This window comes from Serratia sp. J2, from assembly GCF_046269175.1.
GTDB classification, from domain to species: domain Bacteria; phylum Pseudomonadota; class Gammaproteobacteria; order Enterobacterales; family Enterobacteriaceae; genus Chania; species Chania fonticola_C.
In genome coordinates this window covers 1-57,671 of record NZ_JBKABN010000018.1, presented here as the reverse complement: position 1 = coordinate 57,671, position 57,671 = coordinate 1, and the positions used below count along the sequence as shown (strand labels likewise).

48 protein-coding genes and 2 tRNA genes (1 of these 50 running past the window's edge) are annotated in these 57,671 nt (G+C 54.4%); 30 read left to right on the top strand and 20 right to left on the bottom strand.

Annotated features, from left to right (window positions below):
- The 4 genes from caiC to caiT all read right to left on the bottom strand — a co-directional run.
- A protein-coding gene (caiC, locus tag ACKWMY_RS18405) for a crotonobetaine/carnitine-CoA ligase (protein WP_074031933.1) crosses the window boundary here: on the bottom strand, nucleotides 1-731 show its start. 823 nt of this gene lie to the left of the window's left edge; 731 of the gene's 1,554 nt are visible here — the first part of the coding sequence; it begins with the start codon at nucleotides 729-731; its stop codon lies beyond the left edge, outside the window.
- Nucleotides 732-803: 72 nt separating this feature from the next.
- A complete protein-coding gene (gene caiB, locus ACKWMY_RS18400) occupies nucleotides 804-2,024 on the bottom strand; it encodes an L-carnitine CoA-transferase (protein ID WP_074031934.1) in 1,221 nt (406 codons plus the stop codon).
- A gap of 63 nt (nucleotides 2,025-2,087) precedes the next feature.
- Nucleotides 2,088-3,230 (bottom strand): crotonobetainyl-CoA dehydrogenase, encoded by a 1,143-nt coding sequence (gene caiA, locus ACKWMY_RS18395; RefSeq protein WP_024528114.1) that lies wholly within the window; start codon nucleotides 3,228-3,230, stop codon nucleotides 2,088-2,090.
- A 39-nt stretch (nucleotides 3,231-3,269) separates the two neighbouring features.
- Entirely contained in the window at nucleotides 3,270-4,784 is a 1,515-nt protein-coding gene (caiT, locus tag ACKWMY_RS18390) for an L-carnitine/gamma-butyrobetaine antiporter (protein WP_024528115.1), read from the bottom strand.
- Between the two features lie 427 nt (nucleotides 4,785-5,211).
- Between caiT and fixA the strand changes: the two genes are divergently transcribed.
- The 5 genes from fixA to ACKWMY_RS18365 are packed head-to-tail and all read left to right on the top strand — an operon-like array spanning nucleotide 5,212 to nucleotide 9,952.
- Nucleotides 5,212-5,985 carry a putative electron transfer flavoprotein FixA gene (gene fixA / locus ACKWMY_RS18385; protein ID WP_024528116.1) on the top strand — a complete coding sequence of 258 codons (774 nt, stop codon included), beginning with the start codon at nucleotides 5,212-5,214 and terminating at the stop codon, nucleotides 5,983-5,985.
- 13 nt (nucleotides 5,986-5,998) lie between these two features.
- Entirely contained in the window at nucleotides 5,999-6,940 is a 942-nt protein-coding gene (locus tag ACKWMY_RS18380) for an FAD-binding protein (RefSeq protein WP_409486783.1), read from the top strand.
- A 59-nt stretch (nucleotides 6,941-6,999) separates the two neighbouring features.
- Nucleotides 7,000-8,286, top strand: coding sequence for an FAD-dependent oxidoreductase FixC (gene fixC / locus ACKWMY_RS18375; protein WP_409486782.1), 1,287 nt, complete (start codon nucleotides 7,000-7,002; stop codon nucleotides 8,284-8,286).
- Nucleotides 8,283-8,570 carry a ferredoxin-like protein FixX gene (fixX, locus tag ACKWMY_RS18370; RefSeq protein ID WP_024528119.1) on the top strand — a complete coding sequence of 96 codons (288 nt, stop codon included), beginning with the start codon at nucleotides 8,283-8,285 and terminating at the stop codon, nucleotides 8,568-8,570. The genes fixC and fixX overlap by 4 nt, the downstream gene beginning before the upstream one ends.
- A 50-nt stretch (nucleotides 8,571-8,620) precedes the next feature.
- A complete protein-coding gene (locus ACKWMY_RS18365; RefSeq protein WP_337049421.1) occupies nucleotides 8,621-9,952 on the top strand; it encodes an MFS transporter in 1,332 nt (443 codons plus the stop codon).
- A gap of 179 nt (nucleotides 9,953-10,131) precedes the next feature.
- Here the strand turns inward: ACKWMY_RS18365 and ACKWMY_RS18360 are convergent.
- From ACKWMY_RS18360 to ACKWMY_RS18325, 8 genes are all read right to left on the bottom strand, one after another.
- Nucleotides 10,132-10,207: transfer RNA gene (locus tag ACKWMY_RS18360), tRNA-Asn, on the bottom strand.
- A gap of 112 nt (nucleotides 10,208-10,319) precedes the next feature.
- Nucleotides 10,320-13,409: a beta-galactosidase gene (locus ACKWMY_RS18355; RefSeq protein WP_409486781.1), complete on the bottom strand. Its 3,090-nt coding sequence runs from the start codon at nucleotides 13,407-13,409 to the stop codon at nucleotides 10,320-10,322.
- A 210-nt stretch (nucleotides 13,410-13,619) separates the two neighbouring features.
- Nucleotides 13,620-14,678, bottom strand: a complete 1,059-nt coding sequence (fbpC, locus tag ACKWMY_RS18350; RefSeq protein ID WP_409486780.1) for a ferric ABC transporter ATP-binding protein — start codon at nucleotides 14,676-14,678, stop codon at nucleotides 13,620-13,622.
- A gap of 25 nt (nucleotides 14,679-14,703) precedes the next feature.
- Nucleotides 14,704-16,782 carry an ABC transporter permease gene (locus ACKWMY_RS18345; protein ID WP_024528122.1) on the bottom strand — a complete coding sequence of 693 codons (2,079 nt, stop codon included), beginning with the start codon at nucleotides 16,780-16,782 and terminating at the stop codon, nucleotides 14,704-14,706.
- Between the two features lie 67 nt (nucleotides 16,783-16,849).
- Nucleotides 16,850-17,881 (bottom strand): ABC transporter substrate-binding protein, encoded by a 1,032-nt coding sequence (locus ACKWMY_RS18340; RefSeq protein WP_024528123.1) that lies wholly within the window; start codon nucleotides 17,879-17,881, stop codon nucleotides 16,850-16,852.
- Nucleotides 17,882-18,159: 278 nt separating this feature from the next.
- Entirely contained in the window at nucleotides 18,160-19,452 is a 1,293-nt protein-coding gene (uhpC, locus tag ACKWMY_RS18335) for an MFS transporter family glucose-6-phosphate receptor UhpC (RefSeq protein WP_024528124.1), read from the bottom strand.
- Nucleotides 19,453-19,540: 88 nt separating this feature from the next.
- Nucleotides 19,541-21,073 (bottom strand): MASE1 domain-containing protein, encoded by a 1,533-nt coding sequence (locus tag ACKWMY_RS18330; RefSeq protein ID WP_186579460.1) that lies wholly within the window; start codon nucleotides 21,071-21,073, stop codon nucleotides 19,541-19,543.
- Nucleotides 21,074-21,085: 12 nt separating this feature from the next.
- Nucleotides 21,086-21,715, bottom strand: coding sequence for a response regulator transcription factor (locus ACKWMY_RS18325; RefSeq protein WP_021805795.1), 630 nt, complete (start codon nucleotides 21,713-21,715; stop codon nucleotides 21,086-21,088).
- 485 nt (nucleotides 21,716-22,200) lie between these two features.
- On the opposite strand from ACKWMY_RS18325, the gene ACKWMY_RS18320 reads away from it, so the two are divergent.
- The 4 genes from ACKWMY_RS18320 to ACKWMY_RS18305 all read left to right on the top strand — a co-directional run bounded on the left by ACKWMY_RS18320 (nucleotide 22,201) and on the right by ACKWMY_RS18305 (nucleotide 26,693).
- Nucleotides 22,201-23,136 (top strand): autoinducer 2 ABC transporter substrate-binding protein, encoded by a 936-nt coding sequence (locus tag ACKWMY_RS18320; protein WP_226906712.1) that lies wholly within the window; start codon nucleotides 22,201-22,203, stop codon nucleotides 23,134-23,136.
- Between the two features lie 74 nt (nucleotides 23,137-23,210).
- A complete protein-coding gene (locus ACKWMY_RS18315) occupies nucleotides 23,211-24,692 on the top strand; it encodes a sugar ABC transporter ATP-binding protein (protein WP_409486779.1) in 1,482 nt (493 codons plus the stop codon).
- 76 nt (nucleotides 24,693-24,768) lie between these two features.
- Nucleotides 24,769-25,707, top strand: a complete 939-nt coding sequence (locus tag ACKWMY_RS18310; RefSeq protein ID WP_029711009.1) for an ABC transporter permease — start codon at nucleotides 24,769-24,771, stop codon at nucleotides 25,705-25,707.
- A 2-nt stretch (nucleotides 25,708-25,709) separates the two neighbouring features.
- The gene (locus ACKWMY_RS18305) at nucleotides 25,710-26,693 is read left to right on the top strand and encodes an ABC transporter permease (RefSeq protein ID WP_309046795.1); all 984 of its coding nucleotides are present in this window, start codon (nucleotides 25,710-25,712) and stop codon (nucleotides 26,691-26,693) included.
- A gap of 75 nt (nucleotides 26,694-26,768) precedes the next feature.
- Here the strand turns inward: ACKWMY_RS18305 and dpiA are convergent, their stop codons facing one another.
- Nucleotides 26,769-27,455 carry a two-component response regulator DpiA gene (gene dpiA, locus ACKWMY_RS18300; RefSeq protein ID WP_024528132.1) on the bottom strand — a complete coding sequence of 229 codons (687 nt, stop codon included), beginning with the start codon at nucleotides 27,453-27,455 and terminating at the stop codon, nucleotides 26,769-26,771.
- A 323-nt stretch (nucleotides 27,456-27,778) separates the two neighbouring features.
- On the opposite strand from dpiA, the gene citC reads away from it, so the two are divergent.
- The 9 genes from citC to ACKWMY_RS18255 all read left to right on the top strand — a co-directional run bounded on the left by citC (nucleotide 27,779) and on the right by ACKWMY_RS18255 (nucleotide 36,641).
- The gene (citC, locus tag ACKWMY_RS18295) at nucleotides 27,779-28,852 is read left to right on the top strand and encodes a [citrate (pro-3S)-lyase] ligase (RefSeq protein WP_308870723.1); all 1,074 of its coding nucleotides are present in this window, start codon (nucleotides 27,779-27,781) and stop codon (nucleotides 28,850-28,852) included.
- Nucleotides 28,849-29,157 (top strand): citrate lyase acyl carrier protein, encoded by a 309-nt coding sequence (gene citD, locus ACKWMY_RS18290; RefSeq protein WP_409486778.1) that lies wholly within the window; start codon nucleotides 28,849-28,851, stop codon nucleotides 29,155-29,157. Before citC ends, citD begins: the two co-directional genes overlap by 4 nt.
- Nucleotides 29,158-29,164: 7 nt before the next feature.
- Nucleotides 29,165-30,058 carry a citrate (pro-3S)-lyase subunit beta gene (citE, locus tag ACKWMY_RS18285; RefSeq protein WP_409486806.1) on the top strand — a complete coding sequence of 298 codons (894 nt, stop codon included), beginning with the start codon at nucleotides 29,165-29,167 and terminating at the stop codon, nucleotides 30,056-30,058.
- Nucleotides 30,058-31,563 carry a citrate lyase subunit alpha gene (citF, locus tag ACKWMY_RS18280; RefSeq protein ID WP_409486805.1) on the top strand — a complete coding sequence of 502 codons (1,506 nt, stop codon included), beginning with the start codon at nucleotides 30,058-30,060 and terminating at the stop codon, nucleotides 31,561-31,563. Before citE ends, citF begins: the two co-directional genes overlap by 1 nt.
- 4 nt (nucleotides 31,564-31,567) lie before the next feature.
- On the top strand, nucleotides 31,568-32,116 hold the full coding sequence (gene citX / locus ACKWMY_RS18275; RefSeq protein WP_024528136.1) for a citrate lyase holo-[acyl-carrier protein] synthase: 549 nt from the start codon (nucleotides 31,568-31,570) through the stop codon (nucleotides 32,114-32,116).
- Nucleotides 32,097-32,990: a triphosphoribosyl-dephospho-CoA synthase CitG gene (citG, locus tag ACKWMY_RS18270; protein WP_074031945.1), complete on the top strand. Its 894-nt coding sequence runs from the start codon at nucleotides 32,097-32,099 to the stop codon at nucleotides 32,988-32,990. Before citX ends, citG begins: the two co-directional genes overlap by 20 nt.
- A gap of 31 nt (nucleotides 32,991-33,021) precedes the next feature.
- The gene (locus ACKWMY_RS18265) at nucleotides 33,022-34,485 is read left to right on the top strand and encodes an anion permease (protein WP_024528138.1); all 1,464 of its coding nucleotides are present in this window, start codon (nucleotides 33,022-33,024) and stop codon (nucleotides 34,483-34,485) included.
- Between the two features lie 144 nt (nucleotides 34,486-34,629).
- Nucleotides 34,630-35,862 (top strand): bifunctional glucose-1-phosphatase/inositol phosphatase, encoded by a 1,233-nt coding sequence (gene agp / locus ACKWMY_RS18260; protein ID WP_074031946.1) that lies wholly within the window; start codon nucleotides 34,630-34,632, stop codon nucleotides 35,860-35,862.
- An 83-nt stretch (nucleotides 35,863-35,945) separates the two neighbouring features.
- Complete coding sequence (locus ACKWMY_RS18255; RefSeq protein ID WP_409486777.1) at nucleotides 35,946-36,641, top strand: 4'-phosphopantetheinyl transferase; 696 nt, start codon at nucleotides 35,946-35,948, stop codon at nucleotides 36,639-36,641.
- A 10-nt stretch (nucleotides 36,642-36,651) separates the two neighbouring features.
- Here the strand turns inward: ACKWMY_RS18255 and rarD are convergent, their stop codons facing one another.
- Nucleotides 36,652-37,533: an EamA family transporter RarD gene (rarD, locus tag ACKWMY_RS18250; protein WP_409486776.1), complete on the bottom strand. Its 882-nt coding sequence runs from the start codon at nucleotides 37,531-37,533 to the stop codon at nucleotides 36,652-36,654.
- Nucleotides 37,534-37,671: 138 nt separating this feature from the next.
- Between rarD and alkB the strand changes: the two genes are divergently transcribed.
- Complete coding sequence (alkB, locus tag ACKWMY_RS18245; protein ID WP_024528142.1) at nucleotides 37,672-38,319, top strand: DNA oxidative demethylase AlkB; 648 nt, start codon at nucleotides 37,672-37,674, stop codon at nucleotides 38,317-38,319.
- Here alkB and ACKWMY_RS18240 read toward each other — a convergent pair.
- Complete coding sequence (locus ACKWMY_RS18240) at nucleotides 38,281-39,237, bottom strand: LysR family transcriptional regulator (protein ID WP_024528143.1); 957 nt, start codon at nucleotides 39,235-39,237, stop codon at nucleotides 38,281-38,283. The two genes, alkB and ACKWMY_RS18240, sit on opposite strands and share 39 nt — an antisense overlap.
- An 84-nt stretch (nucleotides 39,238-39,321) precedes the next feature.
- Here ACKWMY_RS18240 and ACKWMY_RS18235 point away from each other — a divergent pair, with 84 nt between their 5' ends.
- Nucleotides 39,322-39,951 carry an alanyl-tRNA editing protein gene (locus ACKWMY_RS18235; RefSeq protein WP_409486775.1) on the top strand — a complete coding sequence of 210 codons (630 nt, stop codon included), beginning with the start codon at nucleotides 39,322-39,324 and terminating at the stop codon, nucleotides 39,949-39,951.
- Nucleotides 39,952-39,988: 37 nt separating this feature from the next.
- Here the strand turns inward: ACKWMY_RS18235 and idnD are convergent, their stop codons facing one another.
- The 3 genes from idnD to ACKWMY_RS18220 all read right to left on the bottom strand — a co-directional run bounded on the left by idnD (nucleotide 39,989) and on the right by ACKWMY_RS18220 (nucleotide 43,267).
- The gene (gene idnD / locus ACKWMY_RS18230) at nucleotides 39,989-41,035 is read right to left on the bottom strand and encodes an L-idonate 5-dehydrogenase (RefSeq protein WP_074032274.1); all 1,047 of its coding nucleotides are present in this window, start codon (nucleotides 41,033-41,035) and stop codon (nucleotides 39,989-39,991) included.
- A gap of 14 nt (nucleotides 41,036-41,049) precedes the next feature.
- Nucleotides 41,050-42,390: an MFS transporter gene (locus ACKWMY_RS18225; protein ID WP_409486774.1), complete on the bottom strand. Its 1,341-nt coding sequence runs from the start codon at nucleotides 42,388-42,390 to the stop codon at nucleotides 41,050-41,052.
- Between the two features lie 106 nt (nucleotides 42,391-42,496).
- The gene (locus tag ACKWMY_RS18220) at nucleotides 42,497-43,267 is read right to left on the bottom strand and encodes an SDR family oxidoreductase (RefSeq protein WP_409486773.1); all 771 of its coding nucleotides are present in this window, start codon (nucleotides 43,265-43,267) and stop codon (nucleotides 42,497-42,499) included.
- Between the two features lie 382 nt (nucleotides 43,268-43,649).
- Here ACKWMY_RS18220 and ACKWMY_RS18215 point away from each other — a divergent pair, with 382 nt between their 5' ends.
- Nucleotides 43,650-44,903, top strand: coding sequence for an enolase C-terminal domain-like protein (locus tag ACKWMY_RS18215; RefSeq protein ID WP_024528148.1), 1,254 nt, complete (start codon nucleotides 43,650-43,652; stop codon nucleotides 44,901-44,903).
- Nucleotides 44,904-44,984: 81 nt separating this feature from the next.
- Here ACKWMY_RS18215 and ACKWMY_RS18210 read toward each other — a convergent pair whose 3' ends face one another.
- Nucleotides 44,985-45,701, bottom strand: coding sequence for a FadR/GntR family transcriptional regulator (locus ACKWMY_RS18210; protein WP_024528149.1), 717 nt, complete (start codon nucleotides 45,699-45,701; stop codon nucleotides 44,985-44,987).
- A gap of 303 nt (nucleotides 45,702-46,004) precedes the next feature.
- Between ACKWMY_RS18210 and ACKWMY_RS18205 the strand changes: the two genes are divergently transcribed.
- From ACKWMY_RS18205 to ACKWMY_RS18175, 7 genes are all read left to right on the top strand, one after another.
- Nucleotides 46,005-47,300 (top strand): MFS transporter, encoded by a 1,296-nt coding sequence (locus ACKWMY_RS18205; RefSeq protein ID WP_409486772.1) that lies wholly within the window; start codon nucleotides 46,005-46,007, stop codon nucleotides 47,298-47,300.
- A 166-nt stretch (nucleotides 47,301-47,466) separates the two neighbouring features.
- Nucleotides 47,467-49,092 carry a TIGR04028 family ABC transporter substrate-binding protein gene (locus ACKWMY_RS18200; protein ID WP_409486771.1) on the top strand — a complete coding sequence of 542 codons (1,626 nt, stop codon included), beginning with the start codon at nucleotides 47,467-47,469 and terminating at the stop codon, nucleotides 49,090-49,092.
- A gap of 22 nt (nucleotides 49,093-49,114) precedes the next feature.
- Nucleotides 49,115-50,059 carry an ABC transporter permease gene (locus ACKWMY_RS18195; RefSeq protein WP_409486770.1) on the top strand — a complete coding sequence of 315 codons (945 nt, stop codon included), beginning with the start codon at nucleotides 49,115-49,117 and terminating at the stop codon, nucleotides 50,057-50,059.
- Nucleotides 50,056-50,946 (top strand): ABC transporter permease, encoded by an 891-nt coding sequence (locus ACKWMY_RS18190; RefSeq protein ID WP_409486769.1) that lies wholly within the window; start codon nucleotides 50,056-50,058, stop codon nucleotides 50,944-50,946. Before ACKWMY_RS18195 ends, ACKWMY_RS18190 begins: the two co-directional genes overlap by 4 nt.
- The gene (locus tag ACKWMY_RS18185) at nucleotides 50,943-52,586 is read left to right on the top strand and encodes a dipeptide ABC transporter ATP-binding protein (RefSeq protein ID WP_409486768.1); all 1,644 of its coding nucleotides are present in this window, start codon (nucleotides 50,943-50,945) and stop codon (nucleotides 52,584-52,586) included. The genes ACKWMY_RS18190 and ACKWMY_RS18185 overlap by 4 nt, the downstream gene beginning before the upstream one ends.
- A complete protein-coding gene (locus ACKWMY_RS18180; RefSeq protein WP_024528155.1) occupies nucleotides 52,583-53,629 on the top strand; it encodes a putative FMN-dependent luciferase-like monooxygenase in 1,047 nt (348 codons plus the stop codon). The genes ACKWMY_RS18185 and ACKWMY_RS18180 overlap by 4 nt, the downstream gene beginning before the upstream one ends.
- Nucleotides 53,626-54,726 (top strand): alkylhydroperoxidase domain protein, encoded by a 1,101-nt coding sequence (locus ACKWMY_RS18175; protein ID WP_409486767.1) that lies wholly within the window; start codon nucleotides 53,626-53,628, stop codon nucleotides 54,724-54,726. Before ACKWMY_RS18180 ends, ACKWMY_RS18175 begins: the two co-directional genes overlap by 4 nt.
- Before the next feature lie 61 nt (nucleotides 54,727-54,787).
- On the opposite strand, the gene ACKWMY_RS18170 is transcribed toward ACKWMY_RS18175, so the two are convergent.
- Nucleotides 54,788-54,863: transfer RNA gene (locus ACKWMY_RS18170), tRNA-Asn, on the bottom strand.
- Between the two features lie 1,030 nt (nucleotides 54,864-55,893).
- Between ACKWMY_RS18170 and ACKWMY_RS18165 the strand changes: the two genes are divergently transcribed.
- Both ACKWMY_RS18165 and ACKWMY_RS18160 read left to right on the top strand, forming a co-directional pair.
- The gene (locus ACKWMY_RS18165) at nucleotides 55,894-56,334 is read left to right on the top strand and encodes a hypothetical protein (protein ID WP_024528157.1); all 441 of its coding nucleotides are present in this window, start codon (nucleotides 55,894-55,896) and stop codon (nucleotides 56,332-56,334) included.
- Nucleotides 56,331-57,671, top strand: a 1,341-nt coding sequence (locus ACKWMY_RS18160; RefSeq protein ID WP_409486766.1) for a hypothetical protein, incomplete at its 3' end; no start/stop codon positions are given. The genes ACKWMY_RS18165 and ACKWMY_RS18160, both read left to right, overlap by 4 nt.

Below are 57,671 nucleotides of genomic sequence, written 5' to 3'. Positions count from 1 at the left end.
AAAGTGGCCCCTGCGGAGAATGCCGCCATGGCAGCCGTACACTGGCAATCAATATGAAACGCAGGCATGACAGTGAGATAAACATCATCGGCACGCAGCGCGCACTGCCAGGCAGTGTAATAGCCTGCAAAGCGCAAATTGTAGTGAGTGATGACGACCCCTTTAGGGCGTGACGTGGTGCCGGAGGTGAACAAAATTTCTGCTGTGTCATTAACGCTCAGCTCAACATGACACATTAGCTCAGGCGCGTGCTGTTGCTGGAGCGCTGAAAAATCAAGCGTAACCGCATCCGTGGCAATTGCCAGGTTTGAAATGAGAAGAATGCGCTCAAGCGAGGTGTTGTTTTCGCCAAGTATCTGCCGATATAGCGGATAAAAGTGATGGGTAGTGACCACCATGCGGGCCTGGCAGTTATCAACCAGCCACCGGCTTTCCTCGATTAAAAAGCGAGCGTTGATAGGGACTACAATAGCCCCAATTTTCGCCAGCCCAAACCAGCAAAAAATGAACTCCGGGCAGTTGTCGAGATGCAGGGCGACTCTGTCACCTTTTTCCACACCAAGCCCATGGAAGAGGTTAGCCGTGCGGTTAATTTCCTCATTCAGGGTCTGGTAACCGAATTGCCGTACCTCACCTGTAGCGGATTCAAAAATCAGTGCGGTTTTGTTGCCATTAACATCCGCCATGTTGTCCCACATCTGGCGTAAGTTTTGTCCACCTATAAGATCCATTGAACGCTTATCCCGCTCTTAGACGCAGATGGCTCAAACGTGGGTAACAATCAGTTTGAGCCGGTCATGCGCTTACTCTGTTGTTTTAGCCAGTCCTTTAGCGACCAGCCCCCTGATATCAGCTTCGCTGTAACCGATACTTTGCAAAATTGCGTCAGTATCCATTCCGTGAGAAGGCATGCTGCGCCAAATTTTCCCCGGATGGTTGCGGAATTTAGGCATCACATTCGGCCCTTTGCAGGTATCGCCTTCCAGGGTTTTCCACTGGGTGATTGATTCACGGGCAATGTACTGCGGGTTTTTTTCCAGCTCAGGAATGGTTAGAACTTTGGCACTGGCGATGTTCAGTTCTGCAAGTCGTGCCAGCGCTTGCTCAATGGTGAGTGTTGCCAGCCATGTGTCCAGTTTTTCTTCAACGAGCATGCCATGAGGGCATTCCACGCGATGAATAAGCTGTGTCCCTTTCGGAATTTCTGGCGTACCGATCAGATGCGCAAGACCAATATCGGCGAAGATTTCCTGAATCTGGGTGATGCCGACAATCTCCATCACGATATAACCGTCGCTACAGGTGTAAAGTCCACAGCCCGCGTAATAAGGGTCTTTGCCTTTGGTCATGCGCGGGCAAACTTCACCGCCGTTAAAGTAATCCATCATGAAGTACTGGCCCATGCGTAGCATGACTTCGTACATCGCAATATCGATACTCTCGCCCTTGCCAGTCTGGCGCGATTTATACAGCGCAGCCAGCGCCGATGTGGTTGCCGTCATGCCGGAGAAATAGTCTGCGGTATAGGGGAAAGCGGGCATTGGCTGGTCTTTATCACCGTTCTGAATCAAGTAGCCGCTGAACGCCTGAGCAATGGTGTTGTAAGCGGGCAGGTTGGTGTACTGTGGATCACCGTATTGCCCAAAGCCTGATAAATGGGCAATGACCAGACGAGGATTGTGCTGCCACAGCACCTCATCAGTAATGCCACGGCGGGCAAACGCCGGACCTTTACTGGCCTCAATAAAGATGTCGGTCGTTTCCATTAGCTTCAGGAATGCTTCGCGGCCTTCATCTTTAAAAATGTTGAGGGAGAGAGCGCGTAAATTACGGCGCGAAAGCTGCGGATAATGCGGTTGAACGCGGATGGTGTCGGCCCAGGCGACGTTTTCAATCCAGATAACTTCCGCGCCCCATTCGGCAAACATCTGTCCGGCAAATGGCCCGGCAATTTCGATCCCGGAAAAAACAACTCGCAGCCCGGATAAGGGACCAAATTCGGGCATTGGTAAATGAGTGGTCATGGTTTACACCTCGTCATAAAACTGAACAGAGGCCATCGAGCCTCTGCGTCAGTCAGCAATGGTTTAGCGATATTGTTTCAGCACTGAACGCCCCAGAGTCAGGATCTGCATTTCATCAGAACCGCCAGATACCCTGTCTACTCGCAAGTCGCGCCAGAAGCGGGTAATACGGTGATTACCGGCAATACCCACTCCGCCCAGCACTTGCATAGCGGCATCGACGACTTCAAATGCTGCATTGGCGCAGAAGTATTTACACATCGCGGCGTCGCCCGAGGTGATGAGCCCGTTGTCACTCTTCCAGGCGGTTTCCAGCAGCATGTTTTTCATTGAGTTCAGTTTTATTGCCATGTGGGCAAATTTTTCCTGAATCAGTTGGAAGCGCCCGATAGTTTCGCCAAACTGCACACGCTGATTGGCGTAACGTGCCGCATCTTCAAAAGCGCACATTGCGGTGCCGTAGTTCGTGAGCGCAACGAGGAAACGCTCATGGTCGAACTCCTCTTTCACGCGGTTAAAACCGTTGCCTTCACGGCCAAACATATCTTTCTCATCCAGTTCGACATTATCGAACGTCAGCTCACAGCAGCTATCCATGCGTAGGCCTAGCTTTTCCAGCTTGTTGATTTTGATCCCCGGCAAGCTCATATCGACGCACCACTCGGTGAATACTGCTTTTTCAGGCGAGGCGGAATCACGAGCCATCACCACTACATACGGAGTGTACGCGCTGCTGGTGATGAAGCATTTGCTACCCGTCAGGTAAACCTTGTTATTTTTACGGGTATAGGTACTTTGCAGGCTACCGACATCGGAACCGGCACCTGGCTCGGTGATAGCAGAGTTCCACATCTGTTTGCCGGTACCCTGAAATGCCATTATTTTGTCTATTTGCTCCTGAGTGCCTTCACGCAGGAAGGTATTGAACCCACCTGGCAATTGATAAAGAACATAGGTTGGAGCACCCAGCCGCCCAAGCTCCATCCAGACGGCGGCAAGAGTGACAAACCCGGCTTCCAGTCCGCCATGTTCTTCAGGAATAAGCAGGCTATCGATTCCCATATCCGCCAGCGCCTTCACAAAGCGCTCCGGGTAGACGCTGTCCTTATCACACAGGGCGAAGTAGGTTTCCCAGTTTTCGCTGGCCATTAATTCGCGGATACCAGCAACAAACAGTTCCTGTTCATCATTCAGTCTAAAATCCATCTATTTAACCTCTTAATTTATTGATTTATTTGTTAACTATTAGTCTTTCCAGTGTATTTTTGCGTCTTTGATAAACGAAAGCGTGACCATGATGTTGACGAAGAAAAGCGGGCATCCACCGGCGATAATTGCCGTCTGTATCGGTTTGAGTCCGCCGAGTGCCAGTAGCACGATACCAATGACCCCCACTAGAACAGACCAACCGATACGCACCAGCAGCGGTGGTTCATCGCCATCTTTCATTGAGCGACAGGTCGACATTGCCAGGGTGTAAGAGCAGGCATTAATGAGCGTCACAGTGGCGATGAAGCAAAGAATGAAGAAACCCCAGATGGTGGCAGTTTTGAGTGGTAGAGCGGCCCATGTTTCGATGATGGCGCGTGGCACACCGTACAGCTTGATAAGCTCAGGAATATTGACAACGTTTTGATCCATCAACTGCAAGGTGTTACTGCCAAGAATGGTCCACAGCAACCAAGTCGCAGCGGTCAGCCCGGCAACCATACCGAGACACAGTTCACGCACGGTACGGCCCTTCGAAATTCGGGCGAGGAAGATGCTCATCTGAATGGCATAAATCACCCACCAGGCCCAGTAGAAAACGGTCCAACCTTGAGGGAAACCACTTTTAGCTATCGGATCGGTATAAAACAGCATCCTCGGAAGATACATCAGCAACGTACCCACGGAGTCCGTGAAGTAGTTCATGATGAAACTGGCACCGCCGACAATAAACACCCACCCGAGAATCAAGAAACTCAGATAGCTGCGCACGTCACTGGCGATTTTTACCCCTTTTTGCAGACCGCAAGCCACGCAAATAGCATTCAGAATTATCCAGCAGGTGATGATGATGGCGTCGAGTTGCAGCGTATGTGGAATGCCGAACAGAAACTGAATACACTCCGTCACCAGTGGTGTCGCAAGGCCCAGACTGGTACCCATCGCAAAGATTAACGCCACCAGATAGAAGTTATCGATGATGGTACCGATAATTCCGTTGGCGCGTTTTTCACCCATCAACGGGATAAGCGTACTGCTCGGGCGAATCACATCCATTTTGCGAACAAAGAAAAAGTAAGCGAATGCCACGGAAAGGAAGCTGTACGTTGCCCACGGCAACGGTCCCCAGTGCAGCAGGCTGTACGCCAGGCCTAACTCTTTTGCCTGTATGGAATAGGGTTCGAGGCCGAACGGTGGACTGGAGACATAGTAGTAAATTTCAATCGACCCCCAGAACAGTACTGCAGCGGAGGTACACGAAGCGAACATCATAAAAATCCAGCTAGACGTGCTGAATTCCGGTGGATCGTCACCGAGACGTTTTTTGGCGTAGCGGCCAAAAACCAACCAGAACCAGCCGCCGAACATGACTACCATGTACCATTCAAAGGCCCAGCCCCAGACGTTAGTGACATAACTGAAGATGGCATTAATAACAGTATTAGCTGCATTCAGGTCGCGGACGGTTAGCCAGCAGAGAATGCCGACGATAATCAGCGGCGGGAAGAATACTTTTGGCTCTATTCCCACCTTTTTCTTTTCATTTTTCATAGTCAATCCCGCTTTTATATGGCGTGAATAAGGATGTTTGAAATAATAAGTTTCTCGTTTGTTTAAATTGTGTTAATTTTATTTCAGTTGAAATGAATTTCTCCTGATAGAGTAAGCTCTCGTACAATGCTAAATACTAGTAAACGCCTGTATCGTTAACTCTGTCAAATTTGTTTTTGTAGTAAGCATACCACCATAAATTATCTTTATTTCATTTAAAACAATGGGATGTGTTTTGTTGTGAGGATTTTTCACTCTGTGAGGTTCAATGTTTGTGAGGCAAGTGGCAATATTGAATATTTCCATGCTTATGGCTTGGTATGTTCAATATTGGTGATTGGGGTTTTACTTTTTCACTTTTGGATATGATATTTATTCACCCATTGCTGCAATGACTAATGCTTTCATTAATATATCAGGAGATGTGATGAGGATTATTACATGTTACAAAAGTGTGCCCGATGAGCAGGATATTACGGTTAATTATGTTGATGGTTCATTAGATTTATCCCGTGCCGAAAGCAAAATCAGCCAGTACGATCTCAATGCTATCGAAGCCGCGGTTCAACTCAAAGTACAGGTTGCGGATGCGCACATTGTCGCGCTTAGCGTGGGCGGTAACATCCTGAATAATGCTAAAGGGCGAAAGGATGTGCTTTCACGCGGGCCGGATGAACTGGTGGTCGTGATTGATGAACAACTGGAACACGCCTTACCACATCACACGGCAACGGTACTAGGCATTGCAGTTAACAAGCTAGGGTTTGACCTGATTCTATGTGGTGACGGCTCAGCCGATCTCTACGCTCAACAAGTGGGCCTGTTGCTTGGTGAAGCTTTGCGCATTCCGGCGCTAAATGGTATCAAAAAAATTCTTTCGATAAGTGCTGATATGATTGTGGTTGAACGCGAACTCGAAGATGAAACCGAAACCCTTTCCGTCCCGCTGCCAGCGGTGATTTGTGTCACCACCGATATCAATACTCCACAAATTCCTTCCATGAAAGCCATCCTCGGTGCCGCGAAAAAGCCCGTTCAAGTATGGATGGCGGCAGATGTGGGTATCGGGGATGTCACCGCTTTGTCTGAACAGCAAATCGTTGCTCCAAAACAGAAAGAACGTTTGCGAGTCATCATCGAAGGTGATGGCGATGAACAGGTTGCGGCATTTGCCGGGTATTTACGCAAGATTATCCAGTAAAAAGGGGCAGGTTATGAGCAAGTTTTCAAACGTTTGGGTTTTTAGCGATACCTTGTCCCGACTGCCGGAACTGATGGGCGGTGCACAGACCTTGGGTGAGAATATTCAGGTGTTTGCCCTTAACGAAGAACACAGTACGGCGGCATTTCAACTGGGTGCAAACCAGGTCTGGCAGCTGCAAGGCAAACCGGACGACAGTATTATCGAAGATTATGCAGATACTCTGGTTGAGACGCTTAAAGGCCAGAGCCAAAGTGGACTGGTCCTGTTGCCTAATAGCCGTCGTGGCAAATTGCTGGCGGCAAGACTAGGGGCTCGTCTAAGTGCTGCTGTAGTGAATGATGCCAGTGGCGCGGTGGTTTCTGATGGCGTGCTGGTGGCAAAACATATGGTTTACGGCGGATTGGCCTTCAGCAATGAAACCCTTTATTCACCCTTGTGCATACTGACCTTGAGTGGCGGAACTTTCGAGGCGGCGAAGCCTGATGTCGCAAGGAGCGGCACGGCACAACCGGTGCAGTGGCTGGCCCCCGAAAATACCATTGTTTGCACTGGCAAACAGGTACGGGAAAGCCATTCCGTGGATCTTGATAAAGCTCGGCTGGTTGTCAGCGTTGGGCGCGGTATTGGAAGCAAGGAGAATATCGCTCTGGTGAATGCTTTGTGTGAAGTTATCGGTGCTGAACTCGCCTGCTCGCGTCCGGTCGCGGAAAACGAAAAATGGATGGAGCACGAGCGCTATGTAGGCATTTCGAATTTACTCCTCAAACCTGAGCTTTATCTGGCCGTAGGGATCTCTGGCCAAATTCAGCACATGGTCGGTGCCAATGGTGCTCAGACTATCGTGGCAATCAATAAAGATAAAAATGCACCGATTTTCCAGTACGCGGATTACGGCATTGTGGGCGATCTTTTCACTATCCTTCCAACGCTGACTCGTCTGCTAGCCAGTTGATCTCTTTCGGCAGCGTGTGAAAGTATGCGTTGCCACTTTATTCAGGTTCAGGAGTGGTTATGTCAGAAGATGTCTTCGATACCATCATTGTAGGAGCCGGGCTTGCAGGGACGGTTGCAGCGCTGGTACTTGCCCGAGAAGGGGCGCAGGTTCTGCTTATTGAACGCGGTAATTCTGCGGGTGCAAAAAACATGACAGGTGGACGCATGTACGGCCACAGCCTAGAGCGTATTATCCCAGGTTTTGCCGAGCGGGCTCCCGTCGAACGTGTGATCACCCACGAAAAGTTGTCGTTTCTGACACAAACGCGCGCGATAACATTGGATTATCACAATGGCGACGAGCCGAAAGCCGGGGAGGTTTCTTACTCGGTATTGCGCAGCAAATTCGATGCCTGGCTAATGGAACAGGCGGAAAACGCTGGAGCGCAGTGCATTACCGGAATTCGGGTCGACAGACTGGTGGTAAAAGACGGCAAGGTTATTGGTGTGGAAGCCGATGGCGACGTCCTTGAGGCCAAAGCGGTGATTCTTGCTGATGGCGTGAACTCACTGCTTGCGGAACAATTGGGAATGACCAAACCGGTTACAGCAGAAAATGTGGCCGTGGGTGTTAAGGAGCTGATTGAGTTGCCGAAAGAGGTGCTGCAAAATCGATTCAATTTGCAAGGCAATGAAGGAGTGGCCTGGTTATTCGCTGGTGCACCAACGGATGGATTAATGGGCGGTGGTTTTCTTTACACCAATAACACCACGCTTTCGCTCGGGCTGGTTTGTGGGCTTCATCACTTGAAAGACGCAAAAAAATCCGTTCCGCAGATGCTGGAAGATTTCAAACGCCATCCGGTAGTGGCTCCGCTGATTGAAGGCGGAAAGATGATTGAGTATGGGGCCCACGTTGTCCCAGAAGCGGGCCTACGCATGCAGAGCGAACTGGTGGGAGATGGCGTGCTGATTACAGGTGATGCGGCGGGTATGTGCATGAACCTGGGTTTCACCATTCGCGGTATGGATTTGGCGGTTGCCTCAGGAGAAGCCGCTGCAAAAACGCTGCTCAGCGCAATGAAGCGAGACGATTATAGTAAAAAGAGCCTCAGCGAATATCTTGCTCTGCTTGAGGATGGACCGTTGCGGGACATGAAAATGTACCAGAAAATGCCCGCTTTCCTCGACAACCCTCGCATGTTCACGCAATACCCGGAAATGGCCATTGGCATCGCCAGCGAGTTATTTACCATTAATGGAAAACCACCTGTGCCGCTGCGTAAAAACATCCTTAAACACGCCAAGAAAGTGGGCTTTATCAACTTGGTGAAAGACGGCATTAAAGGAGTCACTGCGCTATGAGTAAGCCAGTCAATGTGGATGTCAAGCTGGGCATCAATAAGTTCAACGTCGATGAACAAAACCCGCACATCATTGTGAAATCGCAGCCCGATATGCAGGTGATGACGCTATTAACCAAAGCCTGCCCGGCAGGGTTATATAAAAAGCAAGAGGATGGTTCAGTGCGTTTTGATTACGCCGGGTGTCTTGAATGTGGAACCTGTCGAATTCTCGGGCTGGGAAGTGCGCTGGAAAAATGGGAATACCCTCGCGGAACTTTCGGTGTGGAATATCGTTACGGTTGATTTTTTTGCTCGCAATATGAAAGATTTTTGTAATAAAAAAGGAAACGCATATGCAGCCCAGAAAATATGATGATATTCAGTTTTCGTCAATTCATCGGCGGATCATGCTCTGGGGCAGTGGTGGCCCATTTTTGGATGGTTATGTCCTGGTGATAATCGGCGTGGCGCTGGAACAACTCACGCCATTATTAAAACTCGATGCGCAATGGATTGGCTTGCTGGGGGCGGGAACGCTGGTGGGGTTATTTATTGGTACTTCACTGTTTGGCTATATTTGTGACCGCGTCGGGCGGCGAAAAATGTTCCTGATCGACATTGTCGCCATCGGACTTATTTCTGTCGCGACCATGTTTGTTTCCACACCCGCAGAACTTCTGGTCATGCGGGTATTAATCGGTATTGTTATTGGCGCTGATTATCCCATTGCAACCTCAATGATTACTGAATTTTCCAACACCCGCCAACGGGCGTTTGCCGTCGGTTTTATTGCGGCTATGTGGTATGTCGGGGCGACTTGCGCCAATCTTGTTGGTTTCTGGCTTTACGATATGGTGGATGGTTGGCGCTGGATGCTCGGCAGTGCCTTTATCCCCTGTTTGGTCATTCTTATCGGACGTTTTGATCTGCCTGAATCCCCGCGCTGGCTGTTGCGTAAAGGCCGGGTAAAAGAGTGCGAGCAAATGATGTTGAAACTGTTCGGTGAACCGCTGATATTTGACGAAGAACCGCAGCCGGAAACGCGTTTCTTGCAGTTGTTTAGCAAGCGACATTTTCCCGTAGTGCTCTTTGTTGCCGTGATCTGGACCTGTCAGGTTATTCCGATGTTTGCGATTTACACCTTTGGCCCGCAAATCGTTGGCCTGCTGGGTTGGGATCAGGGGAAAAATGCGGCGCTGGGGAATGTGGTGATAAGCCTCTTCTTTATGCTAGGCTGCATTCCTGCCATGTACTGGCTCAATACGCTGGGCCGTCGTCCGCTGTTGATTGGGAGTTTTGCGATGATGACCGGCGCTCTGGCTATTCTTGGGCTGGTTGATCATTTACAAATTAGCCTGGTGGTTATTGCCTTTGCGGTGTACGCATTTTTCTCTGGTGGTCCGGGAATATTACAGTGGCTTTACCCCAACGAACTCTTCCCCACCGATATACGCGCTTCTGCAGTTGGGGTGATTATGTCGATTAGCCGGATTGGCGCGATTATTTCGATGTGGGCTTTGCCGGTATTTATTACTCGCTATGGAATAAATACGGTGATGCTAATCGGTGCATTTATCTCTTTAGTGGGGTTAATTGTTTCGGTTTTATTTGCTCCTGAAACCAAAGGACTTTCTTTGAATGAGGCGGGGAAAATGTCGCTGACAAGAAAATCATCGATGAAATGAGATGATGATTCTTTTTCTGACTCGATTTCTATCATATTCCTGAACGGGGAAATTTAAATCGAACCGAATAGGCCTCTAATAAAGCCATCAAATCTATTGGCAGTCATCAGTACTATGTGTGGGAAGAGGTCTAGCTCGATTTTTAATCGGTTATGGGATTTTCTGGGACAGCATAGAATTGGCTCCTCTGACTGGACTCGAACCAGTGACATACGGATTAACAGTCCGCCGTTCTACCGACTGAACTACAGAGGAATCGTGTGAACGGGCGGAATGATAACGGGGTGCACGGGGGATGTCAAAGGGGATTACGCATTCTGTGTTTGTTTGCTTACAGAATGCGCAACCCGTTGAGCTTTTGGCAGATTTATCCCATGGCTGCTCGTTTCAAACTCAACCGATAACGATAACGTCCAGCAGTCAGCAGGAAGTCCTCGTTCACGCTTGGGCTCCAGGAATCATCACCGCCCACGCCCATATGCTGGGCATCCAGATGTAACCAGGTGCCGGGCTCTTCCTGCAGCAAATGCACATGGCTGCAATTCATCAACTGCTGTAGGCCGTAACGGCTGAGCGAGAAGTGGAAGTGCTCCTCGGCTTGCAGGTTGCCATAGTGCAACCGTTGCGTGTCGCAACGCAGGCCGTTTTCCCCTGGGAAAATATAGGGTGTATGCAACTGCTCCAGCGGTCTGGTCCACAGCCCATGTTGGGCAGCAAGCTTGCGGTCCGGGTAGTTCTCGTGCGGCCCCAGGCCCAACCATTGTACCTGTGGATGCACCTCGGCCAGTTGGCAACTGAGGCCGATACGGGCGGGAGGGGGCAGGGCGTCGGCCACCGTGGCATCCACCTCAACCTGCACGCTGCCGTGGCAATCGAACAGCCACTGTTTGCGGCTGTGCAGCAGCACCTGCTGGTTAAAGCTGAACGTATGTTCAGTCACCACTCGCACGCCGTCACTCAACGCATCGGCATAAATCTGTGTGCACTGCTCCTCCAGTTGATACATCCCCGCCAGCTTCCAGCGCTCGATCCAGGCGTTAGGGTCGATACGATCCACTTCGCTGATGCCGATATCGTTATCCAGCGGTGCGCGGATGAAGCTATCGCGTAGCGGCATCAGTAGTGTGGCCTTTTCATCTTGCCACCACTGGCTCAGGCAGCCGGAAGCCCGTTCGAACTGCCAGCGTTGGTTGCCGTGGATAATGTCAATCTGCTGCTCGTTCTGCGTTAACTGCGGGGCAAAGCCGCCGCTGGTTGGTGGCGCCAGATGCAACGTGCGTGGCAAACGCCATTGATCCCAGGCGCAACGATGATGTTCTTCTGACCAGTCTGTGGCATGAGGCTGTACCACCTCCACGTTCAGCCACAGCTCGCCTGGGCGGTGGATCATCGGCAACTTATCCAGCAGGGTGACCGTGGTGCTGCCCTGTGGCGGCAGGTTGAGCAGCAGGCTACCGCTGGCTCGTTCTACGCCGTCCAACTCCAGACGCCAGTTAAGCTGTTCATTGTCGGTTGCCCGGAACAGGTATTCGCTGGTGATGGTGAGTGCCAGTTGCTGGGCATCAAACTGGAACTGGAAAAACTGCTGTGCGCGTTGCGCTTCGAACAGTGCTGGGTGGGGGCTGCGATCGGGGAAGACCAATCCGTTGAGGCAGAACTGACGATCGTTGGGGGTATCGCCAAAGTCGCCTCCGTAGGCCCAATAAGCTTGGCCGCTGTCATCTGTGCGGGTTAAGGCCTGATCGACCCAGTCCCAGACAAAGCCGCCTTGCAGGCGCGGATGCTTGCGAAAAGCCTGCCAGTAGCGATCGAAGCCGCCAAAACTGTTGCCCATAGCATGCGCATATTCACACAGGATTAACGGGCGGTGTTCATCGGGCATGCCGATCCACTTTTTGATCGACCATTTGGGCACCGCCGGGAAAGGCTGATCCTGATCGACGCGGGCATACATCGGGCACACAATATCCGTGGCCGCGGAATTGGCACCACCCCCCTCATACTGCACTGGACGAGTAGGATCCTGGCTTTTCACCCAGCGGTACAGTGCATCATGATTGCAACCGTGGCCGGACTCGTTGCCCAAGGACCAGATGATGATGCAGGCATGGTTGCGATCGCGCTGCACCATGCGCGTAACGCGCTCGCTCATGGCGGGCAGCCAGAGTGGATCGTTCGAAAGCCGGTTCATTGGCTGCATGCCGTGGGTTTCAATATTGGCTTCGTCGACCACATACAAGCCGTAACGATCGCACAGTTTGTACCACAGCGGATGGTTTGGGTAATGGGAACAGCGCACTGCGTTGAAGTTATGCTGCTTCATCAGCAGGATATCCTGGCGCATGGTGGCTTCATCCATCACCTGGCCATGTTCTGGATGGTGCTCGTGGCGGTTGGTGCCCCTGATCAACAAGGGTTGACCGTTGAGCTTCAGCAACCCATTGCTGATGGCAACCTGGCGGAACCCGACGTCATAGGCTTCCGCCTCTATCAGTTCACCGGTTGGGGAAAGTAACAGGATCACAGCACGATACAGCTCCGGCGTTTCCGCGCTCCATAGTGCGGGTTGTTCCACGGGCAAACGCAGAGTCGTGCGATCGTCATAAGCGCCGCGCTCATCAATAATTTCACTGCCGAACCTCTGCGTCTGCTCGACAATCAGGGTTTCATTGCGCCACAGCTGTACCTGAACTTGATGTTGCTGGGGCTGATTGGTTTGCACCTCCACCACCAATTCCCCACGGCGGAAGCTGTCGCTCAGTGGCGTGGTGATATGGATATCGCTCAGGTGAGCGGCGGGTTTATGCAGCAGGCTGACGTCGCGGAAAATCCCGCTCATCCGCCACATGTCCTGATCTTCCAGATAGCTGCCGTCGCACCAGCGCAGCACCATCACCGCCAGCCGGTTTTCCCCGGGTTGCAGCACAGCACTGAGGTCAAATTCGGCAGGCAGACGGCTGTCTTGCGAATAGCCGACCCAGTGGCCATTGCACCACAGGTAAAACGCCGAGTTGACGCCGTCGAAAATAATGCGGGTTTGACCACTGGCCAGCCACTCGGCATCCACGCTAAAGCTGCGGGAATAGCAGCCGGTCGGATTATCTTCGGGTACCAGCGGCGGATTTACCGGGATTGGATATTTGACGTTGGTGTAAATCGGGGCGTCGTAACCCGCTAGCTGCCAGTTGGCAGGGACAGCTAACCTGTCGGCATCCGGCAGATCCTGTTCCAACCAGCTTTCTGGTACTGCCTGAGGCCGCCCGAAATAGTTGAACTGCCACTCGCCGTTGAGCAGTTGTTGGCTCGGGCTGGCAGCATCTTCCCGGGCCGCAGTGGCATCACGCCAACTGGCAAACGGAGGATGTGCCGGTAGACGTTGGTAATGAGTGCAGGCAGGGTTTTGCCAATCGCGGCGGGCGAGGATTTCCGCCAGGGTAAAACGGGAGTTAGCATGCATGTGGGCATTTCCTGAGCCGGTTCAAGCCAAAAGGTTAAGCGTTTACATTGCTGACAGCATTACCCGACGGCGCGCGTTTGCAAAGCGATAGAAGAGAAGAAGCAGAGCGAGATCACATCAGTGCCGTAAATGCAGTGATATCGAGATAGGAGTAAGGGATGGACATCGAAAAATACCCCGCCCGTAACGACGAGCGGGGGGCAATTCAGCTTACTCGTCGGCGAGGACAAACATGCCGAACGGATGGATTTGCAGGAAATAGCTGTCGCCCGGTTCGGGCTGTAACTGCGTAGCGTTTACCTGCAGCAGCAGCGACTGATCGTGCCAGTTCACCAGCACCTCATACTGAGGCCCCATGTAAGCCACTTTACTGATGGTGCAGCGCTGGCTCGGTTCCCCATGTTGGCTGAGGGTAATCGCTTCCGGGCGCACGCCCACGGTACATTGCTGCAAACTGGGGGCAAACCCTTGCGGGCGCGGCACCGGGTAGCCAAAGATCTCTACGCCGCTGCTGGTTACCTTGGCTGGGAAGATGTTGGCATCGCCCATGAATCCGGCCATAAAGCGCGAGGCCGGGTAACGGTACAGCGTTTGCGGCGCGCCAATCTGCATGATTTCTCCTTTGTTCATCACCAGCACGGTGTCGGAAACCGCAAAGGCTTCGCTTTGATCGTGGGTGACGTAGAGTGAGGTGATGTTGAACTGCTGCTGCAACTCGCGGATCTTCTCACGCATGCTGCGGCGCAGGTTGGCATCCAGGTTACTCAGCGGCTCATCGAACAGCAGCACCTTGGGTTTGAGGATTAGCGCACGTGCCAGAGCGACGCGTTGCTGCTGGCCGCCGGAGATCTGATCGACATAGCGCTCTTCAAACCCCTCCAGATCGACCAGCATCAGGGCTTCACGTACCCGATCGCGGATCTCCGCCTTGGGTCTTCCCAGCATTTTCAGGCCATAGCCGATGTTATCCCCCAGCGACATGTGGGGGAACAGCGCGTAGGACTGGAATACCATGCAGATGTCCCGCTGCTGAATGGAGCGATCGGTCACGTCCTCGCCGTCGATAAAGATCTGCCCGCCACTGGGTTTCTCCAGCCCGGCGACCAGACGTAGGACCGTGGTTTTACCGCAGCCGGAAGGGCCAAGCAGCGTCACCATATCCCCACGGGGGATTGCCAGGCTCAGGTTTTCAATCACGGTGTTGTTGCCAAACCGCTTGGCGACGTTTTTCAGTTCAACAAAGTGCTTTTTATCTTGAATGTCAGACATGTTGTTCATCCTTCTCCGCCGGGTATCAGGCCGCATTCCGGGCTTTGGAACGCGCGACCCGCGCTTCGCCAACCAGGGCATCAAACAGGAAAATAATCGCCAGCATCACTACGATCAGGATCGATCCGTAGGCAATGGCCACGCCATACTCGCCGTCCTCGACCCGGTTAAGGATGTAGGACGTCGCGACGCGCGTATCTGGCGTAACCAGGAAAACAATGGCGCTCACGGTGGTCATGGCACGGACAAAGCTGTAGACCAACGCCGAGAGGATCGCCGGGCGCAGCAAGGGCAGCAGGATATACACTATGGTGCGTAGGGAACCGGCACGCAGGCTGAGAGAGGCCTCATCCAGCGACTTGTCCAGTTGCCCCAAACCTGCGATACCCGCGCGGATCCCCACCGGCACGTTGCGCATCACCATCGAAATGATCACGATGGCTGCCGTTCCGGTCAGGTAAACCGGCGCGCTGTTAAACGCCAGAATGTAGGAAACACCGGCCACGGTTCCTGGCACCGCGAAACACAGCATGGTGCTGAACTCGATCACCTTCTTGCCTTGGAATTGCTGGCGTACCACGATGTAGGCAATCAGCAGGCCGAAAATGGCAGTGATCGGTGCGGCAATCCCGGCATACAGCAAGGTATCAATCAGGGAAGGCCATGCGCCGTCGCTGAAGCCTTGGCCGAACAGTTTGCTGAAGTTATCCAGCGTCAGCGTGTAGTCCACGCCCCAGTTAACGGTAAAGCTGCCGTAGAAAATGCTGCCGTACAGCAAGATGTTGAAGGCGATCCAGACATACAGCATCAGTGAGACGCCCCACACCAGCGTCACCGGCAGCGGCTGAACGTCGCCGTGGTTGGATTTGCCGGAAATGGTCACGTAGGAACGCTTGCCGATCCACATGTATTGCACGCAGAACACCAGCAGTGAGAACATCAGCAGCACCACGCCCAGCGTACTGGCTGCCTGATAATCAAGCTGCGCACCGGTAATGTAGAAGTAGATCTGCGTGGCCAAAACGTCGAAGTTGCCGCCGAGAACCAAGGGGTTACTGAAGTCCGCCAGCGATTGAACAATGACGATCAGGAACGAGTTGGCCAATGCCGGTTTCAGCAACGGCATAAACACCTGGGTAAAAGTTTGGAAGCGGTTGGCGCGTAACGTGTAGGACGCCTCTTCCAGCGACGGATGGATGGTCTTGATAGCCCCATCGAGGATCATGAATGACATGGGCGTAAAGGCCAATACCTGGGCCAACCAGATCCCGGTAAAGCCGTAGAGCCAGTTGGTATTGGTCAGGCCGAACCAGGTCACCATCAGCTCGGTGATGTAACCGGAGCGGCCCATCATCAGGGTGACGCCCAAGCCAACCACAAACGGCGGTGTGACGATTGGCAGGATCGAGAAGATACGGCCAATCACCGCCGAACGGCGGGCGATACGCGTGGTATAAATCGCCAGCACCATGCCGAAGAAGGTACAGCCAATCCCGACGGCCACGGACAGCAGGAAGGAGTTCCAGATCACCTGCAGGATATGCGCCTGCCCGAGCGTTTGCATAAACGCCAACGGGGCGAAGGCACCGGCCTCATCGGTGAACATTGGGATAAAGATGGCGATGCTGGGGTAAATGATAAACAGCACGATCAGGGCGATCACTGCCACCAGCGAACCGAGTACGAAGCGATCGCCACCCAGCCATTCCAGCCTTGAGAGCGCAAGGGTGATCACTGCGCCCATTGCCACCAGCAGCGGCAAGGTAGCGAACCCCATCCCGGTACCGGTCGCGGCGGCGCTGATAAATACTAATAACCCACAGGCCAGGGCGTAACCGGCATCAAACAGGTGGCGGTTGCGTTGCTCGCGGCCAGTGGCAATCTGCGGGCGCACAGCCAGCAGCAGCGGGGCGGCAAACCACAGCACAGCCAGGCCTGCATGTGACCATCCGTAGGCCGCCAGCAGCTCTTCGCTGGTCGCCTCCAGCAGCCCGTAGTCCAGGCTGTAGGAAGGCAGTAGGGCGAAACCTGCCAGTGCCAGCAGCAACCAGTAGAAAATGGGATCCCGCCCCTGCGCCGTGCGCAAGGTGATGGTTTCAGACATGATATTCCCCGGAATAAACGAAAATGAAGCGGGCGTAGAGCCTACGCCCGATAGATGCTGGATGGGATCAGTGGCCCATCTTCACGTCGTTAACCCATTTGGTGATCAGCTTTTTACGCATGTCGGAAGCGCCGTAGGTATCCATGTCGTAATCGATCAGTTTCAGTTGATCCAGCTTCAGCGAGTTAGGGGAGGTCTCTGCCGTGGTATTGGTCAGGATCTGGTAAGACTGACCCTTCTTCCAGGAAAGCTCCTGAGCTTCTTTTGACAGTGCCCAATCCACGAACAGCTTGGCGTTTTCCATATTGCGGGCGTTCTTGAGGATGCTGATGCCGCCGATTTCATAGCCAGAACCTTCGCACGGGGAAACCAGAGTCAGAGGGGCACCTTTTTCTTTTTCCAGCGAATAGTCGTGTAGGAAGCCAATGCCGATCGTGGTTTCACCGCGCGCGGCGTTGCGGGCCGGGGCGATGCCAGACTTGGTGTATTGTGAGATATTGCCGTTCAGCTGTTTCAGGTAATCAAAGGCGGCTTCTTCGCCCCACAACTGCGCAAAGGTGGCCAGTGCGGTGTAGGCTGTACCGGAGCTTTGTGGATCGGCGATTTGGATCTCCCCTTTGTAGATCGGGTTGGTCAAATCCTTCCAGCACTTGGGTTCAGGCAGGTTTTTCTCTTTCAGACGATCGGTGTTGACGCCAAAACCGAGAATGCCGATATACACCGCAGAGGAGTAGTTGCCTTTACGTTTGGCCGGATCGCGGAACTGCGGCATGATTTGCGCCAGGTTCGGCGAGGCGTAAGCCTCCAGTAAATCCATTTCGCCAGCCTGCGATTGAGGATCCAGCGTGCCGCCATACCAGACGTCAGCCTGTGGGTTTTTCTTTTCCGCGTCTACCTTGGCCAGGGTGCTGCCAGAGCCGTTGCGGATAAAGCTGGTCTTGACGTCGTATTTCTCCCCGAAGACTTTGGCTTCTTCCTCGCACATGGCGTTGGTGGCGCTGCAATAGATCACCAGACGGCCTTTGGCCTGCACGGTTCCGGCCAGGGCAGTCAGCGCCAGCGTGGTGGCCAGCAGGGTGTTGAGAGGTGTCAATTTCATGGTGTTGTCCTTTTTGTTGTTGTCTTTGTAGGGTAAAGCAAACCAATTTCCCCTCACCCCAACCCTCTCCCACAGGGAGAGGGAGCTGATCCGGTGTTGCTATTGGGGGCGAGGATCAATCTGTGGCATTTTTTTCCTCTGGCTCCAGTCCCTCCGATCTGACGTCAGACGCAGAAGATAATATGTTGCACATTCGGTCCCCTCACCTTGTGGGAGAGGGTTAGGGTGAGGGGGATTGCACCGACTAAAACCCCTCATCACCGTGTAAAAATCATGTCTTACTGTTGCCGTATCTGCCCGGCCATCAACAGCGGCATCAACAGCAGGCCGACGCAGGTGGCCGCCAGTGCCAGCAGGGCAAAAAAGCCATACCAGCCGTAATGCTGTAACACCTGCGCCAGCGGCCAACCGGCCAACGCGGCTCCCAGGTAGGCGAACAGACCAAGAAACCCGGTCACGGTACCGGCAGCGTCCTTGTGGCAGTGCTCCGTGGCGGCCAGCCCGATCAGCATCTGCGGCCCAAACACAAAAAAGCCGAGGCCGAAAAAGCAGGCTGAAAGCAGCCCGTAATGGTGCAGCGGGGCCAGCCACAGAGCGGTCGTCGTCACAAACAATCCGATGGAGAACAGCAGGATCATCGGTGCTCGCAGGCCGCGAAACAGCAGATCCGATCCCCAACCGGCAAACAGCGCGCCAAACAGCCCACCCAGTTCAAACAGTGACAACGTGGCGTTGGCCTTCATCAGATTGACGCCGTGGCTCTCCGCCAGCCAGATGTTGCCCCAATCGTTCAGCGCAATACGTATCAGGTACACCAGGATGTAGGACACACCGAGCAACCAGATGGTCGGATTGCGCAATATGGTGTCAAACAACATCCGCCGCATCGGCATCGCGGGGCTTTGCTGCTCTTGCCACAGCTCCAGCGGATCGCGTCGCCAGTGGCCTACGCTGGGTAATCCTTGCTGCTGCGGTTTGCCGCACAGTTGCCAGCACAACCACAGCCCAATCAGCATCCCGATGGCTCCCGGCAGCAACAGCGCAGCTTGCCAACCGTAGTGCGAAGCCATATATCCGGACAGCAATGGCACGGCCGCACCGCCCAGGCTGATCGAAGTATTCCAGGTGCCCCACCAGAAGCCACGCTCGTTGCGCGAATACCAACTGGTGAGCATCTTGGCGCAGGGCGGCCAGCCCCAGCCCTGAAAGAAACCGTTTAACGTCCAGACCACCAGCAACGCCGTCAGCGAATGGCAAAAGGCAAACACGATGTTCAGCACGCCGGTGATAAATAGCCCGACGCCCATAAACCAGCGCGCCTGACTGCGATCGCTGACGATGCCGGAGACAAACTTCGAGCCGCCGTAGGCCAGGTAAAACAGCGTACCCAGCAGACCGATATCCCCTTTGTCCAACCCCAGTTCGAGCTGCATCACCGGCATCGCATAGCTGACGCTTTTGCGTGTCAGATAAAATGCGCCGTAGCCGACGATCATCGAAAACATCAGGCGTGGTCGCCAGTAGCGGTAACGTGCGCTGATTTGCTCTGCGGTTAACGTGGCCGATGCCATGAGGTCCTCCAGACAGTGAGAGCAGTGTAGGGTGCTGAAAATAGAATTGGATGAGACAAGGTTTTAGGCACCTAAGACTAAGTCCTAGTCAGACGGGGTTTTTGTTCAGTTTTGTGGGCAGGTTAACAATTATGCGCGTGCCATTACGCCGATGGAGCCGCCAATCGCCCCCCAGTGCGCGCACCCGCTCTTCGATACCGCGCAGGCCAAAACCGCTGGTGGGTTGCAACGGCATGCCCTGGCCGTCGTCACGGACTTCCAGGGTGATCGTTTGGTGGGTTTGCGTCAGGCTTAAATGCACATGACTGGCGCAGGCATGTTTGCTGATGTTATTGAGCAACTCCTGTGCCACGCGGTAGAGGGTAAATACCAGGGTTTCATCATCTGGCGTGGCTGGCAGGCGGTAATCCAGCTGGAAGCTGATCCCCTGTTCGGCAAAGGAAAACTCATCGGCCAGGTGGTGCAGGGCTTTGTCCAGCTCCATCTCTTCCAACACCGGTGGGCGCAGTTGCCGTAGCAGGGTGCGGGTCGTGTGGTGGATGCGTTGTGACAACGAATCAATCTGCTCCGCGGCCAGGCGGGTGGCTGGGGCGGTGGCGCTGCGGTTCACCAACATCGCCTGGATCTGAATGGCGGTAATATTCTGGCCGATTTCATCATGTAACTCGCGTGCGATGGCTTTGCGCACCTCTTCTTCGGTACCCACCAGCCGCTCCATCAGGTGTCTTTTAGCCGCCAGCTCTTGTTCCAACTGCTGGCGATAGCGCTGTAGCTTTTGCGCCAATTGCTGCTGACGGCTGATGGCAATCCCCAACCCAATCCCCAACAGCGCCTGGGTAGAAAGGAATAGCTCCAACTCTTGCAGATCCTGAAACGCGCCACCGGCCTGGCGAGTGAGGGTGATCATCACGCTGCCAAACAGCGCCGCCAGTACGCCCCCTTGCCAGCCAAAGCGATAAGCCATAAACACGTTGGGCAGAAAGATAAAGATCAACAGCAACCGCTCCATCTCCGGGGCGATCGCCAGTTGCACGCAAATCCCCATGGTGAGAAACAGCGAACACCACAGCAGTAGCGAGGTGCGTAGCTGTGGTGTTGAGGGGCGCGGAACGGGCATCGACGTCACCAGTTGCTGGCGCAGGTAGGTATAAATCAGATAGACGAAAGGCACCAGCAGCACGCCGCCGGTAAAGCTGGTCAGCAAGGTTTGGCTGATACTGGATGGCAGCCAGATCCCCGCCAATAACCCACACAGCAGCGCATTGGCAGCGATGGCCGCCAGCAATAGCGATAGCCGTTGCCAGTACAGGTGATAGCGATACCACAGCCGCTGAGTGGCCCAGGCTGGTAGCAGGCTTAACAACGGCAGCAACAGCACCGAGCGATCGCTCAGCAATTGCTGGTCATGCAGCCATAACAGCGTGGCGGCTTCCGCCAGTAACAGCGTGAGCCAGTAACGCCGGGGTAGCAGGATCAGCAGCGCCAGCCGCAGCCCTTGAGGAAACAGCAGTACGGCCTGTTGACCGTTATGGCTCAGGTGCAGGCTAATGGTCCACAGGGCCAGCCAACTGAGGGCAAAAAACAGCGCCAGAAACAGCGAAAGCGCCAGGCGGCGCACCATTGGCGGCACCGGTTAACTCCCGGCAAGCAGTTGATGTTGCAGTGCGAAATGCACCAGTTCCACGGTCGTGTCGCAATGCAGCTTGCCGAGGATATTGGCGCGGTGCACCTGTACGGTCTTATGGCTTAAGGTCAACTGTTGGGCGATGGTTTTGACACTCAGGCCGTTGACCAGCAGATCGAAGATCTCTTTTTCGCGCGGGGTGAGTACCTGCAATTCTTTTGGTGGCTGCGGAGTATGGCGCAGTGCCCGTAAGGCATCCGCGCACAGGTAAAGCCCGCCGCTGCTGACGGCGCGCACCGCCTGCACCAATTCATGGGGGCCACAGCGTTTGGTGAGATAACCACCGGCCCCGGCATCAATCGCGCTTTGCACGAAGGCATTGGTGTCATAGATGCTGAGAATGATGGCGCGAAAGGTGGGGCGCTGTTGGCGTAAACGCTGGAGCAGGCTGAGGCCGCTTTCATCCGGCATGGCGATATCCAGCACCGCCACGTCGATAGGATCGCGCAGTAAGTGTGGCCATGCCTGTGCCGCCGAGTCGAACTGGCCGACGATACGGATATCCTCTTCCAACGACAGTAACTGGGCAAATCCGGAACGAACCACCACGTGGTCGTCTATCAGCGCAACGTTAATCATAAGCCTGTAACAAAGTGTGAGATTTTCCGCATCATGCGCAGGAAAACTCTGGCTGGCAACTGTTGCGCTGCAAAATGGAAGGGAGTTAACAGATTGGCATTAAAATGGTCTGCCGCATCGACCCAGAGTATCCCTGTAACCAGCACTGTTATTACCCTCCTGACGGCTATTTTTACGTAATTCGCTTCGTTTCTCCCCTCTGGAGCATGACACCCGTCGCAAACCGGGAAGGTTGCAAGTTTGTCCATATAAATAGCATTCAAAGATATGGGGGAAATCGCTATCGAGGCTGTAGAGTCCCTCTACGGGGATGTTGTGCAGATGTAAAATCGGCATCCCGGTAAATCGTCACTAACAATAAAATATAAATAATACCAATGTGTTACCTCGCTATTAGGCGGTTATGCCTCAACCTACATTAGATCCGGGAGTGTTAGATGAAAAAATTGAGTGTGAAAACGTTATTGGCGGCTAGCCTGTTCAGCATGCTGGTGGGCTCGGGCGGTGCATTGGCGCAAGAAGTGGAAGTCGTCAATATCTCGAAAATCGCCGGAATGCCCTGGTTCAACCGCATGGGTGAAGGTGTGGAACGTGCCGGTAAAGACTTGGGGATCAAGGCCTATCAGGTTGGCCCATCCAGTACCGACGCCCCACAACAGGTTAAGATTATTGAAGATTTAATCGCCAAGAAAGTCAGTGCCATCAGTATTGTGCCGAACGATGCCGATGTCTTGGAGCCCGTATTCAAGAAAGCGCGTGACGCCGGTATCGTGGTATTAACCAACGAATCACCAGGGCAGCCTAGCGCTAACTGGGATATTGAAATTATCGATAACGCCAAATTTGCCGCCGACAACGTGGAAGAAATGGCAAAAGCGATGGGGGGCAAAGGGGGTTATGTCATTTATGTCGGTAGCCTGACCGTGCCGCAACATAACCTGTGGGCAGATTTGTTTGTTAAATATCAGAAAGAGCATTATCCGGAAATGTTTGAAGTGACCAGCCGTATGCCTGTCGCCGAGAGCATTGATGACTCACGCCGCACTACACTGGATCTGATGAAAGCACATAGCGACCTGAAAGGTATTGTGGCCTTCGGTTCACAAGGCCCAATTGGCGCCGGGCGCGCAGTGAAAGAGAAACGCGCGAAAAATAATGTTCACGTGTTCGGCATGATGATCCCCTCTCAGGCAGCCTCGCTGGTTAAAAGCGGAGATATCGCCATGGGCGTCACGTATGACCCAGGTTCTGCCGGTTATGCACTGACTGCCGTTGCTGACAAAGTGCTTAAAGGTGAGAAGATCGAAACAGGCATGGAGATCCCAGGGGTAGGTAAAGCGGAGGTTGATCAGGATAAACACCTGATTCAGTTCCACAATGTATTGCGAGTTACCAAAGACAACGTGGATTCCCTGTATTAATTCCCCCGCATGACCGCAGAGCCGGATATCTTGTTCGGCTCTGCAATCAATGCCCGCCTGGAGTAAGAGGATGTATGCAGCCATTTATTACCCTGGAAAATATCAGTAAAACCTTTTATGGCGTCAAGGCGCTGAATAAGGTGGCCATGACCCTGTTACCGGGTGAGGTACATTGCCTCGCTGGGCAGAACGGTTGTGGCAAATCAACACTGATCAAGATTATCTCCGGTGTTTACCAACCCGATAGGGATGCCGCCATTATTATTGATGGCAAAACCTATTCTACCCTGACGCCTATTGAGTCTGTCCGCCTGGGGATCCAGGTCATTTATCAGGATTTATCATTATTCCCGAACCTGACCGTGGCTGAGAATATCGCCATGAACCATTATCACCATCAGCTGTGGGTGAATAAACGTCAGATGCGGGAGACAGCCGAACGCGTCATTAACAGCATTGATGCCCACCTTAATCTGGACGAATTGGTTGAGAATTTATCTATCGCCCAGAAACAATTAGTCGCTATCTGCCGTGCGCTTGCGCAAGATGCCCGCCTTATTGTGATGGACGAGCCAACCGCGTCGCTGACCCGGCAAGAAGTTAACGGCTTGCTACGGGTGGTGCATGAACTGAAATCACGCAATATCTGCGTGGTATTTGTGAGTCACCGGTTGAGCGAAGTGCTGGAGATTTCAGACCGTATTACCGTGCTGAAAGATGGCCAGTGGGTTGGAACCTACCCCGCTGCTGAAGTGGATAATCAACGGCTGGCCTGGTTGATGACGGATATGAAATTTGATTTTCAGGTGCTACCGCCTTACAGCGCAGCGCGCCCGGTCGTGTTGGCAGTAGAAGCGCTTTCCCGCGGCAACGAATACCAGAATATCTCACTGGCTTTGCATCCTGGCGAAATTGTCGCGCTGGTTGGTTTGCTGGGGTCTGGCCGCACAGAGCTGTGCCTCAGCCTATTTGGTTTAACGAAACCCGAGTCGGGCAGCATTCGTATCAATGATAAGCCAGTGCGGTTCGCCAGTAACCGCGACGCTATTGCCGCCGGTGTGGGTTATGTCTCGGAAGACCGAATGAGCACCGGGCTGATTATGGAGCAATCAATCCGCGACAATATCAGTGCCACGGTATTACACCGGCTTAAAAATGCCTTTCACCTGATGCGGGCCGAGCGAGTCGACACCCTGGTCGAAGACATGGTGAAACACCTGTCGATCAAAATCGGTAATAGCGACTTGCCGGTCAATACGTTATCCGGTGGAAATGCACAGCGCATAGCCATCGCCAAATGGCTGGCAACCGACCCGAAAATACTGATCCTCGACTCGCCGACCGTTGGGGTCGATATCGCCAACAAGGCAGGCATCTATAATATTATCAATGCGTTGGCGGCTCGTGGGATTGCGGTATTAATGGTTTGTGATGAGATTGATGAAGCTTACTTTAATAGCCACCGTATTATGGTTATGCGGTCTGGGCGGCTTGTGCAGGAGTTCTTGCCAAGTAACAGCAGCGAAGCTGCCATTGCGGAGGTAGTCAATGGCTAATCCCCATGTACTCAATAAATCTGATGTAGGAAAAACAGGCTTATTCAATAAAGAGCATCTGAAACGCCATGAAGTTATGTTGGCTTTTACCATATTGATTATTTCGACTTATCTTGCTTTCACCAGCCCAGAATTTCTGACGCTCGCCAATATTTATGACTTGATAAATAACTACGCCATGCTAACTATTTTGGCGTGTGGTTTTTTTATCGTTTTGATTTCTGGCGGTATTGACATTTCATTCCCGGCAATGACCATTATCTCGCAATATGTCATGGTGACATTCATTGTGAAGTTTGGTGGTAATTTCCCGGTGGCTTTCGCACTGGCGGGAGGCATCGGCTTGTTGCTGGGGGTGATCAATGCGCTATTGGTTAATCGCCTGCGGGTGCCGTCCATCATTATTACCATTTCCACGCTGAATATCTTCTACGGATTGCTGCTGTATCTCAGCCGGGGTGTCTGGCTGTATACCTATCCAGAATGGTTCGAACATGGGCCTATGCTGTTCTCTTTCACCGCCGCTGATGGCTATGACTATGGCCTTTCTCTGCCCATTTTGACCTTGCTGGCGACGATTATCGTCACTGCCTTGGTGATGACTCGCACCAGCATTGGCCGGCAAATTTATGCGTTGGGCGGTAATCAGGAAGCGGCATCCCGCATGGGGTTCAGCATTGTTAAGCTGCAACTGTTTGTTTATGGCTATATGGGGTTTTTATCCGGTATTGCCGGTGTGGTGCAGTCTTATACCGTCTTGACGGTGGCACCGGACTCGTTGCTCGGTTATGAACTCACCGTGCTGGCGGCGGTGGTGCTGGGCGGGACCAGTATTGTCGGCGGGCGGGGTACCCTAACCGGTACTCTGCTCGGGGTGATCTTGCTGGCAATACTACAAAATGGTTTGAATTTACTGGGTATTTCGTCGTACTGGCATAGCGTGGTGATCGGTCTGGTGATCGTCATCAGCATCAGTGTGACAGCCTGGGGCCAACGTCATAAGGTAGGGATATAACCATGTCGAAAACAACTCAACGTGATCATACCGAGCGCTGGTTAGTGGCACTGTTGGTGCTGGTGGCGGGCGTGTTCAGTGTGCTGATCCCACAGGTATTCTGGTCTGCGGCCAATTTTCAATCCATCGCCTCACAGATCCCCGTCGCGGGGATATTGACGCTGGCGATGGCGATCACCATGCTGACCGGTGGCATCAACTTATCCATTATTGCCACTGCGAACGCCAGTGCGTTGGTGATGGCCTGGGTGTGTACCCATCTTGAGCCAACGTTCAGTTCATTGATAGTGATGCTGTTGGCGGGAGGGTCGGTTGCCTTGGCGGTGGGGATCATCAATGGGGTGCTTATCTCGGTGGTTCGGGTATCCCCAATTCTGGCGACACTGGGCATCATGACCTTGCTCAAAGGGGTGAACGTGCTGATCTCAAAAGGTTCGGCGATTTCTAACTTTCCGAGCTATGTACTGGCATTGGATCGCAGCTATTTCCTCGGGGTTCCAGTCCCGCTTTATCTGTTTGCCGTGGTGGCGTTGCTGCTTTGGCTTATGTTGGCCAAAACCCCGCTGGGCCGACAGATATACCTGTCCGGCTCCAACGAAAAAGCCACCTTTTTCTCTGGGATTAATACCCGCCGCACGCTGATTTGGGTCTATGTCATTTCCTCGTTACTGTGTGCCGTCGCGGCGTTGCTGATGATGTCCAAACTCAACTCGGCCAAAGCCTCCTACGGCGAGTCACTGTTGCTTATCACTATCCTGGCGACGGTATTAGGCGGGGTAAATCCTGATGGTGGATTTGGTAAGGTGTTCGGCATTGTGCTAGCGCTGTTCCTGTTGCAAATGCTGGAGAGCGGGCTAAATATCATGGGGGTCAGTAGCTATATCACCATGGCACTGTGGGGATCGCTACTGCTGGCGTTTATCTTTGTCAAAGGGGCAAAAGTCCCGGCATTGCGTTTGTTAAGGCAGAACAAGCCGTTGCAGTGATAGTGCAAGTTCACCAAACTGGTACGACAGCCCCAGGAGCAGCCCACTACATCACTGTATGTTGGGCGCTCCTGCTTAGCCATTGCTTGCAGAGCGATAGATCCGCTGTGGTCTGCCCACTTTTCCGTAAATAATCTCTGCCACTAATTGATCGTTGGCGCTGAAAAACTCCAGATAACGCCGGGCAGTGGTGCGGCTCAGCCCGATCTGTTGTGCCACGCTTTCCGCCGTATGGCGCACTTGCGGATCTTCGAACAGAGCGCGGATCTTCATCAGCGTCAGCTCATCAATGCCGGTGGGCAACGCGGTCTGATCGCCACCGCGGGCGTAGGTATTGAACATCTCATCGATACGGCGTTGGTTGACCCGCGCGGTGTCTTTCAGCGCTTCGCGCCGTTGGCTAAAGCGTTGCAGGGTTTGCGCCAGGCGGTCATAGGCCAGGGGTTTGATCAGGTAATCGAACACGCCATAGCGCAGCGCTTCGGCCACGGTGTCCATATCGCTGGCGGCGGTGATAAACACAATGCCACCGCCGTAGCCTTGTAGCGTCAGCTCGCGCAGCAGTTCTATGCCCTGACCGTCCGGCAGGAAATTATCCAGCAGGATCAGGTCGGGTTTAAAACGTTCGGTCATCGTACGTGCCTGTGCCAGGGTGCCCGCCAGCCAAATCTGCCGGCACCCGCCATTCTGCTTGATGAATTCCGCGTGCATTTCTGCCAACGGCGTTTCATCCTCAACAATCAGAATATTTAGCCATTCCATGTTAATTCCCCGTAGCTTAATTACGCTGCTAATTAAATGTCATCGAGATGGTTATTTAATTAAACACTATGTCGCTAATAAAAACTATAAAAATAATTAAGTAAATAAAAACCATTAAACAACTTATTTACTGCGGGTAGATTGTGAAATAGGTCAATAATCAGAGCGTTATTTGTGTTTAACATGGCGCCATTAAATACCCCGTTCGCGTTATAGACCATTTCAACTTGATGGTTTTTAAGGTTTTTATTACGCCTTGATGTTAACTCTAATGGGATTTTGTATTTCAAATGTTATTGATAAGTTATTTTAGAGAGACTGACATGTTGGGCGATACCGTATTTAATCGGGTGAAAAGATCGGATCACAAAAATATAGCGGCAATTAATGCTTTTTTGCGAAGTAACGATCTGAATATTGATACCACGGTCGAGGTTTTTATCACCGTGACCCAGGGCGAGCAATTGGTTGCCTGCGGAGGTATCGCCGAAAATATTATCAAATGCGTGGCCATCAGCCCGCAAATGCGCGGTGAAGGCTTGGCGTTATCATTGGCGACCGAACTGGTGAATCTGGCCTATGAGCGCCATCACACCCAGCTGTTTATCTACACCAAAGTGCAGAATGAGGCGCTGTTTCGCCAGTGTGGTTTCTACCCGATTGCCAGCGTGCCGGGCATCGTGGTGCTGATGGAAAACAGCCCGTGCCGCCTGAAGCGTTACGCCGCACAACTGGCCAGCGAGCGCCAGCCGGGCGACACCATTGGCAGCATCGTGATGAATGCCAACCCCTTTACCCGCGGCCATCAATATCTGGTGCGGGAAGCTGCCGCCCGCTGTGACTGGCTGCATCTGTTCCTGGTGAAAGAAAACACCTCGCGTTTCCCGTATGAAGATCGCCGCAATCTGGTACTGAAGGGCACCGAGGGGATCACCAATCTGACGGTGCATGAGGGGTCTCAATACGTGATCTCCCGCGCCACTTTCCCTTGCTACTTCATTAAAGAGCAGGGGGTTGCCGACGACTGTTACACCGAAATCGATCTGAAAATTTTCCGCCAGTATCTGGCCCCCGCGTTGGGCATCACGCATCGATTTGTCGGCAACGAACCGTTCTGCGCCGTCACGGCGAAATACAACCGCGACATGCGCTACTGGCTGGAAACTCCGGCGTTGCCTAGCCCACCGATCGATCTGGTGGAAATTGAGCGCTTGCAGTATCAGGGCACGGCGATCTCTGCCTCCTGGGTGCGCAAGCTGCTGGCTGCGGGAGACTTCCATGCCGCCGCGCCTTTGGTGCCGAAAGACACGCTGTACTACCTGCAGGATCTGCAGGCACAGCGCCGGGCCAAGCCAATACCGCAAGAATTTGAGTCCGCACAATCAGGTGAACAATGAAAATAATCCGAGAAGCAATGGCCGGCACGCTGGAATCCAGCGATGTCATGGTCCGTATCGCGCCAGCAGAAGGCCCGGAACACGATCTGCTGATTGCCAGCAGCGTGGAAAAACAGTTCGGCGATGCCATCCGCCACACCCTGTTGCAGGTTTTGCAGCAGTACAACGTGCCGCCGGTGCAGGTGATTGTCGACGATAAAGGCGCACTGGACTGTGTGCTGCGTGCACGGCTGGAAACCGCGCTGATGCGTGCCAGCGAATCCGCCACGTTGCCTTGGGAGGAACGCCGTGAAAACGCTGAATAAACACCGTATGCGCCGCAGCATGCTATTCGTGCCGGGGGCGAATGCCGCCATGGTCAGCAACGCCTTTATCTATCAGGCCGATGCGCTGATGTTCGATCTGGAAGACTCGGTGATCCTGCGTGAGAAAGACGCGGCCCGTCGCCTGGTGTATCACGCACTGCAACACCCGCTGTATCAGGAAGTGGAAACCATTGTGCGCGTTAACGCCTTGGATTCGGCCTATGGCCTGGCGGATCTGCAAGCGGTGGTGCGTGGCGGAGCGGATATCGTCCGTCTGCCAAAAACCGACATCGCGCAGGACGTGGTGGATATGGAGCGTGAAATCGCCGCCATTGAACGTGCCTGTGGGCGTCCGGTCGGCAGCACTGGCCTGCTGGCGGCGATCGAGTCCGCACAGGGCATCACCAACGCGGTGGCGATTGCACAGGCTTCCCCAAGGTTGATTGGGATTGCACTGGGTGCCGAAGACTATGTACGCAATCTGCGTACCGAGCGCTCGCCGGAAGGCATTGAACTGCTGTTTGCCCGTTGCTCACTGTTGCAGGCCGCCCGCGCCGCCGGGATCCAGGCGTTCGATACCGTCTATTCCGATGCCAACAACGAAGCAGGTTTCCTACAGGAAGCGGCGTTGATCAAACAACTCGGCTTTGACGGTAAATCCCTGATTAACCCGCGTCAGATCGAACTGCTGCACAACCTGTATGCCCCAACCGCCAAAGAAGTGGCTCATGCCCAGCGAGTGGTCGATGCGGCAGAAGCGGCAGAAAAAGAGGGGCGTGGCGTGGTTTCGCTGAACGGCAAGATGGTCGATAGCCCGGTGATTGAACGGGCCCGTCTGGTACTGCAACGCGCAGCGCTTTCCGGCGTGCGTGAAGAACCGAACCACAGCGAGGAAGCATGATGAAACGCCAACAACGCCTGATGACCTTGAACAATCACGCCGAGATGCGGCTTTATCAGGAAGCCTCCAAGGCCAACCTGCAGGCGCGTAAACCGCGCGATCTCAAACGCTGCGAGTCGCTGGAAGTGGCGATCCGCCGCAGCGGCCTGCAGGACGGCATGACCATCTCTTTCCACCACGCATTCCGTGGTGGCGATCTGGCCCTCAACCAGGTGATGGATGTGCTGGCGAAGATGGGCTTTCGCAACCTGACGCTGGCCTCCAGTTCATTGACCGATTGCCATGCGCCGCTGGTCGGTCATATCCGCAATGGTGTGGTGAGCCGTATTTATACCTCCGGCCTGCGTGGGCCTTTGGCGGACGCCATTTCGCGCGGCTTGTTGAAAGAGCCGGTGCAGGTTCACTCGCACGGTGGCCGGGTCAACCTGGTCGAGTCGGGTGAGTTGCAGATCGACGTAGCCTTCCTCGGGGTGCCTACCTGCGATGAGTTCGGCAATGCCAATGGCTACACCGGCGATGCCTGTTGCGGTTCGCTCGGCTATGCCAAGGTGGATGCCGCCGCGGCCCGTAGCGTAGTGCTATTAACCGAAGCTATCGTGCCTTATCCGCATCATCCCGCCAGTCTGGCACAGGATCAGGTCGATCTGATCGTGCAGTTGGAGCGAGTAGGGGATGCGGACAAGATCGGTGCCGATGCCACGCGTATGACCTCCAACCCGCGTGAGCTGCTGATTGCCCGCCGTGCTGCCGAGGTGATCGTTGACTCAGGTTACTTCACCGAAGATTTTTCCTTGCAGACCGGCACCGGCGGCGCTTCGCTGGCCGTAACGCGCTTCCTGGAAGACAAAATGCGTGCCCGTGGCGTCCGCGCCGGTTTTGCGCTGGGCGGCATCACTTCCACCATGGTGGATCTGCATGAGAAAGGCCTGATCGGCAAACTGCTGGACGTGCAGAGCTTTGACCGCGCGGCGGCCATGTCATTGGCTCGCAACCCAAACCATATCGAGATCAGCGCCAATCAATACGCCAACTTCAGCTCCAAGGGCGCGTCGGTTGATCGCCTGGACGTAGTGGTGCTGAGTGCGTTGGAAATTGACACCGGCTTTAACGTCAACGTGCTGACCGGGTCCGACGGGGTGATCCGTGGCGCTTCAGGTGGCCACTGTGATACCGCAGCGGCGGCGCGGTTGGCAATTATTGTCGCGCCGTTGGTGCGTGGTCGTATTCCTACGCTGGTTGAGCAGGTGACTACCTGCGTGACGCCGGGTTCCAGCATCGACATTCTGGTGACCGACCACGGTATTGCCGTTAACCCGGCCCGCCCAGAGTTGGCGCAGAGGTTACGCGATGCTGGTCTGCAGGTGGTCACCATCGAATGGCTACGTGAGCGTGCGCTGGTACTGACCGGCGAACCGAAACCGATCGCCTTTACCGATAACGTGGTGGCCGTGGTGCGCTATCGCGACGGTTCGGTGATTGACGTCGTACATCAGGTCGCGGAGTAACGTCATGGCTTACATCTCCCCCGAATTGGCCGCCAGCCGCGCCGTAAGTTTGCCCGAACTGCTTTCCAGCCGTGAATGCCGGCAGGCACGGCAACAGGCGTGGCTGGCGCGCCATCCTACCGCCACGCTGGTGGTGCTCACTCTGGTGGTGCCGGGGGCGGTGAAAGACAGCCCCATGACGCGGCGCGTGTTCAACCTGGGTAGGCAGGCCTTGCAGCAGATGTATCGCCAGCAAGGCTGGCTTTGTTTGCAGCAGAAGACCTTGGGGCTGCCTACTGGCTGCGAAGGCTATCTGGCGCTGCAAGCCGATGCCCGTGCGGTGAAAGAGGCGGCCATTCAGCTGGAAATCCAGCAGCCGATTGGCCGCCTGTGGGATATCGATGTGCTGACCCCGCAAGGGAAGATCCTGTCGCGGCGCGAACTTGGTCTGCCTGAACGCAGCTGTCTGCTGTGCAATCAGCCAGCCAAGATTTGCGCCCGCCAACAGAGCCACAGCACCGAACAACTGCTCAATGCAATGGAAAGGATGCTCAATGATGCACTCCCAGCCTGATTGGCAGCCGACGGTTACAGATCTTTCGCACAGCCAGCGCTTTGCCCGCAACGCCTATCGAGCGCTGTTGGTGGAGGTCAACTTGACGCCGAAACCGGGGTTGGTCGATCGCCACAACAACGGCGCGCATCGCGACATGGATATTGGCCACTTCTACCGCAGCTCGCGGGCGATTGGTCGATGGCTGCCCTATTTTATCCGCCAGGGTATGGCTGATGCCGGTTTGTCCGTCGAGCAGCAGCTTGCGCGCCTGCGCCCATTGGGTATGGCCTGTGAACAACAGATGTTCCGTGCTACCGGCGGCATCAACACCCATAAAGGCAGCGTGTTCTCGCTAGGGCTGTTGTGCTGCGCCTTTGGCCGTTTACAGCAACAACAACGGCAGACTGACGCCCAAAGCCTGTGTGGCGAAGTGGCCCAGATGTGCCGCGGGTTGGTTAGCCGAGAGCTGCAACGCAACAACGCGGGCCAGACGGCAGGGCAACGGTTATTTGCCGAATTTGGCCTGAGCGGTGCCCGTGGTGAGGCTGAATCCGGCTTTCAGCGGGTGATTGGCGGCTCGTTGCCGCTCTATCGCCAGAGGATCGCCAGTGGGTGTGGCGAGCAGGTCGCGCTGCTGGACAGCCTGCTGTGGCTGATGGCGCATAACGATGATACCAACGTCGCCTCGCGGGGCGGCATCAAGGGGCTGCGCTGGTTACAACACTATGCCAGCCAGTTATTGGCACAGGGAGGGGCTGGTGCTGCACAGGGTATTGCCCGTTTGCGGCAGTTCGACGTCGCGTGCATCGCCCGCAATCTCAGCCCCGGCGGCAGTGCCGATTTATTGATAGTCACCTGGCTGTTGGCGCAGTTGCCGCAGACGGGGGCTTAAAAAAATAACGAAGCCTTCAGGAGAAGTGTCCATGTCCGAAACCAAAGAGAAAATCTGGAAAGCGATCGCCCCGTTGGTGGTGCTTGCCGTCCTGTTAATGATACCCACGCCGGAGGGCATGCCACCGCAAGCCTGGCGTTACTTTGCCATCTTTGTGGCGATGATCGTCGGTATGATCCTGGAGCCGATCCCGGCCACGGCGATCAGCTTTATTGCCGTGACCGTCAGCGTGCTCAGTTCCAACTGGGTGCTGTTTGGCGCCGAAGAGCTGGCCAATCCCAGCTTTAAAGCCGGTAAAGAGGCGCTCAAATGGGGGCTGGCCGGATTCTCCAGTACCACCGTCTGGCTGGTGTTTGGGGCCTTTATCTTTGCGCTGGGCTATGAAGCTACCGGGTTAGGGCGACGCATCGCGCTGTTCCTGGTGAAGTTCATGGGCAAACGCACCCTGACGCTGGGCTACGCGGTGGTGATCATCGATATCATGTTGGCGCCGTTTACCCCGTCCAACACCGCGCGTACCGGTGGCACCGTCTTCCCGGTGGTAAAGAACCTGCCACCGCTGTTTGATTCCTTCCCGAACGATCCTTCTTCGCGCCGCATCGGTGGTTACCTGATGTGGATGATGGTGGTGGGGACCAGCATCAGCTCCTCCATGTTTGTGACCGGTGCGGCACCTAACGTGTTGGGCATCGAGTTCGTCAACAAGATTGCCGGGATCAATATCACCTGGATGCAATGGTTCCTGGCCTTCCTGCCGGTTGGGTTGCTGCTGCTGATCGTTGCGCCGTTGATTTCCTACTACCTGTACAAGCCAGGCGTTACCCACAGCGATGAAGTGGCTGGCTGGGCCAATACGGCACTGGGGGAGATGGGGAAACTGACCCGCAAAGAATATACCCTGATCGGCCTGGTGTTACTCAGCCTGTGTCTGTGGGTGTTCGGCGGTAAAATTTTGGATGCGACAACGGTGTGCTTGCTGGCGGTATCGCTGATGCTTGCCCTGCACGTGGTCAGTTGGAAAGACATCACCAAATACTCCAGCGCCTGGAATACCCTGGTTAACCTGGCAACGTTGGTGGTGATGGCCAGTGGCCTGAGCCGCTCCGGCTTTATCGATTGGTTTGCCACCACCATGAGCACCCATCTGGACGGTTTCTCACCGAAGATGACGGTCGTTCTGCTGGTGTTGGTGTTCTACTACGCGCACTACCTGTTTGCCAGCCTGTCGGCCCACACCGCGACCATGCTGCCGATGATCCTGGCGGTAGGTAAAGGCTTGCCAGGCGTGCCGATGGAGCACCTTTCCATCCTGCTGGTGCTGTCTATCGGTATCATGGGGGTATTGACCCCGTATGCCACTGGCCCAGGGGTGATCATCTATGGCTGCGGCTATGTGAAGTCGAAAGATTACTGGCGTCTTGGCGGTATCCTTGGCGTGGTGTATATCGCGGCGCTGCTGTTGATCGGCTGGCCAATTCTTAGCCTGTGGTATTAAGTTAATCGGCGGCCATCCACGGATGGCCGCTGTTGCATTCCCTTCCCCCGTGACGCCCGTCACACACTTTCATGTCGAACGCCGTCATTATACAAATCCAACGTTAACCTATTCAAAATAATCATATTTAGGGAGCCTCTGCGGATGAGAAAAAAAACGTTATTACTTTGCCTGCCTTTGCTGTTTAGCGGCACCGCCTTTGCCGAGAACGACGGTTATCAACTGGAACAGGTGCTGGTGATGAGCCGCCATAACCTGCGCGCGCCGCTGGCGAACAACGGCAGCGTGCTGGCCCAGTCCACGCCGAAAGCCTGGCCACAGTGGGATACGCCAGGTGGCTTGCTGACTACCAAGGGCGGCGTGCTGGAAGTGTATATGGGCCACTATTTCAACGCGTGGCTCAAGCAGGCGGGCATTTTGCCGCAAGAAGGTTGCCCAGCCGCTGACAGCGTTTACGTGTATGCCAACAGCCTGCAACGCACGGTAGCCACCGCGCAGTTCTTTACCAACGGTGCATTCCCAGGCTGCGATATCAGCGTGCATCATCAGGAGAAAATGGGGGAGATGGATCCTACCTTCAACCCGATTATCACCAACAGCAGCGAAACCTTTAACCAGCAGGCGTTGAGCGCCATGAATGCCGAGCTGGCATCGCTGAAGCTGGACGCCTCCTACAAACAGCTCGAGCAGATCATCGACTACAAAGACTCCCCCGCCTGCAAGATTGACAAGCAGTGCAACCTGGCCACTGAACCGAACAAAATGAGCGCGGTGCCGGGGAAAGAGCCAGGCGTTTCTGGCCCGCTGAAAGTGGGTAACTCGTTGGTGGATGCCTTTATGCTGCAGTATTACGAAGGCTTCCCGATGAAAGACGTAGCCTGGGGCAAGATTGTGACGCCGCACCAGTGGCAGCAGTTGGCCAAGCTGAAAGATGGCTATCAGGATTCGCTGTTCACTTCGCCGGTCGTCGCCCAGAACGTTGCCAAACCGCTGCTGACCTACATCAATTCGGCGCTGATTAGTGAGCGCAAGGCGGATTCACCGAAGCTGACCGTGCTGGTGGGGCATGATTCCAACATTGCTTCCTTGCTGTCAGCGATGAAGTTCAAGCCGTATGAGCTGCCGAAGCAGTATGAGAAGACCCCAATTGGCGGCAAGCTGGTGTTCCAACGTTGGCACGATGGCAAAGACGATCGCGATCTGTTGAAGATTGAGTATGTCTACCAATCAACCGAACAGTTGCGTAATGCCGAACCACTGACGCTGAGTACCCCTCCGCAGCGCGTCACACTGGCGCTGGAAGGCTGCCCGGTCGATAAAGACGGCTTCTGTGCCTGGAGCGACTTTGAAAAAACCATGAAGGACGTCCTGCATTAACAGTGCTGCCGGGGCGAACCGTTTCGCCCCGGCCAGCCGCGCGGTATATACTGTCTCAACGGACCCCTTATCACGGATGAAACGTGCTCTCTTCTTTTATTCTCAATGCTGAATTATTGCCGGTTGACGGCTTTGCTGGCCTGATCGCGCAATGTCACTTCTCTGTCGCGGATTACCACGACGATCTGTTTGCTGCCGTCGGTATCGATTTCCCTGAACATGTCGCACCAGCAGTCGCCAAACGTAAGGCCGAATATCTGGCCGGGCGCTATCTGGCACGCTGGGTGCTGGCAGAGTTGGGGCATCAGGATTTTACTTTATTGCGCGGGGAGAAGCGTGAACCGCTCTGGCCCGCTGGGATTGCCGGGGCGATCAGTCACAACAGCGATACAGCGCTGTGCGCTGCTCAGCATGAGAGTGGGGCAGGTGGCGTGGGTATTGACGTGGAAACGCAGATCCCGCCTGCACGAGCAGAAGAGTTGTGGAGCGGCATCGTCAATGAGGACGAATGCCAGTGGTTACGCCAACGGCCACAACCCTTTAATCTGCTGTTGACGCTGGTATTTTCCGCCAAGGAAAGCCTGTTCAAGGCGCTTTACCCGCAGGTGCGCCGCTACTTTGATTTTATGGATGCGCGGGTGACCCAGCTGGATATGCAGGCGCAGACCTTCGAGCTGGAATTGCAAAAGACGCTGACGCCGCTTTGCCACTCAGGCCGCCGCTTTAGCGGGCGTTTCTGGCTGCAAGGTGACGCTGTCACAACATTGATTTATTTTTAAAATCAGTGTGTTACTTCCTTCGGTGTCGTAGCAGATAGCGTGCACCTTCCAGTACCAGCAGCATGACCGCCAGCCAGATCGGGAGATAGGTCAGCCACTGGTTGGCGTTAATGGTTTCACCCAACAGCAGTGCGACGATCACCAACAATACCGGCTCTACATAGCTCAACAGGCCAAACAGGCTGAAAGGGAGCAGGCGACTGGCCAGGATATAGCACACCAGCGCCAGCGCGCTGATAATGCCCAACAGCGGGATTTGCAAATATAGCAGCGGTTTGGCCGTCAGCGCCGCCAGCGGTTCTGAGCCACCAAGGGCAAACAGCGCGGCAACCGGCAGCATCAGCGTCAGCTCACACCACAGTCCGCCCAAATGATCGGTGCCCAAGCGGCGGCGCAGAATAAAGTAAACGGGATAGCCTAACGCGACTACCAGCGTTGACCAGGAAACCCCGCCCACCTGGATCAGCTCATTACCCACGCCAACCAGTGCACATAGGGCCGCCATCTTTTGCAGCACAGACAGGCGATCGCGGAAAAACACTCGCCCTGCCAACACCATGGTCAGCGGCAACAGGAAATAGCCGAGTGAGACATCCAGCGCCATACCGTGCAGCGGTGCCCACAGGAATAGCCACAACTGAACTCCTAGTATTGAGGTGGTGAGCAGTAACAACAGCACGCGATGCGGGCGCTGCCGTAGCCAGTTCAGCATCTCTTTCACCCGCACCCAGTCGCCGGAAAGCAGCATAAACAGCGTCAGAAACGGCAGCGTCAGCAAGGTGCGCCAACCATAGATTTCCTCGCCGTCGAGTGGGGTTAGCATTGAGGTGTAGTAATACATCACGCCGAACAGCAGGGAAGCGACGACGGAAAGTATGATGCCCTTGATCACCAGCGTTCCTGATTATTAATGGAATTTCCTGCGGCTACTCTAAGGTTATTTAGCTCTAACAACAATGAATTACGCCGGACTGGACAACAACGGCCAAGCGGTTAGAATTACACCTGTGTATTTATCCAGGTAAAGGCGATGACAATCGATCTGTTTGAAGATGCGCTGCCACCGCCCTGGCGTGAGGAAATCGCGCCGGGGGCGGTGGTATTGCACGGTTTTGTTCGCGATCACGGGCCGGAACTGCTGGCGGCGGTCAACGGCGTGGTGGCACAGGTGCCTTGGCGGCATATGACCACGCCGGGCGGTTTCACCATGTCGGTGGCCATGAGCTGGTGCGGCAACGGCTGGAACAGCGACAGTAATGGCTACCGCTATTCGCAGCGCGATCCCGGAACCGGCAAAAGTTGGCCAGAAATCCCGGCAATTTTGCTGGCTTTGGCCGATGAAGCGGCTTTGCAGGCCGGGTTTGGTCATTACGTCCCGGATTCCTGCCTGATGAATCGCTACGATCCGGGCAGCAAGCTTTCGCTGCATCAAGATATTGACGAGCATGATTTTACGGCACCGATCGTTTCGGTATCGCTGGGGCTACCGGCCGTTTTTCAGTTTGGTGGCCTGCAACGTAGCGACAGAACGCAGCGTATCCCTCTGGCCCACGGTGACGTGGTGGTCTGGGGCGGCCCGTCGCGATTGTGTTTCCACGGCATCATGCCGGTGAAAGAGGGTTATCATTCACTGGTGGGGTCACACCGCATCAATATCACCCTGCGCAAGGCGCTTTAACGCGGGTTCCTGGCCTAAACTGGCCACCAGATAGTCAATAAATACCCGCAACTTGGGGGGGAGATGCTGAGTTGGGGCATATAGCAGCCACAGATCGCCATGATAGCTGCTGAGGAAATCCCATTCTGGCAACACCTGCACAATCTCACCGCTGGCCAGCGCCTGGTGGGCGGTAAAGTAGGGCAGACTGCCGATACCAATATGCTGTTTCACCGCGTCCAACCGAACCCCTGTGTGGTTGGCGGCATAGCGCCCCCGGACATTGACCGAAACCGTCTTGCCGTTGCGGCGAAAACGCCAGCGTGCGTCGCTGGGCGTCTCCCCCAGATAAATGCAGCTATGCTCCGTCAGGTCTCTTGGGTGACGCGGCGTGCCCTGCTGGGCCAGGTAATGCGGAGTGGCGCAGAGCAAATGTTCGATGGTCATCAACGGGCGACCGATCAGGCCCGGTGACGGGCGGTCGGTGATGCGCAGTGCCAGATCGACCCGATCGTCGATCAAATCCATGTAGCGGTCTTCCAACCGTAGATGAACATCCACCTGCGGATAGCGCTGCAAGAACGCCGGCATGTGAGGATGCAGAACAAAGTGCCCGACGGCCTTCGGCACGCTGACGCTGATCGTCCCTTCCGGCTCTGAGCTGCCCTGGCCGCTGATGGTCAACACTGAGTTGGCGGCATCCAGCATGCTGCGGCAGCGCTGAAAAACGGCCTCCCCTTGCTCACTTAGGCGCAGTTTGCGGGTGGTACGGTGCAACAGCCGTACGTTCAGCGCTTGTTCCAACCTGGCAACGCTGCGGCTGGTGGCAGAAGGGGAGCTGCCCAACTGGCGGGCGGCGGCGGAGAAGCTGCCGCTTTCCACCACCTGAACAAAAACGGCCATTTCAACCAGCAGTGCGCTGGAAAGATTTGTGCTCATGGCGCAAAGGTCCATTGTAGTGAAGACGGATTATCAGCCGATTATGGCACGAATATAATAACGGCGTTAACCAGGAGAGAGCCCATGACCGAACGACTTTATTATTATCACGATGATTTGCAGCTCCAGGCACGGGTATTGTCCTGCACGGCGCAAGAGGATGGCAGCTATGCGGTGCAGTTGGATGCCACACTGTTTCACCCACAGGGCGGCGGACAGCCAAGCGATAGCGGCACGATCGGCGGCGTAGCGGTGTTACGAGTTGCCGTGCAGGGCGATCAATTACTCCATTATCTGGCCGAGCCGTTGCCTTGTGGCCTGGTCACGCTGGAGATCGACGGTGAACAACGTCACCAGCATACCCGTTGGCATTCTGCCGGGCATTTGATTGGCTGGCTGGGGGAGGGCCAAGGCTGGCAGCCGGTGAAAGCCCACCACTGGCCGGGGGAAGGGCGTATCACCTTTGCGCCGGGTGCGCAGACAACAGTGTTGGAACAGGAATACTTGCAGCAACGGCTGATGGATTTGATCGCCGCCGATTTGCCACGAAGGCAGCAAGAGCAGCAAGGCGTCCGTCAGGTCGGGTTTGGCGATCTGCCAGCTTATGGCTGCGGTGGCACCCATGTTCGTTCGCTGGCGGAGTTGGGCAAGGTGCAAATCACCGCCGTCAAGATGAAGAAAGGGCAGTTGATTGTGCAGTATCAGGTGGAGTAAATCGGAGGGCAAATATTGCCCTCCGCAGGGCATTAAATCAGAACTTGATCTGTACTTTGCAAGATAACGTTTTATCTGCGGCGGCGATCAGGGCATCTTCGATTGCTTCGGGAGCATATTCCCCGCTGAGTAAGGGGAGTGGGTTGATGCGGCCATCTTGCAACCAGGCCACTGCGGTGGCGAACTCATCGATAAAGCGGAAGGAACCGACCCAGCGGATTTCTTTCACCAGCATTGGCATAACCGGGTATTCTACGCTGGCGGCCCCCATACCAACCTGAACTACCTTGCCTGCCGGGCGAGTCAAGGCAACGGTTGAGGCAATTGCCGCCGGGCTACCTGAGGCCTCAAACACTACGTCAAAATACCCTCTGTTGGCTTGATAGAGCTCACTGCTACCGTTCTCCAGCGGGTTGAAAGTGGCGCTTGCCCCCATGGCCATGGCCAGTTCCAGACAACGGGGGCTGACGTCGGAGGCGACGATCTCTGTTGCTCCCGCAGTGCGGGCTGCAGCCATGATCAGGCAACCTATCGGGCCAGCTCCGATCACCAGCACTTTCTTGCCAACCAGTGGCCCAGCCACGTTCACCGCATGGATAGCCACCGCTGTCGGTTCAGCGAATGCCATCACCTGGGGAGTAACCTTATCGTAAGGGATGCACTGCGCCTCGGTTGCCGTCACGTATTCAGAGAAGCCACCGTTAACGTGTGGATTAAATTGAGCGCTGCCCATAAAACGCATGGATGAGCAGAGGTTTTGCTGGCCGGAGAGGCAATATTCGCAGGCGTTACAAGGCTGTGATGGATTGACCGCCACCCGTTGACCAACGCGCAATGCAGAACCGGTAGGGGCTTTTGTCACCACGCCAACAAATTCGTGCCCTACTACCATAGGGTGCTTAAGCACTGACATTCCGGCGCGGCCATGCTGATAGTAATGAATATCGGAACCGCAAATCCCCCCACACTCGACTTTGACCAGAACCTCGCGATCGCTATATTCCAGTTCACGCTGTGCGACACGGACATCTTTTTCACCGAACGCGAAGCAGGCTTTGCAGGTGATTTTCTGTTGGTTACTCATGTTTTGGGCCTCAATTAGAGTTCTTGCGCGGTGCGCTGTGGGAGGTTTTTTTCAGCTTTGGGCGGAACGATCACTTCGATTTTTCCCACCAGGAAGGTGTAGGCCAGCAGGCCAGCCAGCGCGACGGCGGAGATATACCACATCGCATACTGGAAGTTGTTGGTACGTTGCAAGATCACACCGATCACGATTGGACTGACGATACCGGAGAGATTGCCGCAGATATTCAGACAGCCGCCCATGGTGCCGATAAAGTTACGGGGTATTACATCGCTCCATACCACCCAGCCAAGATTGGAGAAGGCATTGGCGAAGAAGGCAATAGATAGGATAGCGATAACCGGCCGATCCTCAAAGAAATTGACCAGGCAGATCACCATGGTCAGGCATAAACCGCTCATTACCGGCAACTTACGGGCAAAAGTCCGTGACTTGCCTTTTTTCAATAGCATATCGCTCAGAGTTCCGCCGCACAGTACCCCGGCCATCGCCATCAGGTATGGGAAGGAAGCACCCAGACCGGCTTTGGCAATGGACAGGTTCAGGCCTTTTTCCAGATAGACGATAAACCAGGTCAGGAAGAAATAAAGGGTAGACGAGCAGGCGAACTGGGCGATAAACAGGCCCCAGATGGTACGATTCTTCAGGAAGAAGCTGATATCGCTCCAACGGACTTTCTCACTGACGTTGGCCTGGTTTTTCGAGCCGTAGCCACCCCCTTCGCGAATGTAATCCAGCTCCTGTTGGTTGGTGCCATGACTATGCTGAGGATCGCGATATTTCAGTAACCAATAAATACCGAACAGAATGCCGACGCCGCCAGACAGATAGAACGACATTTCCCAGCCATATTCCGCAACGATAAACGACAGTGCTGGGGTTAACAGCGCCAGGCCGATGTATTGTGCGCTGGAGTAAATTGCCGTTGCCCGTGCCCGTTCATGATCGGGGAACCAGGTGGCGATAATTTTGGTGTTGGAAGGGAAGGAGGGCGCTTCAGCAATACCGATTAATGCCCTACAGGCCAGCAACATCAGGAAGGACGCCGTTGCCGTAGCGAATAGGTGATGCGAGGCAAACCCCATCAGGAAGGTGAAGACGCTCCACAGAATAATGGCACTACCGTACAGAATACGTGAGCCGATACGATCCAGCACGTAGCCTACCGGGATCTGGCTGGCGGCATAGAACCAGGTAAACATGGAAAATAGCAGGCCAAGCTGGGTGGAGCTCAAATCAAATTCGGACTGAATTTTACTGCCAGCGACGGACAGGTTGGCCCGGTCCATATAATTTATCGCCGTTACAATAAACAACAGCGACAGAATAAAGAATCGCGACTTTGTTGCTTTCATTTTATTGTCCTGGTCAGTTGTTGATTCTACAAACAGCCGGATACAGCAGTGCTACCCACAACCTTGAGTTGTGGGTAAAAGCACTTACAAGTCGAATGTAGAACGGTTACAGCACGGCTAACCAACCGCCATCGACGTAGATGATCTGGCCGTTGATATAGTCGGAAGCGGCAGAAGAGAGGAATACGGCGGTGCCAATCAGTTCTTCCGGCTTGCCCCAGCGTTGAGACGGGTTGCTGGCTTTGACCCAGGCATCGAACGTTTTATTTTCAATCAGCGCGGTATTCATGTCGGTGAGGATATAACCTGGGCCTATCGCGTTGGTCTGAATATTGAATTCGGCCCATTCGGCGGCCATGGCGCAGGTCAGCATTTTGATGCCCCCCTTGGCCGCGGTGTATGGGGCAACGGTAGGGCGTGCTGCCTGGCTGGTGAGTGAGCCGATATTGATGATTTTACCGCCTTTGCCTCGGGCGATCATACGTTTTGCCGCCGCGCGGGACACAATAAATGCGCTGGTCAGGTTAGTGTCGATCACCCGTTGCCACTGTTCGAGTTCCAGCTCAACCATGGGCTTACGGTATTGGATACCAGCGTTGTTGATCAGGATATCCACCCGCAATCCCTGTTGTTCCAGAGCGGCAAAGGCGTTTTCTACCGCCTCTTCATTGGTGACGTCAAATGCCACACCGTGCGCCTGGTAACCTTGGTCGCGTAACTTGGCGACCGAGCCTTGCAGCAACTCTTCGCGTATATCGTTCAGGATCACGCTGGCTCCCGAGGCCGCCAGACCTTCCGCATAGGCAAATCCCAAACCTCGGGCGGACCCCGTTACCAGTGCCGTTTTCCCAGTCAAATCAAATAGTGCAGCAGACATAGCAAATCCTCATTAGTGGTCTTATCAATGGACAGTGTCAGCTTGTATGACATCATTCATATTTAAACTGGGTTATGGCGGAGTTTAAATCAATGCGCTTGAGTGTTTTTTGCCATGAAGATCACAAAACATTATTTTAGTGGATTATTTTTCTATTATAAAACAGTTATATGATGGCGTTTTGACGAGCTTTGTGTGCTAGCGCACAAAATCAAATCTGTTTGGTTGGGTAAAAAAATATTCGGTGATATAAGTGAAATAACTTGTAGGACAACCATTGAGTTGGTAGATCTGACTGGTCTTAGTGGTTCGCCGTAAAGCATTGGCGGCCAGTTATGAATGATGAAGTTAACAGCTCAGGCTTTTAAATTAAGGAGTTACTGTGAGTAATCTAAGAATCACTGCGGTGAAAACCATTCTGACGGCACCGGGCGGCATTGATTTGGCCGTGGTTAAAGTAGAAACCAACCAACCGGGGCTTTATGGCCTGGGATGCGCTACCTTTACCCAGCGTATTCACGCGGTGAAAACTGCCATTGATGAATACATGGCACCGTTTTTGATTGGCAAAGATCCGGCGCGAATCGAAGATATCTGGCAGTCTGCCTGCGTGAGCGGCTATTGGCGCAGTGGCCCGATCATGAACAACGCACTATCCGGTGTGGATATGGCATTGTGGGATATCAAGGGCAAATTGGCAGGCATGCCAGTGTATGAGTTGCTGGGGGGGCAATGCCGTGACGGCATCCCGCTGTATGTGCATACCGACGGCAGTGACGAATTTGAGGTGGAAGATAACATTCGTGCCCGTATGGAAGAAGGTTATCAATACGTACGTTGCCAGATGGGCATGTATGGTGGGGCGGGAACAGACGATCTGAAACTGATCGCTACTCAGTTGGCTCGGGCCAAAAACATCCAGCCCAAACGTTCGCCACGTTCCAGCACGCCGGGGATTTATTTCGATCCGGAAGCCTATGTGAAAAGCGTGCCACGCCTGTTTGACCACCTGCGCAACAAGCTAGGTTTCGGCATCGAGTTTATCCATGACGTTCACGAGCGCGTGACGCCAATCGCTTCCATTCAACTGGCAAAAACCTTAGAGCAATACCAGCTGTTCTATCTTGAAGATCCGGTGGCACCCGAAAATATCGACTGGCTTAAAATCATGCGCCAGCAAACCTCTACGCCGATCTCAATGGGGGAATTGTTTACCAATATCAATGACTGGAGGCCGCTGATCACCAATAATCTGATTGATTATATCCGCTGCCACGTCAGCACCATTGGCGGTATTACGCCAGCGAAAAAACTGGCGACTCTCAGTGAGATCCATGGTGTACGTACCGCCTGGCATGGCCCTGGAGATATCTCTCCAGTGGGCGTTTGCGCCAACCTGCACCTTGATATGAGCATAACCAACTTCGGCATCCAGGAATATACGCCGGTGAATGACGCGTTGCGTGAAGTGTTCCCAGGCTGCCCGGAAATCGAGCAGGGTTATGCCTATCTGAGCGATCGCCCAGGGCTGGGGATTGATATTGATGAGAAGAAAGCGGCGCAGTATCCCTGCGTTGGCGGTATTCCTTCCTGGACCATGGCGCGCACGCCAGACGGCACGGCTTCCCGGCCATAAGCTCAGGGGCTGACCTGGAAACGACATTTGTCATCCGTGAAAGGTGATGCCCCTCCTCAATTTGGGGGAGGGGGTGAAACGTCACTCGGCATCTGGTGTTGACTGTTTCAGCTTTTCAATTGCCGTCACGTTTTCTGACATGGCTTCATTCAGCACTGCAACGGCGGTGGTCGAGTCACGGTTTTTGATCGCCATAAAGACTTTGATGTGTGCTTCCACGCTTTCCAGCGAGATGCCCAAGGCGCGATTCAGCTCTTCCAGATAGTAATAATAGGTATCTTTGATGGAGTTCATCACGCTGTAGAACACCTTGTTTTGTGATGCTTTGGCGATCGCCAGATGAAAGTCAAAGTCGGCCTGGGAATATTTCTTATAGTCATCCTTGTTGACCAGCATGCGGTTTAGCGCTTGTTCCAGCGCGGTAATGTCTTCTGGCGTGGCGTTTAGCACCGCCAGTTCCATGCATTTGAATTCAACCGTCTGGCGAAACACCATCATGTCGTGAAACTCTTCGCGGCTGAGGTGCATGATGGGTTGCTGTTCATTGAGCAGGCTTTGCTGGTTGAGGTTTTTGCTGACAAAACTGCCTTTGCCTTGCTGAGTGACCACAATCCCCAAATCACGCAGGCGTTGTACTGCACTGCGGATACTGACGCGGCTAACGTTGAAGGAGACTGTCAGCTCAGCTTCAGAGGGGAGTTTACTCCCCGGAGGCCAACTGCCATCAAGCAGTTTTTCTTTGATCTGCTCGTAAACCGCATTGACCACATTGTGTTTTTGGATCGATTGAATGCTCATAAGCTCCGTCATCAGGTTGTCCTACAACATGCCTGTGGTATAGCACGCTCGGCCTTGGGTGTGAAGCGGTGGCGACTGAATTTGTGTCTTGGCTCTGACGTAACGGCAGAAAATTAATTTTGTGATCGAGATTTAAAATTGCTGTATTGGCTATTGATCAAGGTGGACATGTGTCGCATTTTTATACATGAATGATGTCATACAGGTTAATGTATGACAGGTTCTTAATCACATGGATTAGCAACGAACGCGGCCAATGGATGAACAGGCTGCTGAACATTAATCACCGTTGGGAAAAGAATTATGAGCTTGAGTTTGCCAAAAAAATTGGCCCCGATTCGCTGGCGAAAACTGATCCCGCTGGCATTTATCACCTACAGTCTGGCCTATCTGGATCGCGCCAACTATGGTTTTGGTGCCGCTTCCGGGTTGGCGCAGGATCTGAATATCACGCCAGGTATGTCTTCGCTATTAGGGGCGCTATTCTTCCTGGGCTATTTCTTTTTCCAGGTGCCTGGCGGCATCTATGCGGAAAAGCGCAGTGCGAAAAAGTTGATCTTCTGGAGCCTGATACTGTGGGGGATTTTGGCGACCGCGACCGGTATGGTGCACAGCGTAGCCGCATTGGCGGTTATCCGCTTTTTGTTAGGGGTTGCAGAAAGTGTGGTGATGCCTGCGATGCTGGTATTCCTTAGTCACTGGTTTACCAAGCATGAACGCTCGAAGGCCAACACCTTCTTGTTCCTGGGGAACCCAATCACCGTGCTGTGGATGTCGATTCTCTCCGGCTATTTGGTGGATGCCTTCGGCTGGCGTGGCATGTTTATTATCGAAGGTGTGCCTGCCATTATCTGGGCGGCGATCTGGTGGGTGATCTTTGTGGATCGTCCAGCCGACGCTAAATGGCTCAGTGAACAGGAGAAGATCGATCTGGAAGCGGCATTATTGGCTGAGCAGGCCGAGATGAAACCGATCAAGAACTATGGTGAAGCGTTCCGTTCTCGTAAAGTGTTGTCACTGTCATTTATCCACTTCTTCTGGAATATTGGCATGTACGGTTTCATCATGTGGTTGCCGTCGATCCTGAAAACCGCATCCGGTATGGGCATTGTCGCCACCGGTTGGTTGTCTGCCGCACCGTACCTGTTGGCGGTACCGCTGATGCTCACGGCCTCTTACTTTTCTGATAAATACCAACAGCGTAAATTGATTGTGCTGTTATTCCTCGGGCTGGGGGCGGTGTGTTTCTGCGCTTCATTTACGTTGGGATCCAACCACTTCTGGCTGTCCTATATTCTTCTGGTTATCGCCGGTGGGGCGATGTATACGCCTTATGGGCCATTCTTTGCCGCTATCCCAGAGTTGTTGCCACGTAACGTGATGGCAGGAGCCATGGCGTTCATTGTCAGCTTTGGGGCGTTGGGTTCCTTCGTTGGGGCATGGATAGTCGGGTATCTGAATGGGATTTTCCATGGACCGCAGGCGTCATACGTCTTTATGGGAACCTCGCTGGTGATTGCAGTGGTGTTGACGGCGTTCACCCGCTTTAGCAATAAACCTTCGGCGACTGGCGTATCAAGAGCGGTAGCAATATCTTGATTCATGCAGGGCCGGTTATCCACCCGGCCCTGCATGGAGTGGCTGCCAGCGACTTGCCCTTGTGCGTTTTCCATCATTAGTTAGCGAAATTAGTTCGTTCAACTCCGTGCCGTTTTGGTTTGTTATCTACCCCATAACAAACCGACATAAAGAAGGCACGGCACCTATGTTTAATTTTCCTTTCAAGACGTTAACCAGCGGACTGGCAGTGGTCTTAGGCGCTGCGGCTGCGGCGAGCCCGGCCATCGCGGCGGTGCAGGGCGGCACTCTGATCTATCTGGAGCAGCAGGCCCATACCAATCTGTATCCCCCTTCCGGCGGGTTTTATCCCAACGGCGGTATCCTTAACCAGGTCACCGACAAGCTGACCTACCAGAACCCCAAGACGCTGGAGATCGAACCCTGGATCGCCGAGTCCTGGTCCAGCAACCCCGATAAAACGGAATATACCTTCAAACTCCGCCCCGGCGTGACGTTCTCCGACGGGACGCCGCTGGATGCCAACGCGGTAGCGAAGAACTTTGATACCTACGGTTTGGGCAATAAATCGCTGCGCTTGCCGGTTTCCGAGGTGATCAATAACTATGACCACAGTGAAGTCATCGATCCGCTGACGGTCAAATTCTATTTCAAACGCTCGTCCCCAGGCTTCCTGCAAGGTACGGCGACCATCGGTTCCGGGTTGGTGTCGCTCAGTACGCTGAACCGCCAATACGATGAACTGGGTGATGCGCGCCATATTATCGGCTCTGGCCCGTTTGTGGTGAGCGGTGAAACCCTGGGGCGCGAGGTCGATCTCAGCGTACGTAAAGACTATCACTGGGGACCGGCCAAGCTGGCTCAGCAAGGGCGGGCCAATCTGGATGCCATCAAGGTGATCGTCACTCCGGAAGACAGCGTGCGAATTGGTGCGTTGCAGGCCGGACAGGCGGACTTTATTCGCCAGATCCAGGCTTACGATGAGAAGCAAACCCAGGATCAGGGCTTTACGATCTATGCTGCGCCAACCCGTGGCGTCAACGACAGCATTGCCTTCAGACCAGACAATCCGCTGGTGGCTGACATTCGCGTGCGGCAAGCGCTGCTGCATGCCACCGACAGCAAACAGATCGTCAATACGCTGTTCTCTGCCAACTACCCACAAGCCAAATCGGTGATTGCCTCCTCGGCAGCCGGTTTTGTCGATCTCTCCGACAAATTGACCTTCGATCTGGCGAAGGCCAACCGCCTGCTGGATGACGCCGGTTGGCAAAAGGGCAGCGACGGCCTGCGCCAGAAGGATGGTAAGAAGCTGTTGTTAACGGTGTACGAGTCGCTGCCACAGCCGCAAAACAAGGCGGTGCTACAACTGGTCTCGCAGCAGTGGGGCAAGGTGGGGGCGCGGTTGAATATCTTGGCAGGCGATGCAGGTAGCCGGGTGGCGGATAACCTCGATCCGCAAAAGACCCCGGCTTCGGTGGTAGAAGTGGGCCGTGCCGATCCCGATGTGATTAAAAGCCAGTTTTATCCCACCAATCGTGATGGCCTGTTGCAGCAGGGGGGCACCAGCCAGAACAGTAAATTTATCGACAACTCACTGAACCAACTGCTGCTGGGGATCGCCTCTGAAGTGGACCCGGCCAAGCGCTTACAGATTGCCGGTGAGGCGCAAAAGTATCTGCTGGATCAGGCCTATGTAATCCCGTTCTTTGAAGAGCCGCAGGTCTTTGCCGGTGCTCCCTATCTGAAAGGTGTCAACTTTGAAGCCGTGGGTCGGCCAAGCTTCTATGGCGCATGGTTAGAGAAACGGTAACGCCATATTCGAGGAGATAAAGATGCTGAAATACCTGAGTGGCCGAACCGGGCAGGCGTTGTTGGTGCTATGGGCGGCATTTACGCTGTCGTTTATCTTGCTGCAGATGCTGCCAGGCGACGCGATCCTGATTAAATTTCAGAACCCGGATATGGGCCTTAGTCCGGCGCAGATTGCCGACATGCGCGCCGCCTACGGTGCCGATATCCCCCTGTGGCAGCAATATCTGCATACGCTGGGGAATTTCCTGCGCGGTGATTTGGGCTATTCGATCCAGAACGGCGTGCCGGTGAGTGCCTTGCTGGCTGCCAACCTGCCTGCCACCCTGCAACTGGCGGTGCTGGGTTTCACCCTGGCCTTGCTGTTGGCACTGGTCATTGCCTTTGTCTCCAATCTGACCGGTTTTGGCTGGCTGAAATCGACGCTGCAATCGCTGCCTGCGCTGTTTGTGTCGGTTCCCACCTTCTGGCTTGGCATCGTGTTGATCCAGATCTTCTCATTCCGGCTGAAGCTGGTGCCGATCATTAATCCAGGCGAGTGGGTTGGCCTACTGTTGCCGATCGCCACCTTGGCAATCCCAATCTCTGCACCGCTGGCGCAGATCCTGATCCGCAGCATTGATAGCGTGCAAACTCAGCCGTTTGTGGCGGTGGCGCGTGCCAAAGGGGCTAGCCGTAGCGGAGTGCTGTGGCGACATGTGGCGCGTAACGCCATGCTGCCGGTGCTGACTATCGCGGGCATTTTGTTTGGCGAACTGATCGCCGGAGCGCTGATCACCGAAACCGTATTTGGCCGCAGTGGCCTGGGGCAACTGACACAGCAGGCGGTCGTGAACCAGGATGTGGCGGTGCTACAGGCGGTGGTAATGATCTCTGCCGCCGCCTTTGTCTTCCTCAATCTGCTGGTCGATCTGCTGTTCCCGTTGCTCGATCCCAGACTGAAAACCTATGCAGGAGCGACCCGATGAGCAGTATTCCGTTGGAAAAATCCGTGATGCCGGAACGCGATCTGTCCGGTGGGGAAGCCGAAGGGAGTGTACGCACAGCCAGGCCTGCTCAGCGGCGTTATCCGCTTAGCCTGTGGCTAGCCTGGATCGTGCTTGGGATCGCTGTGCTATGGGCGATCGCCCCAGAACTCTTTACTGCGTACAGCGGCACGGAAGGGATTGCCGGAGCACAACGTCTGGCACCCGGTGGTGAACACTGGCTAGGCACCGATCCGCTGGGGCGCGATCTCTCCGCCCGGATCGTGTATGGCGCATCGCACACTTTATCCGCAGCGCTAGTTGCCGTAGCGCTGGGGCTGGTTGTGGGGACGTCGTTGGGCCTGGTCGCGGGGGCTTTAGGCGGCATCGTCGATGATGTTGTGATGCGCTTGGTTGATGTTTTGCTGTCGATCCCTGGGCTGCTGCTTTCTTTGAGCGTAATTATCCTGCTGGGCTTCGGCACGGTGAATGCGGCGCTGGCGGTGGGGATCTCGTCGGTGGCCAACTTTGCGCGTCTGGCACGTGCGGAGGTGCTGAGGGTGCGGCACAGCGACTACGTTGAAGCGGCCTACGGCAGCGGCGGACACTTTTGGGCGGTGCTATGGCGGCATATTTTGCCTAATTCGCTGACCTCGGTGATTGCATTCTCTGCCCTACAGTTTGGCAATGCCATTCTGGCGATTGCCACCCTGAGTTTTCTGGGATACGGCACGCCACCGCCCACGCCGGAATGGGGCTTGCTGATCGCCGAAGGGCGTAACTACATCTCAACGGCCTGGTGGCTGACTACCTTCCCCGGCCTGATGGTGGTTGCCGTGGTGCTGGCCGCCAACCGAATCAGCCATGCATTAGGGAGCGCGCGCCGATGAACCCACAGACAACCGTTTCACCTGTGCCCTTGCTGGAGCTGGATAACGTTTCTATCGCCTATCAGCAGGGCAACAGCAGCCAGCGGGTAGTGCACAACGTTTCTTTTACCATTCAGCCGGGGGAAGTCGTTGCCCTGGTTGGGGAGTCTGGATCGGGGAAAACCACCACGGCCCAGGCGATTATCGGCCTGCTGGCGGAAAATGGCCGCCTGGAGCAGGGGGCGATCCGGCTCAATGGCACCGATATTGCGCACTGGTCACCGCGCCAGTTGGATGCGGTGCGTGGTGCGCAGATAAGTCTGATCCCGCAAGATCCCGCCAGTTCGCTGAACCCGGTTAAAACCATCGGTGAGCAGGTTGCCGAGATCATTAATATTCACCAACGCCTGCCACGCAAGCGGGTACAGCTTCGGGTAGTGGAGTTACTCACTCGCGTGGGGTTGACTCACCCGGAATTGCGGGCGCGTCAGTATCCGCACGAACTTTCTGGCGGTATGAAACAGCGGGTGCTGATTGCCATCGCCATCGCGTTACAGCCTGCGTTGATTATTGCCGATGAACCGACCAGTGCGTTGGACGTGACGGTACAAAAACGCATTCTCGATCTGATCGACGAACTGCGTCAGGAGTTTGGCACGGCGGTACTGTTCGTCACCCATGATTTGGGCGTGGCGGCGGAACGGGCCGATCGGCTGCTGGTATTTCGTCATGGCAGGGTACAAGAACAGGGGCAAACGGCGGCGGTATTGCAGGCACCGGCGCATGAATATACCCGCCGCTTGTTTGCCGATGTGCCTTCGCTGGCCTCCGTCGCTCCGCCAGCGATTGTCCGTAAGGCGGAACCGGCTATCGTCGTCAACGAACTGGTGAAGGATTTCCGTTTTGCTGGCAGAGGCGGGCAGCCGTTCCGCGCTTTGGATCGGGTGTCGTTCAGCGTGCAGCGCGGCACCACACATGCGCTTGTCGGCGAGTCTGGCTCCGGTAAAACCACCTTGGCCCGCTGCCTGTTGGGTTTTCAGCGGCCGGATGCTGGGCAGATCGTTATCGACGGCGTCGATTTTACCCGGCTAAAGGGCGAGGCGCTGCGCCAGTTTCGGCGGCGTATCCAACTGGTCTATCAAAACCCCTTTGCTTCGCTCGATCCGGCGCAAACCTTGTATCAGGCGATCGAAGAGCCGTTGCTCAACTTTGAGCCTGTCGCCAAGGCTGAGCGTTACCGGCGGGTGCGGGAACTGTTCGAGCGAGTTGCTCTGCCTGCCGAGCTCTTGACGCGCAAACCGCGTGAGCTTTCCGGTGGCCAACGCCAACGGGTCGCCATCGCCCGTGCTCTGATACTGCAGCCTCGGGTGTTGGTATTGGATGAGGCAACTTCGGCACTAGACGTGACCGTGCAGGCGCAAATCCTGCGCTTATTGCAGCAGCTACAGCAGGAGCTGGGGCTGACCTACCTCTTTATTTCACACGATCTGGCGACGGTGCGGCAAATCTCGCACAGCGTCTCGGTGCTGTGCCGTGGGGAGCAGGTAGATGTGGGCACTACCGCCGAGATATTTGCCCGGCCGGGCAGTGACTATACCCGCCAATTGATTGCGGCCATTCCTGGCCGTGCGATGTATCAAACTTTGAAGGATGCCTCATGAGCGCTAAACGCCTCGGCTTTTTTACCCGCCTGCTGGATAACGGCAGTGCTCAGGAACGTTATCGGCTGGCCACCGAGCAGATTGTCCATGCCGAACGCGCCGGGTTCGACACCGCATGGGTTGCGCAGCACCATTTTCATCAGGATGAGGGCGGGCTGCCTTCACCCCTGGTTTTTTTGGCTCAGGCTGCGGCGCACACCCGGCATATTCGTTTGGGGACTGGAGTGATCACCCTGCCGATGGAGTCTGCCGTTCGCGTGGCGGAAGATACGGCAGTGTTGGATCTGCTATCTGGTGGCCGGTTGGAAGTGGGGCTGGCGGCAGGAGGAACCCCGTCTTCGTTTAGCGCTTTTGGTATTGATGCCGAGCGGCGTAATGCGGCGTTTAACGATAATTTACGCATTCTGCTGGATGCCTGGGGCGGCGAAGCGCTCGGCAACGCCACCAACCGTCTCTATCCGGCCGCTCCCCAATTGAAAAAACGCGTTTGGCAAGCCACCTTCTCGGTTGAAGGTGGGATCCGGGCTGGTAAGGCTGGGGATGGGCTGATGTTGTCACGTACTCAACCCCGGCCGCCAGCCACACCGGATACGCCACTCGATGAGCTGCAAAATCCGATTATTGATGCCTATCTCGCCGCGCTGCCGCCTGGGGTGGAGCCCCGCATCATGGGATCGCGCACCGCTTTTGTGACCGAAGATCAGAACCGTGCACGGGATTTTGCTGCACAGGGGCTTAGCCGTGGATTGGAGCGTTTACGCGCCAGTGGGCATCAGGTGCAGGATGAGTCGCTCGACGGTCTGATCCGCGCTTTTGACGTGCATCTCGGTACGCCAGAACAGGTGATCGCCTCGTTGCAACGCGATAGCGCGCTGGCCCGCGTCACCGATTTGGCATTTCAGGTGCACTCTATCGATCCGCCACACGCCTATATTTTGCGCTCTATTGAGCTGATTGCTCGCGACGTTGCACCAGCATTGGGGTGGCAGCGGCGCAACCCTGCCACGTTGGCTTATTCACATCACGCAGAGGAAAACGTATGACCGACACCCAGGATCACCTGACCAGACTGGCTGAAATCGCCCCAGACTCTCCTTTGGCACAGGCCAGAGCAACACGTCAGGCGGCCACCGACGGGATTGAGGCCAGCTATCAGAGGCTGTTCGCGCCACAGGATGTGGGCGGCTTTGGGATTGCGGAGCGCCTGCTGTTGGCACAACGTATCAGTGAATGGCACGGCGATCGGCAACTGGCGGCGCATTATGCCCAATTGCAACAAGCTCAGCCCGCAGACGGCCCACGTTTGCAGGCTGCATTGGATCATGCAGAACGCCTGGCCTTCAAGCCTGCCGGGGCCGAAGCCAAACACTTACAGGCTCTGCAACAGGCGGGGTGGTCGTTGGATGACATTGTCACGCTTTCACAACTGATCGCCTTTGTCAGTTTCCAGATCCGTCTGTTGTTCGGCTACCGCTTGCTGGCAGGATTACCGGTAGCGACCAGCGGTCGTGCTCCTGTCCGAGCCTCGGCCTGGCGCACCGCGAGTCATACAGCCAGTGGTCGCAATGCACCGCCAGCGTTCACCAGCCAGGAGTTGGGATGGGAACCTTGGATTGCGGCTAAATCCTTGGAGGCGTTTGACGAGCCGGGAAAAGCCTTGCTGAGCAAGTTCGGCCACGCGGATTCCGACTATTTCCGTTTGCTGGCTCGCGATCATGCGGTGTTGGAACAGAGAACCATCACGGATCGGGCTATTTTCTACACCGCTGGCGGTTTGGCCCGCCAGGATCGGGAGTTGGCTGCGGCGGTGGCCAGCAAGGTGAACGGCTGTATTTACTGTGCCTCGGTGCATGCGCGTAAAGCGGCGCAGTTATCCAAAAGGGCAGAAGAGGTGCAGCGCCTGCTGGATATCGCACCGGGAGGGAACTTGAGCGAAGGGCAGGGTGAGGATTGGCGTACCCAAATAGACTTTGCCGCCGCGCTTTCGGCTACGCCACCGCAGGCCAATGCGGCTCAGTTGGCTGCGTTACGCGAACAAGGGTTGGGCGAACTGGAACTGTTGGACCTGGTGCAGGCGACGGCCTTCTTTGCCTGGGCCAACCGCTTGATGCTCACGCTCGGCGAACCTTATGACGATTGAGTCACACGGTGTTTAAACAGCAAAAAGCCCGCTTAGTTGCCTAAGCGGGCTTTTCTAAATATGGCTCCTCTGACTGGACTCGAACCAGTGACATACGGATTAACAGTCCGCCGTTCTACCGACTGAACTACAGAGGAATCGTGTGAACGGGGCGAATAATAGCGGTGCCGATGGGGCTTGTAAAGCATGAAAATGCACAAAAGTTCCGTTTGTCGAGGTTATGAGCAAATCGGCTTATTTTCCAGCAGCTTAAACTTTATCACTGGCAGGCAGTCCACTATCAATGTAGGCCGAACACATTTTGTGAGTTAATCCCGAATTTTTGCGAGGTGTGGATATTTTAAAGAGCAAGGCCGAGAAAATTCCTAATAATAAAGCGAGGAAATGAGATTTTTTGCTAAGATATTTCCTGTAATTTGTGGGGATTGTTCCTAATAATCGATGGGAGAGCCAGCTTAAGGATTATCATCAAACCCCGTATTTTTAACACAACAATCAGAATGCCTCGGATAAATCTTTGGTTCGTGCTGTCGTTATAGAAAATCATCCGGGCACGTGTGGAGTAAATCGCCAAAAAATGCATTTTTAATAATATAAACATCTATTTTTTATCATGGTTAATAGTCATCTTTATTCGGAAAAATGACGGGCAGAAGCATAGCGGCGGATATCGTCATTAATTAATCTATCTAATTGTTTTTAATGTATATTATTTTGATTTTTTGCGGTTTTCTTTACCGGGGAATCAGAGTGGATGCTGTTGCATACCGGAGCGTATCCTTATCCTTCCTGGCGACTAACGCCGTTTTTGCCCCGCAACTCGGCGTTCAGGCTCGCTTGTAGAGTTGCTGGATATACAAAATACCAGTATTATTTTGCACTTCATAAACGTCGTGGGTAGGTTAAATCGCTGGCAAGTTGCGGCGCATTATTGCGCTATGCAGGTCATCGAGGAAACCCGGCTCAGTATTCGTTAAGTCAATAGACCATGGCGAACGTTGCAAGAGTAGGGCAATGAGCGGCCATAGTATAGCTCCAGTGAATGTTTGCTACTGAAGAGCCTCCCCTATATCATTGCTGAAAAGTGCACCTATTATTTATCCAGGATATAACCGATCTTGTCTGAGTTGACCTATCGGTAACGGAATTTTTTGAAAGGAATTTTCGATGATAAGCACCCAAAAGAACCTCTGTTTAGGCGTAATACTGTGCAGTGGTTTATTGCTGGCAGGATGCCAGAAAACCGCACAGACCCGTTCGCAAGAAGACTCGCCAGCGACCACCGTACAAGCTCCCCCTCAGCAGATCAGCGTGTCCCCGCCACCACAACCGGTTGCCGCAGAAACCAAAACCAGCAAGATTGGCCTTTGCCAAAGCGAGTTGGCCTCACTCAAGCAGGTTAATCCGAAGGCTTACGCGGTCAAACAGGCCAACTTTAACCGTCTGGTGAACAATGCCTCGGTTTATAGCGCGGTGCGCGGCGATGTCAATTCGACAACCAAAGACACTCTTGATGCGTTGTACAAATACAAGACCAATCAGTTATGTGCCGAGATCGAACGTGATGTCCTGCAAGGCCTGATCCAGAGAGGGGAAAGCGTGAAATGAAACGCAGGATATATTGCGGTGCCTTGTTGACGTTGGCGTTGCCGCTAGGAGTCGTAAGGGCTGAGGAGGCAGTTAATCCCGATGCCCATGCGTTGAATTCACTGGACGCGATCACACGCCAGGTGGATGAGGCTCCGGCACTCCTGTTTCTGACGCCTTCCCAACTGGATACAGCAGAACCTGCAAGACCCAAAAGTAGTAAGCCTGCCGGCAGCAAACCTAACGCACTGGCAAAGTCGGCGGATGAGAGGGGCAGTGAGCGTATTCGCGAGATGAAGACGCTGCAGGCAACCATCAATCAGCTGAAAGCCAAAGTCACCAGCCAGGAAGCGACTCTTGAACAGTTGCGTAAAGCGCAATCTCAGTCAGCGGGTTCTTCAGCAGAGTTGGCGCGTCTGCAACAGGCCATTGAGCAAAGCCAACGTGAAAATGTGCGGCTGCAGCAGCAGCTTGCCGCACAGGCCAAGGAAAGCGAGCGTCAGATGCAGCAAATGAAGCTGCAACAGCAGGAGCAACGTAACAGTTCGCAATTGCAGCAACAATTGGCAGCGCAAACCAAAGATAACGAACAAAAAGCGCAACAGATCAAGCAACTGCAGCAAACGTTACAGCAAAATCAACAGGCCATTGCCCAACTGCAGAACCAGTTGTCAGCCCGTAGCAAAGAGAATGAACAGAAGTCCCAGCAGGCGATGGCGAAGCTGCAGGAGCAACTGGCTGCCCAGACCAAAGACAGCCAGCAGAAAGCTGAGCAGGTGAAACAACTGCAACAGACTGGTGCCAAGTTGCAAGAGCAACTGACGGCGTATGCTAAAACTAACGATGAAAAAGCCGAGCAGGCCAAGCAACTGCAGCAAAATCAGCAGGCGTTGGCGAAACTGCAAGCACAGTTGGCTGCCCAGGCAAAAGACAGTGAACAAAAAGCCTTGCAGGTAACACAGCTGCAAGATCAACTGTCAGCACGTAGCAAAGAGAATGACCAGAAGTCCCAGCAGGCGATGGCGAAACTGCAGGAGCAACTGGCTGCCCAAACCAAAGACAGCGAGCAGAAAGCCGAACAGGTGAAGCAGTTGCAGCAGGCTGGTGCCAAGTTGCAAGAGCAACTGACGGCGTATGCTAAAACTGGCGATGAAAAAGCCTTGCAGGCCAAGCAACTGCAGCAAAATCAGCAGGCGTTGGCGAAGCTGCAAGAGCAGTTAGCCACCCAGACCAAAGACAGTGAATACAAAGCCCAACTGGTCAAACAGCTGCAAGATCAACTGACGACGCGCAACAAAGAATCGGCGCAAAAAAACCAGCAGGCGATGGCGAAGCTGCAAGAACAGCTGGCTGCCCAA

Excerpts from the sequence above, each read along its gene's own strand:
- ACKWMY_RS18365 (WP_337049421.1), top strand. The coding sequence starts at position 8,621 with ATGCAGCCCAGAAAATATGATGATATTCAGTTTTCGTCAATTCATCGG.
- ACKWMY_RS18165 (WP_024528157.1), top strand. The coding sequence starts at position 55,894 with ATGATAAGCACCCAAAAGAACCTCTGTTTAGGCGTAATACTGTGCAGT.
- ACKWMY_RS18345 (WP_024528122.1), bottom strand. The coding sequence starts at position 16,782 with ATGTCTGAAACCATCACCTTGCGCACGGCGCAGGGGCGGGATCCCATT.
- ACKWMY_RS18305 (WP_309046795.1), top strand. The coding sequence starts at position 25,710 with ATGTCGAAAACAACTCAACGTGATCATACCGAGCGCTGGTTAGTGGCA.
- ACKWMY_RS18330 (WP_186579460.1), bottom strand. The coding sequence starts at position 21,073 with ATGGTGCGCCGCCTGGCGCTTTCGCTGTTTCTGGCGCTGTTTTTTGCC.
- ACKWMY_RS18210 (WP_024528149.1), bottom strand. The coding sequence starts at position 45,701 with ATGAGCATTCAATCGATCCAAAAACACAATGTGGTCAATGCGGTTTAC.
- ACKWMY_RS18315 (WP_409486779.1), top strand. The coding sequence starts at position 23,211 with ATGCAGCCATTTATTACCCTGGAAAATATCAGTAAAACCTTTTATGGC.
- ACKWMY_RS18190 (WP_409486769.1), top strand. The coding sequence starts at position 50,056 with ATGAGCAGTATTCCGTTGGAAAAATCCGTGATGCCGGAACGCGATCTG.
- fixX (WP_024528119.1), top strand. The coding sequence starts at position 8,283 with ATGAGTAAGCCAGTCAATGTGGATGTCAAGCTGGGCATCAATAAGTTC.
- uhpC (WP_024528124.1), bottom strand. The coding sequence starts at position 19,452 with ATGGCATCGGCCACGTTAACCGCAGAGCAAATCAGCGCACGTTACCGC.
- fixC (WP_409486782.1), top strand. The coding sequence starts at position 7,000 with ATGTCAGAAGATGTCTTCGATACCATCATTGTAGGAGCCGGGCTTGCA.
- dpiA (WP_024528132.1), bottom strand. The coding sequence starts at position 27,455 with ATGGAATGGCTAAATATTCTGATTGTTGAGGATGAAACGCCGTTGGCA.
- ACKWMY_RS18340 (WP_024528123.1), bottom strand. The coding sequence starts at position 17,881 with ATGAAATTGACACCTCTCAACACCCTGCTGGCCACCACGCTGGCGCTG.
- citE (WP_409486806.1), top strand. The coding sequence starts at position 29,165 with ATGCGCCGCAGCATGCTATTCGTGCCGGGGGCGAATGCCGCCATGGTC.
- ACKWMY_RS18180 (WP_024528155.1), top strand. The coding sequence starts at position 52,583 with ATGAGCGCTAAACGCCTCGGCTTTTTTACCCGCCTGCTGGATAACGGC.
- ACKWMY_RS18220 (WP_409486773.1), bottom strand. The coding sequence starts at position 43,267 with ATGTCTGCTGCACTATTTGATTTGACTGGGAAAACGGCACTGGTAACG.
- ACKWMY_RS18175 (WP_409486767.1), top strand. The coding sequence starts at position 53,626 with ATGACCGACACCCAGGATCACCTGACCAGACTGGCTGAAATCGCCCCA.
- citC (WP_308870723.1), top strand. The coding sequence starts at position 27,779 with ATGTTGGGCGATACCGTATTTAATCGGGTGAAAAGATCGGATCACAAA.
- ACKWMY_RS18200 (WP_409486771.1), top strand. The coding sequence starts at position 47,467 with ATGTTTAATTTTCCTTTCAAGACGTTAACCAGCGGACTGGCAGTGGTC.
- citD (WP_409486778.1), top strand. The coding sequence starts at position 28,849 with ATGAAAATAATCCGAGAAGCAATGGCCGGCACGCTGGAATCCAGCGAT.
- ACKWMY_RS18310 (WP_029711009.1), top strand. The coding sequence starts at position 24,769 with ATGTTGGCTTTTACCATATTGATTATTTCGACTTATCTTGCTTTCACC.
- ACKWMY_RS18235 (WP_409486775.1), top strand. The coding sequence starts at position 39,322 with ATGACCGAACGACTTTATTATTATCACGATGATTTGCAGCTCCAGGCA.
- alkB (WP_024528142.1), top strand. The coding sequence starts at position 37,672 with ATGACAATCGATCTGTTTGAAGATGCGCTGCCACCGCCCTGGCGTGAG.
- ACKWMY_RS18195 (WP_409486770.1), top strand. The coding sequence starts at position 49,115 with ATGCTGAAATACCTGAGTGGCCGAACCGGGCAGGCGTTGTTGGTGCTA.
- caiT (WP_024528115.1), bottom strand. The coding sequence starts at position 4,784 with ATGAAAAATGAAAAGAAAAAGGTGGGAATAGAGCCAAAAGTATTCTTC.
- caiA (WP_024528114.1), bottom strand. The coding sequence starts at position 3,230 with ATGGATTTTAGACTGAATGATGAACAGGAACTGTTTGTTGCTGGTATC.
- fbpC (WP_409486780.1), bottom strand. The coding sequence starts at position 14,678 with ATGTCTGACATTCAAGATAAAAAGCACTTTGTTGAACTGAAAAACGTC.
- ACKWMY_RS18265 (WP_024528138.1), top strand. The coding sequence starts at position 33,022 with ATGTCCGAAACCAAAGAGAAAATCTGGAAAGCGATCGCCCCGTTGGTG.
- fixA (WP_024528116.1), top strand. The coding sequence starts at position 5,212 with ATGAGGATTATTACATGTTACAAAAGTGTGCCCGATGAGCAGGATATT.
- citX (WP_024528136.1), top strand. The coding sequence starts at position 31,568 with ATGGCTTACATCTCCCCCGAATTGGCCGCCAGCCGCGCCGTAAGTTTG.
- ACKWMY_RS18225 (WP_409486774.1), bottom strand. The coding sequence starts at position 42,390 with ATGAAAGCAACAAAGTCGCGATTCTTTATTCTGTCGCTGTTGTTTATT.
- ACKWMY_RS18325 (WP_021805795.1), bottom strand. The coding sequence starts at position 21,715 with ATGATTAACGTTGCGCTGATAGACGACCACGTGGTGGTTCGTTCCGGA.
- caiB (WP_074031934.1), bottom strand. The coding sequence starts at position 2,024 with ATGACCACTCATTTACCAATGCCCGAATTTGGTCCCTTATCCGGGCTG.
- ACKWMY_RS18380 (WP_409486783.1), top strand. The coding sequence starts at position 5,999 with ATGAGCAAGTTTTCAAACGTTTGGGTTTTTAGCGATACCTTGTCCCGA.
- agp (WP_074031946.1), top strand. The coding sequence starts at position 34,630 with ATGAGAAAAAAAACGTTATTACTTTGCCTGCCTTTGCTGTTTAGCGGC.
- ACKWMY_RS18320 (WP_226906712.1), top strand. The coding sequence starts at position 22,201 with ATGCTGGTGGGCTCGGGCGGTGCATTGGCGCAAGAAGTGGAAGTCGTC.
- idnD (WP_074032274.1), bottom strand. The coding sequence starts at position 41,035 with ATGAGTAACCAACAGAAAATCACCTGCAAAGCCTGCTTCGCGTTCGGT.
- ACKWMY_RS18240 (WP_024528143.1), bottom strand. The coding sequence starts at position 39,237 with ATGAGCACAAATCTTTCCAGCGCACTGCTGGTTGAAATGGCCGTTTTT.
- citF (WP_409486805.1), top strand. The coding sequence starts at position 30,058 with ATGAAACGCCAACAACGCCTGATGACCTTGAACAATCACGCCGAGATG.
- ACKWMY_RS18205 (WP_409486772.1), top strand. The coding sequence starts at position 46,005 with ATGAGCTTGAGTTTGCCAAAAAAATTGGCCCCGATTCGCTGGCGAAAA.
- citG (WP_074031945.1), top strand. The coding sequence starts at position 32,097 with ATGATGCACTCCCAGCCTGATTGGCAGCCGACGGTTACAGATCTTTCG.
- ACKWMY_RS18185 (WP_409486768.1), top strand. The coding sequence starts at position 50,943 with ATGAACCCACAGACAACCGTTTCACCTGTGCCCTTGCTGGAGCTGGAT.
- ACKWMY_RS18355 (WP_409486781.1), bottom strand. The coding sequence starts at position 13,409 with ATGCATGCTAACTCCCGTTTTACCCTGGCGGAAATCCTCGCCCGCCGC.